The sequence below is a fragment of the Streptomyces sp. NPDC007905 genome, from assembly GCF_042959345.1.
In the GTDB taxonomy this organism is placed as follows: Bacteria; Actinomycetota; Actinomycetes; order Streptomycetales; family Streptomycetaceae; genus Streptomyces.
In genome coordinates, this window is the sequence record NZ_JBIBKS010000031.1 from 1 (window position 1) to 54,444 (window position 54,444).

The following is a 54,444-nucleotide window of genomic DNA, read 5'->3' on the forward strand; positions in this document are numbered from 1 at the left end:
GCTCGACGAATGCGATTGAGAGCGTGAACGCCCGCATCCGCAAGGCTGTTCGGGCCCGCGGTCACTTCCCCTCGGAAGCCGCCGCGTTGAAGTGCGTCTACATGGCGCTGATGAGCCTGGACCCGACCGGGAAGGGACGACGCCGCTGGACGATGCGCTGGAAAGCACCACTGAACGCGTTCCAGATCGCCTTCGAGGGCCGACTCACCCCCACCAGCCACTGACCCTCAACAACCAAGATCAGCCGTTGATTGGACAGACCCCCTCCTGGTCCGCTGCAACAACCGCCGCGCGACCCGCTGCGAAGCCTGTGCCGAGGTCTACCGCCGCGACACCTTCCACCTGATCACTTCCGGCCTGCGCGGCGGCAAGGGCGTCCCGGAACGCATTGCCGCGCACCCCCGGGTCTTCGCCACCTTCACCGCCCCGAGCTTCGGCCCTGTCCACAACCGCCCCACCGGCCAGGCCGGTTCGGTCCGCCGTTGCCGCTGCGGCGTCCACCACGATCAGGACGAAGCCGCACTCGGTACCCCGCTCGACCCGGACACCTACGACTACGAGGCCGCCGTCCTCTGGAACGCCCACGCCGGTCCGCTCTGGCGGCGCTTCTCCACCTACCTGCGCCGCGAGGTCGCCAAGCGCGCCGGACTCTCACAGCGCGCGTTCCGCCAGCACGCCCGGGTCTCCTTCGCCAAGGTCGCCGAGTACCAGAAGCGCGGAGCCGTCCACTTCCACGCCGTCATCCGCATCGACGGCCCCGAAGGCGGCGACACCCCGCCTCCGGCCTGGGCAACCGCCGAACTGCTCACCGACGCCATCGGCGCCGCCGCCGCTCACGTCTGCGTGGACGGCCCGGTCATCGACGGCCGCTCGCACTCCTTCGCCTTCGGCCGTCAGCTCGACGTCCGCACGATCCGTTCCGCCGACTTCGACGGCGGCCAGGAGCTGACCGAGCGGGCCGTCGCCTCGTACATCGCCAAGTACGCCACCAAGGGCGCCGAGACCGCGACGGGAGCTCTCGACCGCCCGCTGAAGTTCCTCGCCGAACTCGCCCAACTCGACGTCAGCGACCACGCCCGCCGGCTGATCCGAACGGCCTGGACGCTCGGGGCCCGCAAGGAGCTGGAAGAACTCCGGCTCCGGGCCTGGGCCCACATACTCGGCTTCCGCGGCCACTTCTCCACCAAGTCCCGCCGCTACTCCACCACCCTCGGCGCCCTCCGCACCGCCCGCGCCGAGTGGCGCCGCGCCCAAGCCGCAGCAGCCATCGAGGGCGAGACGGACACGACCCTCATCGTCGCGCATTGGGTCTTCGCCGGAACCGGCCTGTCCTCCGCCGAAGCCTGGCTCACCGCATCCCTCGAACCCGCCCCCGGAACAGAAGGAGAACCAACCCATGGCTGAGCGGCGCCTGACCGTGGCGCAGGTTCCCGACGAGCCGCGGCCCCTTCCACGGCGGTACCTCACGCCTCTGGATGTCGCCGAACTCCTGGGCGTGCCGATCGAGACGGTCTACCAGTGGCGCCGGAAGCGCACCGGTCCCCGCGGCTTCCGGGTCGGCCGGCACCTGCGCTACGACCCCGATGACGTCCGGGTGTGGGTCGAGTCCCTGATGGAAGGGGCTGCCGCCTGATGGCCGGACACATCCAAGACCGCTGGTACAAGAGCGAGACGGGTCCGGACGGCAAGGTCCACAAGGTCAAGAGCGAGCGTTACGGCTCTGGACTTCGCTACCGGGCGCGCTACGTCGGTCCGGACGGTACGGAGAAGGCCAAGAGCTTTCCCGACCGGCAGAAGCGGCTTGCCGACCAGTGGCTCGCCCACATCGAGGCGGACATGGCACGCGGGCAGTACATCGACCCGCGCGCGGCCCGGATCACCTTCCAGCAGTACACCGAACGCTGGGTGGGGACCCAGGGTGCTGACCCGAACACCCAGGCTTCGATGGAGTCGCAGCTTCGGCTCCATGCGTTCCCGTACCTGGGTACGCGCCCTCTTGGGTCCTTCCAACCCGCCCACATCCGTGACTGGGTGCGGCAGCTTCAGGAGAACGGCATCCGGGGCTCGTATGCCCGGACGATCTACTCCAACGTGCGTGCCGCGTTGAGCGCGGCCGTGGATGACGGGCATCTCCCCCGTAACCCGTGCGCGGCTCGCTCGGTCCGGCCGCCGACCGTCGACACCAAGCGCGTCATGCCGTGGACGCCGGAACGGGTCTTCGCCGTACGCGCGGCCATGCCCGAGCGCTTCCGGGCGATGGTCGATCTGGGCGGTGGGTGTGGGCTCCGCCAGGGCGAGATTCTGGGCGTGGCTGTAGACGCGATCGACTTCGAGTCGGACACGCTTCACGTGGTCCAGCAGCTCAAGCTGAGCCGCAGCAAGGCCGTGTTCGCCCCGCCGAAGGGCGGCAAGCTGCGGGACGTCCCGCTCCCCGGGCCGGTCGCTGACGCCCTCCGGGCGCACATGAAGGAGTTCCCGCCGGTCGAGATCACGTTGCCGTGGAAGGTCGCGGACGGTCCCCCGGTGACCAAGCGGCTGATCTTCACCGGCCCGCGTGGGGGTCATGTCTGGCGCACGTCGCTCAACGAGGAGGCGTGGAAGCGGGCGCTGGCCGGCGCCGGGGTGATCCCGGCCCCCGAGCGTGGCCAGCCGCACGCCGAGTCCCGCGAGAACGGCATGCACGCGCTCCGACACTTCTACGCGTCGGTGCTCCTGGACGCCGGGGAGAACATCAAGGCCCTCGCCGAGTACCTCGGCCACTCGGATCCAGGGCTGACGCTGCGGGTGTACGCGCACCTCATGCCGTCCAGCCAGGAGCGTACCCGGAAGGCGATCGCGGGCACCTACGAGACGAGCAATGCGCTCGCAGATCAGATAAAGAATCCGTAATGCCGAACCAGTAATCCCTAACCCGTAATCCCTAACCCGTAATACCGAACAAGCAATGCCTCTGAGACGAAACCGTAAAGCCGATCGGCGCCGCTCAGCGACTAACCAGATCCCCGCCTCTCACCAGGAGCAGGGCCCCGGGCAGCGCGCAACAACGGTGGCGACGCCCCTGGAGAGGGAGGCGACAGGAGCGGCGGGGAGTCACGAGACGGCTCCTGAAAAGAGTGGAAAGTTTGGGAAGTTTTCCAAGGTTTTCGGAGCGCTCCGGCTGTCCACGTCCGTGGACAATCCGTCCATCAAAACGGACAAGGTGGCGCCTAGCTGGACGTTTGATTCACACGTGACGACTATGGGAAAGTTTCCGCAGCATGCGAATGCCGCCCGGTCCGGGGCGGCATTCGCTTCCATTTCTGCGCTCGGAAACCCTAGCCAGGAACCGATCACACATGGAGGCCCTATGGTCCCACGCAACGGCGTCACCGTCGACATCCATCCTCGCGATCTGCCGATGGCGCTCGTCGGCACGGCTGGCGGCACCCTCGCTCTCTGGGCTCACGCCCCCGTCGGAGTCGCCATCCCCACGGCCCTGCTGATCGCCCTCGACATCCGCATCCGCCGCTCGCGCCGACGCATCTGACGGCCCGACCAAGCACCTGACGGCCCACAGACGGCCCAGCCCCACCAAAAAGCCCCCGACCTGCCAAGAAATAGCAGGTCGGGGGCTTGCTGGTGGTGCGTTACTTCTTCTTGCCCTGGTTCTTGACCGCCTCGATCGCCGCCGCGGCCGCCTCCGGGTCGAGGTACTTGCCGCCGGGGGTGACCGGCTTGAAGTCGGCGTCCAGCTCGTAGTAGAGGGGGATGCCGGTCGGGATGTTCAGGCCCGCGATGTCGGCGTCCGAGATGCCGTCCAGGTGCTTGACCAGCGCGCGCAGGCTGTTGCCGTGGGCGGCGACGAGGACCGTGCGGCCGGTCAGGAGGTCGGGGACGATGCCGTCGTACCAGTACGGGAGCATGCGGATGACGACGTCCTTGAGGCACTCCGTGCGCGGGCGAAGCTCCGGCGGGATCGTGGCGTAGCGGGGGTCGTTCGCCTGGGAGAACTCGGAGTCGTCCGGGAGCGGGGGCGGCGGGGTGTCGTACGAGCGGCGCCAGAGCATGAACTGCTCCTCGCCGAACTCGGCCAGCGTCGCCGCCTTGTCCTTGCCCTGCAGGGCGCCGTAGTGGCGCTCGTTCAGGCGCCAGCTGCGGTGGACCGGGATCCAGTGGCGGTCGGCGGCCTCGAGGGCCAGCTGCGCGGTGCGGATCGCGCGCTTCTGGAGGGACGTGTGGACCACGTCGGGGAGCAGGCCGGCGTCCTTGAGCAGCTCACCGCCGCGGACCGCCTCCTTCTCGCCCTTCTCGTTCAGGTTGACGTCCACCCAGCCGGTGAACAGGTTCTTCGCGTTCCACTCGCTCTCGCCGTGGCGGAGGAGGATCAGCTTGTACGGTGCGTCGGCCATGCCTCAGAGCGTAATCCACGCATTCGGCCCCCCGAGCGCCCTGCCCAGCAGCCGGACAGTTGACGGCATCCGTTAATTGAGTGGCCATGGCCCACCCCGCGCTTGTAAGTTGCGCATGCCGCTTGAGCCGCTTACGTCACCGTGCATCCGTGGGGGTCCTGCCATGTCCGTCGCCCGTCTCAGACGTGCCGCCCGGGAGACCGTCTCCGGGCTCCCCCGCGAGTTCTGGTGGCTGTGGACCAGCACCCTCGTCAACCGGCTGGGTGCCTTCGTCGCCACCTTCATGGCGCTGTACCTCACCCTCGACCGCGGCTACTCGGCCTCGTACGCGGGCCTCGTCGCCTCCCTGCACGGGCTCGGCGGAGTGGTCTCCTCGCTGGGGGGCGGGGTGATGGCCGACCGGCTCGGCAGGCGGCCCACCCTGCTGATCGCGCAGACCGCCACCGCCGGCTCCGTCGCGCTGCTCGGCTTCATGCACGACCCGGTCGCCATCGCCGCCGTCGCCTTCCTCGTCGGCATGGCCTCCAATGCCTCCCGGCCCGCCGTGCAGGCGATGATGGCCGACATCGTCCGGCCTCAGGACCGGGTGCGGGCCTTCTCGCTCAACTACTGGGCCATCAACCTCGGCTTCGCCGTCTCCTCCATGGGCGCCGGATTCATCGCCGAGTTCAGCTATCGCGCCGGGTTCCTGATCGAGGCCGCGATGACCCTGGCCTGCGCGGTCGTGGTCTTCCTCAAGCTGTCCGAGTCGCGGCCCACGCCCACGGCCAAGCACGCGGAGGGCGACGTCGGACTCGGTACGGTGCTGCGCGACGGGCGGTACATGGCCGTCGTCGGGCTGTCCTTCCTCGTCGCCCTCGTCTTCCAGCAGGGCTCGGTCGGACTGCCGGTGGCCATGGGCCGCGCCGGGTTCTCGCCCGCCGACTACGGCCTGGCCATCGCCGTGAACGGCATCCTGATCGTCGCCCTGCAGATCCCCGTCACCCGCTTCATCGAGCATCGCGATCCGCGCAGGCTGCTGGTCCTGTCGTCCCTCCTCGCGGGGTACGGCTTCGGGCTCACCGCCTTCGCCGGCTCGGTCGGCGTCTTCACGCTCACCGTGTGCGTGTGGACGCTCGCCGAGATCGTCAACGCGCCGACACAGACCGGGCTCGTCGTCCGGCTGTCTCCCGTCCACGGGCGCGGGCGCTACCAGGGCATGTACACCCTGTCGTGGTCCGTGGCCGCCCTGGTCGCCCCGCTGATGTCCGGCGCCGTCATCGACCGGTTCGGGGCGCGGTGGCTGTGGGCGATGTGCGCGGTCGTGGGGACAGTGGCCGGGCTCGGGTACGGCGTGCTCATGCGGCGGCTTCCGCAGGAGCCGACGACGGCCGCGCCGGTTGCGGCCGAGACCGGCGCCGAGCCCGAGGTCCGGACGGCCTGACGAGCACCGTGAGCGGGCAGCGGGCGGGCCCGTCGTGCGGGGCCGACACGTCCGTGAACCAGACAGCGGACGGCCCCGTCGTGCGGGGCCGACACCGGCCACGGGGGGATTCGTCCGCACCGGGGCGGACGACGGCCGGCGGGTCTGCCGGATCCTGCGCGGCCGCCCCTCGGGGCACCTGTGGTGGACCCGGACCGAGCTGCCGGACGCGCCGCTCGAGCCGTGCCCCCTCTCCGAAGGCTGTGCGGCCACCGGGACCGGCCGCCAGGCAGGCTCACGGATGCATCCGCGCCCCCTTCAGCACCTTGTCCACCCCGTTGCGCGGTCCGTACACCGCCAGCCCCACCAGGTCCAGCTCCGCCGTCGGTACGGCCCGGACCGCCGCACGGTTGTCGCGGTCGTTGCCCGTGGTGAACAGGTCGGCGGTGAAGACAGCGCGGGGCAGGGCGCGGCTCAACGCCTTGCCGTGGGCCGCCTTCAGGGTCTCCTTCGTCCCCTCGAGGACCAGGACCGGCTGGCGGAACATCGGCAGGTGGGCGACGCCGTCCGCGTCCTCGTACGGGTCGCCGATCACCTCGGGTACCTGGCTGCCCAGGCCGCTGACCAGGAACGCCGTCGCATTCAGGCGCTGCCAGGGCTCCAGGTCCTCGCGGAGCAGTACGGCGATCTTGGTGTCGAAACGGATCAGCTCGGTGTTCATGGGGTGAGACTGCCGACCGTCGTACGGCCCCGTCTTGTACGTTTTTTGCGTGGCCGCCGTTGCTCAGCCGGAAGTCTCCGCCTGGCGCCCGCCCATCCCGGGCGTCGTGGAGGTCTTCCACGCCCATTTCACCGAGTACGCCTATCCGATGCACGTCCACGACGCCTGGACCCTGCTCATCGTCGACGACGGGGCCGTACGGTACGACCTGGACCGGCATGCGCACGGGACCCCGCACGACACCGTCTCGCTGCTTCCGCCGCACGTTCCGCACAACGGCTCCCCCGCCACCGCGCACGGTTTCCGCAAGCGGGTCCTCTATCTCGACAGCAGCCACCTCGGGGACGAGCTGATCGGTCCGGCCGTCGACGGGCCCGACCTCAGGGATCCCGTGCTGCGGCTGCGGGTCGGGCAGTTGCACGGCGCGCTCGGGCAGCCCGGTGACGAGCTGGAGGCGGAGAGCAGGCTGGCCCTCGTCGGGGAACGGTTGCGGGAGCATCTGCGGCGGCGCGCCGCCGACACCCGCCGTCCCGGCCCGGCCCTCGCCCGTTCGCTGCGCGAGCTGCTCGACGAGCACGTCACCGAGGGGCTCGCCCTCGCGGAGGCCGCGCGGGTGCTGCACGCCCATCCCGCCCATCTGGTACGGGCGTTCAGCACCGCTTACGGCATCGCCCCGCACCAGTACCTGATGTCCCGCCGCGTCGGCCGCGCCCGCCGGCTGCTGCTGGACGGGCTGGCGCCGGGTGAGGTGGCGGCGGCGGCCGGGTTCTGCGACCAGTCCCATCTGACGCGGCACTTCAAGAAGCTGGTGGGGGTCACTCCGGGGCGCTATCGGCTCAGTGCGCGCTGAGCGTCGTGGAGGTTGCGCGGGCGCACGACATCCGTGGTGCCGTACAGCTCCAGGCGGGAGTGCAGGTCGCCGGTGAAGTCGGGGACGTCGATCTGGTCGAACTCCCGTACCTCGTCGAGGCCGACCGTCGCCGAGTACGGCGCCAGGCCGTCGATCTTCATCAGGCCCGCGCGGCCGTTGGTGACCCTGATGTTCCAGTGGGTGAAGCGTGCGCCGAAGAGCGGGCCGGCGCCGGCGTCTCCGCCGTGGCGCCCGTCGTTGTTCACGGTGATGTCGGTGCGCACGTTGGCGAAGGGCAGGCCGCGGTGCGAGTCGAAGGTGCCCATCCGCATCTCGCCGCGTGACCAGACGTTGTGGGAGGACAGGCCCTCCACGTTGATGCCGTGCAGCTGGGTGCCGGGGGGCGCCGGGACCGTGCGCTGCTCGATCGTGAAGTCCTCGATCAGGTTGTCGTGGGAGCCCTCGCGGCAGAAGTACGGGTGGTGGGAGCCGCGGCCGGCGACGCGGGTGCGGCGCAGGGTGCAGGCGGAGGCGGCGACCAGGCCGAAGCCGTTGTCGACGTGCCGGACCGTGACGTCGTCCACCCAGCAGTCGTAGGCGCACTGGAGGACGACCCCGTTGTAGCCCTTGTCGAGGAGGTGCGGGGACTGCGGGGTCTGCACCGCCTCCAGGGTCAGGCCCTCGACACCCGAGCCGGTCAACTCCTCGACGTGCGTGGTCAGTCGCGGGTCCCACTCCGGGCGTATGTCGAGCGGGAGCGGGCGTTCGAGGGTGACGCGGTGGCCGCGGACACGGGTGATGCGGACGGGCCATTCGTAGGGGACGTACGAGGTCAGCTTGGTCTTGTCGTCCCAGTAGTACGACGCCGGGCCGGGGCCGCCGCCCGCCATGTGCTGCAGAAGGGTGTGGGCCGGGTCGTCGGCGAGGCGGAGCAGGACCAGCCGGCCGGGTTCCAGGCGGTCCGCGTCGGTCACGGTCACCGTCCAGGAGCCCTGGCGGGCCGGCTCGACCGTCGTGAGGGTCGTCCACTCGTCCCGCCTGTTGCCGGTCCAGCCCTCGAAGGGCCAGGCGCTGGACCGGATCGCCGCCACCAAGGAGTCCCAACGGGCCCTCGGCGCGAGCCAGATCAGGCCTCCGGCCCATGACCAGGACGACTTGTCGCCGCCGTAACGGGAGCCGTAGACGCCGATCAGCTCGGTGAGGTTCTTCGTGGCGTACAGGGTGGTACGGCCGCTGCCGGCGCCGCGCAGGACGACGCCGGAGTCGGCGATGCGGATCACGTCGTCGATGCGGAAGGTGCCGGGCGGGATGGTGACCGTGCCACCGCCGGCCCTTCCGGCGGCGGCGATGGCACGGTTGATCGCGGAGGCGCAGTCCGTGGTGCCGTCGGGTACGGCGCCGAAGTCGGTGACGTCGACGAGGGTGCGGGGGCGCTCGAAGCGGCGGGATCCGGCGCGGTGGCCCGCCCGGCCGACGTACGGCACCTGCGGGTGGGTGAACGGGGTGCGGGTGAACTCCCGCCACAGGGAAGGGACTTCGATCGGCTCCGCAGCCGCCGTCCCGGTTGCCGCGGCCAGGGCCACGGCGGTGGCGCCGGCGAGGAGTGTCCGTCTGCTGACGTGCCCGTGGTTCATGTCCAGCCACTCCTTCATATTCATGCATATGAACGTTGTTCAGGAGTACGTCGGCGGTGAGCATGCCACGGCGCCCCGGGGCGGGGAAGAGGTCGCGAAGGAGAAGCCCGGTACGGTGGGGCGGTCAGTCGGTCGGGCGCTCGATCAGATGCTTGAACGCGTCCAGGTTCCGCGTCGACTCGCCGCGGGACACCCGCCACGCGTGCTCCTTGCGGATCGCGGAGGCGAAGCCCAGCTCCAGCAGCGTGTTGAAGGCGCCGTCCGCCGCCTCCAGCACCTGGCCGAGCAGACGGTCGGTCTCCTCGGCGGTGACGGCGGCGAGGGGCAGGCGGGCGGTGACGTAGATGTCACCGAGGTGGTCGACGGCGTAACTCACGCCGAACAGCTTGAGATTGCGCTCCAGCAGCCAGCGGTGGACGCCCGCCTCGTTCTCGTCGGGGTGGCGGATGACGAAGGCGTTCAGGGAGAGGGTGTGGCGGCCCACGAGGAGGGAGACCGTCGTGGTGAGCTTGCGGGTGCCGGGAAGCTTGACGACGTAGTTCCCGCGCTCCGGGCTCTCCCACTCCAGTTCGGTGTCCTTCAGCACGCCCTCGATGACCTGTGCGGCCTTCTCCACATCACCCATGCTGGGAGCGTACGCGACGGCGGTGGGACTGGGTCGCGGCCGTGTACACGTCCGCCGTGGCGGCCGCCGCGGTGTCCCAGCCGAAGGACTGCGCGTGCCGGGCGGCGGCCGCGCCCATGCCCGCCGACAGGGACGGCTCGTCGGCGAAACGGCGCAGCACGCCCGCGTACTCGACCGGGTTGTGGCCGCCTACGAGGAAGCCGGTGACGCCGTCGCGCACGGCCACCGGAAGGCCGCCGACCGCGGCCGCGAGCACCGGTGTACCGGTCGCCTGTGCCTCTATCGCGACCAGGCCGAAGGACTCGCTGTAGGACGGCATGACGAGCACGGAGGCCGCCCGGAACCAGTCCGCCAGCTGCTCCTGGCCGACCGGCGGGCAGAACCGTACGACGTCGGCGACACCGAGCCGGGCGGCGAGCTTCTGCAGGCCCTCGGGCTTGGCGAGGCCGCTGCCGCTGGGCCCGCCGACGACGGGCACGACGATCCGGGAGCGCAGCTCCGGGCGCTCGTCCAGCAGGACGGCGACCGCCCGGAGCAGGATGTCGGGGGCCTTCAGGGGCTGTATGCGGCCCGCGAAGACCGGGACCAAGGCGTCCTGGGGCAGGTCGAGGCGGGCCCGGGCGGCGGCGCGGCCGTCGGCGGGGCGGAAGCGGTCGAGGTTCACGCCCGGGTGGACCACGGCGACCTTGGCGGGGTCGGCCGCGTAGTGCCGGACGAGTTCGTCGGCTTCCTCGGCGGTGTTGGCGATGAGCCGGTCGGCGGCGGCGACGATCTGGGTCTCGCCGATGACCCGGGCGGCGGGCTCGGGGGTGTCGCCGTCGGCCAGGTTGGCGTTCTTCACCTTGGCCATGGTGTGCATGGCGTGCACCAGCGGGACGCCCCAGCGCTGGGCGGCGAGCCAGCCGACGTGGCCGGAGAGCCAGTAGTGGGAATGGACGAGGTCGTAGTAGCCCGGGCGGTGGCCGGCCCAGGCCTGCATCACGCCGTGCGTGAAGGCGCACAGCTGTGCGGGCAGGTCCTCCTTGGCCAGGCCTTCGTAGGGGCCGGCGTCGACGTGCCGGACGAGGACACCGGGGGCGAGCTGCACGGTGGGCTGGAGGCCGCCGGCCGTGGCCCGGGTGAAGATCTCGACCTCGATGTTGATCGCGGCCAGCCGCTGGGCGAGCTCCACGATGTAGACGTTCATGCCGCCGGCGTCGCCGGTGCCGGGCTGGTGCAGCGGCGAGGTGTGCACGGAGAGCATGGCCACGCGGCGGGGCCTGCGGTGCAGCCTGAGCCGCGGGGGGGCCGCCGGAGAGCGACGCCCGAGCCTGCTGACGTACTGGCTCACGTGCCGTTCCTCCTCGCTGCGGGCATGCCTGTCGGAGGACCGACCGCGCCCTCCAAGGGGGTGCAACAGCGGGGCGTTCGACTCCATTTCCCGATCAAGCGGCTTTACCGAACCATTACCCACTATCGCTCAATCGTTCGAGCACGGGTAGGTGGCCGGACAAGTGCCCCCCTACCCTCGTACGTATGACAGCCCGCGCGACGACCCGCCCCGTGGGAACGGTGACGCGCGGGACGACCAACCCCAACCGGCTGCGCCGCATGGACCGCTGGATCGCGGCCACGCACGGCGCCGAGCTGCGGCGTGCCGAGAATCCGGTGGCGGTGGACCTCGGATACGGGGCGGCGCCGTGGACCGCCGTCGAACTGCTCGGCCGGCTGCGGACCGTCGCGCCCCGCGCCCGCGTGGTCGGCGTCGAGATCGAGCCGGAGCGGGTCGCGGCGGCCAGGCCGTACGAGCGCGCGGGGCTGGCCTTCCGGCACGGCGGCTTCGAGATCCCGGTACCCGGGCGGCCCGCACTCGTCCGGGCCGCCAACGTGCTGCGCCAGTACGACGAGGACCAGGTCGCCGCCGTGTGGGAGCGGCTGTGCGCACGGCTCGCACCGGCGGGCGGCGGCTCGCGCGGCGGGCTGCTGGTCGAGGGCACCTGCGACGAGATCGGGCGTCGGCACGTGTGGGTGGCGCTCGGCCCGGAGGGGCCCCGGACGGTGACCTTCGCGACCCGGCTGGGCTCCCTGGAGCGCCCCTCGGACCTCGCCGAGCGGCTGCCGAAGGCGCTGATCCACCGCAATGTGCCCGGCGAGCCGGTCCACGCCTTCCTGCGCGACTTCGACCGCGCCTGGGCGGCCGCCGCACCCTACGCCTCCTACGGCGCCCGTCAGCGCTGGATCCGCACGGTCCGGGCCCTGCGGACCGACTGGCCGGTGACGGACTCGCCGACGCGCTGGCGCCAGGGGGAAATGACCGTGTCGTGGGGCGCGTTGGCACCGCGCACCCACTGAGGGGCTCAGGGCGTTTCCTGCGGATCGGATCGCGCCGGACCCGCGCCACCGGCGCGCTCCGGGGGGCCATGCCGGGGCCGGACGCCGGGAACGATCTCTGTGCGTCGTTCGTCACATCGGCGAGGAGATCGTCGTAACCGGCGGGGACCGGGGGGAGATGGGCGCAGAGGGCAGGGGGAAGCGTCCGTGCGGGGCGGGGAGGCAGACGGGGCGGGCGGGGAAGGAGCCCGGTGAGGACCGGGCGAAAATCCGACTTCCGACGACCTCTGTCGCTTTGCGCGTGTCCGTGGCACGATCCCTCAGGCCACCGTAAGTTACTGACGGTAAATCAGCTTGGGAGAGAGTATGGGTACGGGCAAGCGCGGCCTGCTCACGGCAGCCGTCACCGTGGTCTGCGCGGTGACCGTGCTGGCGGCGCCCGGCACGGCGTTCGCCGCCCCGAAACCCACACCCGGCACGAGCGCGACACCGAGCGCGACGCCGACTCCCCCGCCGAGCAAGGACCTTGAGAAGGTCCGCGAGAAGCTCGACCGGCTCTACCACGACGCCGCCGTGGCCACCGACTCCTACAACGCGGCCGAGGAGCGGACGAAGGAGCAGTCCGCCCGGATCGTCGCGCTGGCGAAGAAGATCGTCGCGGGACAGCGGAAGCTGGAGAAGCTGAAGGACCAGGCGGGCGCGGCGGCCCGGGCCCAGTACCGCTCCGGCGGACTGCCGCCCACGGCCCAGTTCCTGCTCAGCGACGACCCGCAGCAGTTCATCGACGGGGCCGGCACGGTCCTCAACGGCCAGCGGGCGACCACCAAGCTGATCGCCGAAATGACCCGCACCCAGAAGGAGTTGCAGGGGTACGCCGACGACGCCTCCGCGCAGTGGGAGAAGCTCGACGCCAACCGCAGGGCCAAGGCCGCCGCACAGAAGAAGATCAAGCAGCAGATCGCGGAGGCCGAGGAGCTCGAGTCCCGGCTGGAGAAGAAGGAGAAGGAGCGGCTCGCCGCGCTGGAACAGGAGGCCGCCCACAAGGCGCAGACCCGGTGGCTGGACACCGGCATCCTCAAGGAGATCGACAGCAAGGCCTCCCAGCAGGGCAGGAAGGCGGTCGAGTTCGCCACGGCCCAGCTGGGCAAGCCCTACGTGTGGGGCGCCGAGGGCCCCGACTCCTACGACTGCTCGGGCCTGACCTCCCACGCCTGGGCCGACGCCGGCCACCCCATCCCGCGCACCTCGCAGGAGCAGTGGAAGCAGCTCGAGCACGTCGACATCAAGGACATGCGTCCCGGCGACCTCATCATCTACTTCGACGACGCCAGCCATGTCGCGATGTACGTCGGCGACGGCGCGATCATCCACGCCCCGCGGCCGGGACGGACGGTGACGGTCGCGGGCGCGGGCTCGATGCCGATCCTGGGGGTCGTACGGCCGGACGCGTGAGCCAGGTCATGTGACGGCCCCCACGTGTCGTGGCTTTCGCTGCCGTGTGACCCACCGCACGCCCAACCCCCGTGCACACCGGGGTGGTACGTGAGCTTCGTCATCCCCGCTTCCTGGGCGACCTGTCCAACTGCGGTACATATCGCGGCATATGACAGCGTCCTGCACCGGAGCGGCGCGGCTCACACCATTCCATCGGGGTGGGCAGTACCGCTATGGTCACCCGTCGGTGGGTCGAGGTCCCTCGCCCCACCATGCCCTCGGGGGGAGGGAAGGAACCAAGAAGATGCCCGTACCCGTACCGCGGCAGAGAGCGATCCCGGCCGTGGAGAGTGGTCAGGCGCAGGCCGCCGCCCCTGGCGGCCCCCTCAAGGAAGAGGCTCACCGGAGCGCCACGGCCGGCGGCGCGAACGCCGCCACTCTCACCCTGCTGCTGATCGAGGACGATCCGGCGGGCCCGCCGATCGTGCCCGAACTGCTGGACCCCTCCGGCAAGCCGATCCGCGTCCGCACCGCTCGCAACCTCACCGAGGCCGAGCGGCTGCTCACCGACGACGTCCACTGCATCCTGCTGGACCTCGCGCTCCCGGCGCCCGGCCGGGCCACCGACGAGGACGCCGACGAGCTGGCCGTGCTCAGGCACGTGCTGCAGCTCGCGCCCCGGCACGCCGTGCTCGCGCTGACCGCCTCCGGCGACGCCGAGCGCGGCGCCGAGGCCGTGCGCGTGGGCGCCCAGGACTATCTGTTCCGGGACGAGCTGGACGGCCGTCTGCTGAGCCGCGCCATCCGCTACGCGGTGGAGCGGAAGCGATCCGACACCGCCGAGCGCCGCCTCGCCGAGGGCAAGCTGCGCGCCCAGGAGAACCGCCGGCTCGAGCGCGGGCTGCTGCCCACGCCGCTGCTGGAGGGCTCCTCGCTGCGCTTCGCCGCCCGCTACCGCCCCGGCCGGTCCCGGGCCCTGCTCGGCGGCGACTTCTACGACGCCGTCCGCACCCCGGACGGCACCGTGCACGCCATGATCGGCGACGTCTGCGGCCACGGCCCGGACGAGGCCGCGCTCGGCGTGGAGCTGCGCATCGCCTGGCGGGCGCTGACGCTGGCCGGGCTGTGCGGGGACGAGCTGCTGAGCACGCTGCAGCAGGTGCTGGAGCACGAGCGCGCGGACGAGGAGATCTTCGCGACGCTGTGCACGGTGGACATAGCCCCCGACGGCCGCCGGGCCGGACTCTGCCTGGCCGGGCACCCGTCCCCGCTGATGGCCCGCCCCGGCCGCGCGCCGAAGCTCCTCCCGTACGACAACAACGGCCCCGCCCTCGGCCTGCTCCCCGGCGCCCGCTGGCCGCGGACGCAGGTGGAGCTGGGGCCCGAGTGGAGCCTGATGCTCTACACCGACGGCCTGATCGAGGGCCGGATCGGCACGGACGGGGAGCGGCTCGGCCAGGACGGGATGGTGGACATGATCCGCCGCCAGCTGGCCGAGGGCCTGCGCGGCGAGGATCTGCTGCGCGCCGCCGTGAGCGAGGTCCGCGACCTCAACGGCGGCGAGCTGACGGACGACGTCGCGGTGGTCCTGCTGGACCGCACGTCGTAAGGCTCCCGGCGGGGCGCCAGGGGCTCAGCGGCCGCCGTTGTACGGCCCGTAGGGACCGTCGCTGCTGCTTCCGCCGCGGCGGCGGCCCCAGCCGCCGCCGGAGACCTGCTTGAGCGCGGGGCGTACGTCCACGATGTAGACGATGCTCGCCACCAGGCCGACGATCGGCAGGATGCCGAGGATCGAGAACAGATAGCTGACCACGAGCGCGATGCCGAGGACGATCAGCCAGAACACCTTGTTCTGCTTGTCGGCCGCGCGGAAGGCGTCCTCGCGCCGGAACGCGGCGTCGAACAGCCCGAACGCGGCGAGGGCCATCAGGACGATCTTCAAGATCCCCATGAACCCCGCGAAGCCCAACATCAGCATGCTGCCCACCGCCCGCCGTCTCCCGATCCGTACGCCGTCACGCTACCCGTAGAACGGGCCGGGCACCCCCAAGGTGCCCGGCCCGTCAGTGGCTCTCCGGTCACTTGGCCGGCGGAGTCGGCTTCTTGGCGGTGGGCGTGACCTTGCGAGGGGCCGGGGCCTTCTTCGCCGCCGCGGCCTTCCTGATCGCGGCGGGGTCGGCCTCGGCCGGCTTCGGCTCCACCCTGACCTCGCCCGGCTCGGGCTTGCCCTCGACGGCGATCGCCAGGTCCTCGATCTCCTCGGCGGCCTCGCCGCGCCAGGTCTTCACGGCCTGCTCGCCGTGCTCGGCGACCTTCTCATAGGTCTCGCGCGCCTTGACGGCGTACTCGGCGGCGACGCCGACGCCGCGCAGGGCGAGGTCCTGGGCGCTCTCGCCGAGCTTCTTCAGGTCGACGTCGAGGGTGCCGATGAACTCGTTGACCTTGGTCTGCAGGGTCGCCTGCGCCTCCTTGGCCCGAGCGGCGGCCTTCTCCTGCACGGCCTTCGGGTCGGTGCTGCGCACGGCCTCGATACGGGCCGGGGCCTCGGCGCGCAGCTGCTCGACCAGGGCGGGCACCTTCTTGGCCTGCTGGAGGGCGAGGTCGGCGGTACCTGCGGCGAAGTAGAGCGGGGTCGGGTCGCTGAGGGTCTTGCGCAGGTCGTCGGTGATGGCCATGGTGATGGTCCTCCCGGATTCGCGTTCGGCTGAGGGTTCGTATGGTCCGCGGTGTGGCGTCCGGCGGCTGCCTTGTGAGGTCCCGCCTATCCGGCCGTCCGCCGCGGACCGGCATCGCTGCCGCCGGCCGTGCGGGTGCCGCGTACGGCGGTGTCGCTCGGGACGTCGGTGTCGCTGGGCCGTTCCTCCGCAGCCCCCTCACCGAGGTCCTCCGCCGGTTCGCCGACCCCGAATCCGTTCTCCTTGCGGAAGGATTCGTAGATCTGGAGCAGCACCTGCTTCTGCCGCTCGTTCAGCGTGGGATCGGCGAGTATGACGGCGCGCGTCTCGACCTCGTCCCGGTCCCGTTCGGCGTCGAGGATCCCGGCGCGGACATACAGCGTCTCGGCGGAGATGCGCAGTGCCTTGGCGACCTGCTGGAGCACCTCCGCGCTCGGCTTGCGCAGCCCGCGCTCGATCTGGCTCAGGTACGGATTGGACACCCCGGCGGCGTCGGCGAGCTGCCGCAGCGACAGCTGGGCGTTTCGCCGCTGCTCGCGCAGGTACTCACCGAGATTGCCGACGTTGAGCGATGCCATACCCCCACCCTGCCGCACCATCGCTAACAATTGCAAGCACCCGCTTGCAATAGTGCGCCACGCCACGCACGAGGTTCACCCGCTCGCCACAGGGGCCTCACGTGTCCCCCGGTGTCCGGGCCAGGACTCCCCGGCCCCTGTCGCGAGCGGGGACGGCGTGCTGGACGACGAGGGCGGCGGTGAGGCACACGGCACCGGCGACCGCCATTCCGGAGGAGGGGCCGAGCGCTGCCATCACCCCGTTGGCAGCCGACAGGGTCAGTGTCTCCAGGCTCATCCGCGTCGTGCTGAACAGCGCGGCGCCGGCCCCGCCGCGCCGGGAGGGCACGTGGTTGAGTGCCTGACCGTCCGGGACGCCCTCGGTCAGTCCCAGACACAGCCCGACGGCCCCGGCCGCGACGAGAAGGGCCGCAGGACGGTTGGTCACCTGGAGGACGACCGCGGTGAGGGCGCAGGCGAACAGGGCTGTGGTCACCAGCGGCCGGGCCAGTCGGCGGGCGAGCCGCGCGGCGAGAAGCGGAAGGACCGTGGACGGCACGGTCAGCAGGCTGAGCATGATCGCTTCCTCGCCCGGGCCCATGCGCCGGGCGGCGCCGAGCTGAGGGAGCACGGTCAACCCCACCACGAGCATCCCCATGAAGGCGCCCGTCGCCACGGCGTAGGCGCGATAGGCGGGGATCCGCAACAGGTCCACGGGGATCGCGGGATCCGACGCGCGCCGCTCCACGCGGACGAGTCCGGTGGCGCCGGCCGCCGCGACGAGGACGAGTACGGCCGGCCCCCACCACGGGACGGCACCCCCGAAGCCCAGCCCGAGTGCGGTCACCGCGGCGGCGACGGTCACCCCGAACAGGACGGCGCCGGCACGGTCGAAGTCCTCGGACGGTTCGGGGCCGCGCAGCCCCTCAAGCCCGAGCGTGGTCAAGGCCGCGAGGGCGGCGACGGCCCCCGGCACGACGAAGACGAGGGGCCAGCCTCCGACGGCCATGAGGGCCTGGGCGACGACCGGTCCGAGCGCCAGACCGCTGCCCAGCACGGCCCCCGCGCAGCCGTACACCCGACGCCGTTCCTCCGGCGGGTACACGGCCAGGACCATCGACGACCCACCGGCGGCACACATCGCCGCCCCGATGCCGGCGACCGCGCGCAGTGCCACCAGGGACGGCAGGTTCGGAGCGAGGGCGGACAGGACCCCGGTGGCGGCGACAACGAGATTGCCGACGGCGAAGAAGCGGGTGCGGGCGCTGCGATCCGCCGTCGCTCCCGCCAGCAGCAGCACCGCGGCGAAGAGCCCGTTGTAGGCGAGGACGATCCACGGCCCGAGGGCGGCCCCGCCCGGCAGTCTGGCGGTCACCTCGGGGACGGCGGCCGTCGCGCCGGTGATGGCGAGGGGGAACACCGCATCGGAGATGAGGGCGGCGACAAGGACACGCCGACGTCGGCGAGGAGACAGGGCGAACACGGATGCGCTCCGGGACAAGGGAAGTCCGAGCGCCACAAAGGCGCTCCTGGCCATGGGTCAGGAGCGACGGCTGGAACCGGGGTTTCGCGCCGCCGCTCTCAGCGACGGCGCACCTTGTCTGATTCGGGCACGATCACACGTTAGCAGCGGCCCAGGGCGAGCGAGCCCGACTGGGGCGCCGCCCCGGGGCGGGCTGCTCACGGGCCGTACGTGGCCAGCCATTCCCGCACCGTCCCGAAGTCGGCCTCCGTCAGGCCGTAGCGGTGGTCCACGCGGTGCAGGAGGGCGGGTCCGGGGTGGTGGACGGCCACCCAGGAGCGGTCGGCCTCGGTGAGTTCGTCGTCGATCCAGACGAAGGGGCGGCCGGCCGTCCAGGCGACCAGGGGGCGGGTCTTCCAGTGCAGGAGGTCCGGTGGCGCGTCCTCGTCCGGCCATTCCACGACCGGCAGCGGGGGCAGGCCCAGCCAGGGCGCCAGGCAGGCGTTGGCCTCGTCCATCCATGTCGTGGCCCACACCAGCCGGCAGCCCAGGGCCGTGAGGCGTCGGCCGAGTGCCGGGTCGACGCGGCTGAGCAGGGGATGCCCGGCCGTGTCCGGGGCCAGGGCGGAAGCGCGGTCGTACACCGGGTAGGCGCGGTCCGCCGCCCCGAAGGGGATGAGCGGACCGTCGACGTCGAGGAAGAGCAGCATCACCCCCAGGATCAGCCCTCGAAGCCGTTCCCGGCGAGGATCATGTCGATCCGGGTCCGGTGCGCCGCCTCCCACGCGTCGAGGGTCTCGGCGGCCTCCTCGGCCAGCTTGGCGCGCGCGTCGGCGAGGACCTTCGCCCGGCGGCCGTCCGGGACCACCACCACCCCCTCCTCGTCGGCGACCACCACGTCCCCGGCCCCGACGCGCACGCCCGCGCAGCGCACGGGCCTGTTCAGCGGGCGCACGGCCTTCTTGGCGCCCGGGACCGGGATGACACCGCGGGCGAAGACCGGGAAGCGCATCCCGCGGACCTCGGCGAGGTCGCGGATCAGGCCGTCGGCGACGAAGGCCGCGATGCCGCGCCGTTGGGCGACGGCACACACGTTTCCGCCGGCCAACGCCCAGTCCAGGTCCCCCGACTCCACGACGATCACCGAGCCGGGCTGCGCGCGGTGGATCGCCGCGTGCAGCATCAGGTTGTCGCCGGGCGGGCAGCTCACGGTGAACGCGGGCCCGGCGATCCGTGGCATCGGGTCCCACAGCGGCCGTATGCCGATGTCCATGACCTGGTCGCGGCCGAGCAGGTCGGCGAGGGCGGTCGTGGGGATGTCCTGGAACTCGGTGGCGTCAGTCATGGCGCTGACGCTAGCGTTCCTGCCATGACTGCCGGGTCGGCCTCGGGCCGTGAACGAGTCGGGTGCCCGGCCTCTGAGTGAGGCCCCCGCGGGCCAGGAGCCCGCCGCTTTCTCTGCGCACCGAAGCAAGCAACCAGCCGCAGAGAGAGAAGAATTGAGTGCACCACGACTTCAACCAGAAGATCATCGATGAGTTCCGCGCCCGGCACGGCCGGCTGAGCGGCTTCTTCGAAGGCGCCCGCCTGATCCTGCTCACCACCACCGGCGCCCGCACCGGAACCCCGCACACCACCCCGGTCGGCTATCTCCCCGACGGCGGTGGCCGGATCCTCGTCATCGCCTCGGCCGGCGGCTCGCCCCGCCACCCCGACTGGTACCGCAACCTGCTCGTCCACCCCGAAGTGACCGTGGAGAGCGGGGTGTTCACCTACCGCGCCCGTGCCGAGGCGCTCGTGGGCGAGGAGCGCGACCGGGCCTTCGCGCGGGCGGTGGAGACCGACCCGGGCTGGCAGGCGTACCAGGAGAAGGCGGGCCGGATGATTCCCGTCGTCGCGCTGCACGAGATCGCCCAGAGCGGCCCGCCGGACATCGCCGCGGACTCCCCCGGGGAGGCGATCCGGCTGGTGCATGACGTCTTCCGGCGCGAACTGGCGCTGATCCGCGCGGAGATGGCCGACGGCGGCACCACGCTCGGCGCTCAGCTCCGCGTCAACTGCCTCACCCTCTGTCAGGGCCTCCACAACCACCACACCGGCGAGGACACCGCCCTCTTCCCGTTCCTCGCCGACCGCCATCCGCACCTCGCGCCCACCCTGGAGCGGCTGCGCAAGGAGCACACGAGGATCTCCGTCCTCGTGGCGGAGCTGCGGCAGGCGGTCTCCGGCGAGCACCCCGACCCGGCCGCCGCCCGCGCCGAGGTGGACCGGCTGACGGCCGAACTGGAGTCCCATCTGACGTACGAGGAGGAGCAGTTGGTGGCGGTGCTGGACGCCCGCTGACGCGGCGCGGGCGGCCGCTGGTGCTGAGGTCGGAAGGGTTTGCCGGAAAGGTGTGCCGGAAAGCTCGCGGCGTCCGGTGCCGGGGGCACCTCCCACGCCGTCCAGGCAGTGGGAGAGCCTCGCAAGGCGGAGCATCGCCCGCGTACAGGATGTACTCGGGTGATGCGACAACGCGACGAGGTGCCGTGCCGGGCGCCGCGAGCCGGTGAACCCTCCGGTCACAGCACTAGAACGGCAGCGGCCGCCCGTGCACGACGTCCAGGCGGGACACCGCACGGGTCAGCACCACGTACAGCCGGTGCGCCCCCCGCTCCTCCGCCTCCACGACGGCGGCCGGTTCCACGGCGACGACGTGGTCGTACTCCAGGCCCTTGACCACGCTCGCGGGCACCACGGCCACCCGGGCACCCAGTTCCTCCGGCCCGGCCGTCTCGATGCCGGCCGCGGTCAGCGCGTCCCGTACGCGGGCCACGTCCGCGTCGGCCGCCACGACTCCGATCGACCCCTCGTGGGCGAGCGCCTCCCGTACGGCCGTCACGGTCGTGCCGGGCACGTCATCGGTCGGCCGTACGGTCAGCTCGCCGTCCGCCCGCAGCGACCGCGCGGCCGGTACGGCCACGTCCAGCCGGGCCAGCAGCCGGTTGGCCGGCTCGACCACGGCGGCGGGCACCCGGAACCCGATGGTCAGCGGCACCACGGCCGCGTCCGGCTTGCCGAGGTGGCGCAGCTGGACGTCCCAGTCGCGGGCCGCCCACGGGGTGGTGCCCTGGGCGAGGTCGCCGAGCACGGTCAGCGATCCGAAGGCGGCCCGCCGGGCGATCGCCCGGCACTCCATGGGCGAGAGGTCCTGCGCCTCGTCCACCACGATGTGGCCGTGCCCCTCGGGGTGCTCGATCAGCCCGGACAGCTCGTCGAGGAGGACGAGGTCGGCTGCCGACCAGCGGGCGGACTTGTACGAGCGCGGCGGGCGGGGCCAGAGCAGGGCGTCCCGCTCGCCGGAGTCCAGCAGACCGTCGGCGGCCCGGGCCAGCACCGCGCTGTCGGTGAGCAGTTCGGCGAGCACCTCCTCGGGCCGGACCTTCGGCCATACGGCGTCGAGCCGGGCGGTGAGCGCCCGTGCCCGCTCGATCCGGCGCACCCAGGCGTTCGGCTGTGGGCCGGCCCGCCGCTCGGCCTGCTCCTGCAGCCGTCGTACGACCCGGGTGCGCACCCGCTCGCGGCCGATCGCGTACGGCGGCTGCTCGGCGCGCACCTCCTCGACGATGCGGGCCAGTTCGTCCGCACGGACCCGCCACCGGTAGGAGCCGTCCGCTACGGCGATCTCGGCCACGCCGGTGGCGGACACGCGTGCGTACAGCGCCCGGCGCAGCACCTCGGCCATGCGGGCGTCGTGCTTGACCGCGGCCGTGGGGACGGGGTCGGTGCCGGTGACCGGGTGGCGGGCGATCTCGTCCAGGAGGGTGGCCTGTCGGACTCCGGTCTCCCCGAGGGAGGGCAGCACCTCGGCGATGTAGGTGAGGAAGGTGCGGTTGGGGCCGAGGATCAGCAGGCCGGAGCGCCGGATGCGCTTGGGGTGGGTGTAGAGCAGGTAGGCGGCGCGGTGCAGGCCGACGGCCGTCTTGCCGGTGCCCGGGGCGCCCTGGACGCACACGGAGGCGGTGAGGTCGCCGCGCACGAGCTCGTCCTGCTCGGGCTGGATGGTGGCCGCGATGTCCCGCATCGGGCCGACCCGGGGCCGCTCGATCTCCCGCGCGACGATGTCGCTGACCTGGGACTGGCCCCGGCCGAGGCGCTCGTCCTCGAGCCCGGTGAGGTCGGCGGAGTGACCCCGGCTGCCCGGCGCCCAGCCGAACCGGCGCCGGACCTCGACGCCCTGCGGCCGGCGTGCGCTCGCCTGGTAGAAGGCGCGGGAGACCGGGGCCCGCCAGTCGACCACGAGGGGCGGGGCGGCCGGGTCCTCGGTGATCCGCACCCGGCCGACGTGGTAGCTCTGCCCGCCGTGCTCCGGGTGCCCCTCGGCGAAGTCCAGCCGCCCGAAGAACAGCGGGCCCTCGGGCAGTTCGCGCAGCGCCTTGGCCTGGCTGCGCAGCCGGTATCCGAGCACCTCGGCGTCGGCGCCGGAGGCGGAGACGTCCTCGCCGGTGACGACCTGCTCGGCGGCGCCGTCGACCATGGCGGCGAGGGCGGTGCGGCAGGCGTCGTGGTAGGCGCGTTCGCCGCGGAGGGTGGCTTCGAGGTCCTCAAGAGCGGGGTGGAGTGACGTCATGGCTCCACCGTAGCGAAAAATGTAACTGAGTTAAATATGTTACCGAGTCTCACCCTGGTTCGTGAGCCACGGCAGCCCGGCCGCCAGCCGCGAGAAGGCCCGCTCGGCCGCCCGCACCGCGTCCGGCCGCACCTCCTCCACGCCCTCCCCCGCCGCGATCCGCCGCCAGTTCTCGTGCGCGAGGATCCGCTGCACGGCGATGATCTGACCGGCGGCGAGCCGGGCGTCCAGGCCGCCCCCGAGCGCCTCGGCGAGCGCCGCCTCCGACCGTTCGAGATACCCGTACACCCGCGCCACCAGGGCGGGAGTGCCGTACAGCAGCCGGTGGAAGGCGAGCACGGCCGGGTGGTCGTTCAGCCCGGTGACCGGATCGCACCGCTCGAGCCCGTCCAGGAAGTTCCGGCGCAGCGCGTCCAGCGGCCCGGCCGCCCCGGCGGCCACCCGTGCGGCCTCCGTCTCGTGGTCCGCGATCCGGTACAGGACCAGGTCCTCCTTGGCCGGGAAGTACCGGAAGAGCGTCGGCTTGGAGATACCGGCCGCGGCGGCGACCTCCGCGACCGACACGGCGTCGAAACCACGCTCCAGGAACAGCCGTACGGCGATGTCCGACACATCCTGGTACATCCGCTGCTTCTTGCGCTCACGCAGGCCCATCTCACCCATGGGGCGAGCCTACGCAGGGTCGTCGGGGCGGGTGGCCCAGGCCAGGGCGCGGGCCAGATAGGGGTTGGTCCGGCGCCGGGAGGACAGGCCGAGGGAGGCGGTGGCCGCCGCCAGGGTCATCGCGTACGAGTCCACCGCGCGGCGCACGTTGGGGGCGTCCAGGCTCGCACCGGTGACCAGGCGGTCGAGGTCGACGTAGGCCGAGCGGACGATCTCGACCCACCGGTACACGCGCCAGTCCTGCCGCCAGTTGCGGGTGTACCGCGCCGGCAGGCGGCTCTCCCAGCGACGGAACATGCGGTCCCGGATCTCCGGCCGGGTGGGGGTCAGATGCATGTGCCGGACCAGCTCGTAAAGCGGGTCGCCGACCAGGGCCATCTCCCAGTCGATGACGGTCAGGGCCGGTCCGTCGTCCCGGCGCACCAGGTTCCAGGGGTTGAGGTCGCCGTGCAGCAGGGCGGGGGCGCGGTCGGTGACGTCGTGGCGGGCGAGGATCTCGCGCAGCCGGAGCGCGTCGGGCAGCCCGAGGAAGCGGGCCAGCTGCTGGGAGCCCTTGGGCAGTCCGGCGACCAGCGCCACGAGCTGGTCGCTGAGCCAGCCGTAGAAGCCGAGCCGGCCCGCGAGCGGGTCGATCTGGATGTAGTCGACCTCGGTGAGCGCGGCCAGCTGGTCGACCAGGCCGTCCGCCTCGTGCGGGAGCAGCCCGTTGACCGGGTGGTCCGGCTTGCGGCCGGGATCGCGCGGGCCCTCGTACGTGTGGATCGCGAAGCGGTCCCCGGAGTACGTCCGGATGCCGCAGAGGTCCATCGAGTGGCTCTCGCCCAGCGCCAGCACCCGGGGCGCGGCGACCGCGGCCCCGGACCGCTCGATCGCTCTGAGCACGGCGTGCTCGCTGAGGAAACTGCGCTCGCGCCGGGTGACGTTCGCGACCTTGCGGCGGACCACGACCGGGAACCGGGTGCCGGGCACCCGGAGCACCGAGTTGAGGTGCGCGGTGCCCTTGAACACCCGGTCGGCCGGGGCCGCGCCCTCCAGGAGGAGGGCGTCGGCGACGGCGGTGTGGGGGAAGTCGACGTGTTCCGGGACGCGCGGGTCCGGTTTCCAGTCGATCGCCCGGGTGACCGGACCGCGCCAGGGGCCGCCGCCGGCCGGCGCTCCCGTACCGGTGCCCCGGCCGACCCCGGGCCGTACGGACGCGCGCCAGCGGAACAGGATCCGCTCGATCTCCCGCCGCCCCGGCACATGGGCCAGCCGCAGCGGTTCCGCACCCGCCTCCAGGGCGCGCTGGACCCATGCCGTGGCCTCGTCCAGGCTCTTCTGGTCGAAGGACTCCTCCAGGGACTTCGCCGCCCGCATCACATCGGGGTACACGGACTGCGCCCGCTCGAAGGCGACGTAGTGGCGCAGGTCCCGGGCCACGCCGTTGGCGGCCGCGGGCCGGACCTCGCGCATGGCGCGCACCCACGCCTCGACGACCTCGTCCCACTGGTGGTCCGGGTAGCGCATCCGCACCAGGTGCGTGGCGAGGTCGTGCAGCGGGTCTCCGTAGGTGGCCAGCTCCCAGTCGACGCGGACCAGCGGCGGGTCACCGCCGTACGGCATGATCAGGTTGTCGCGGTGCAGGTCGGCGTGGAGCAGGCTGTAGGGCCGGCGGGACATCGCGGGGACCCGTTCGGCCAGCCGGGTCAGGGCGTCCTCGGGGATGCCGAGAGCGGTGAACAGGCCGCCGAAGCAGGACCAGTTGGGCTGGCGGATCTGCAGGTCGGCCATGCGGGCCAGGGTCTGCAGGAAGCCCTGGCTGTCGGTGTAGTTCCGGGGCCACAGGGCCGGCAGGGCCGGCAGCGCGGCGACGCTGCGCACCTGGGCCGTCTGGGCGAGCAGCCCCGCCAGTGCCCTGATCAGCAGGCCGTCGACCGGTTTCCCGTCGCCGCAGACGCTGGAGAGCGGGACCCCTTCCACATAGCTGTGGATGGCGAAGCCGTCTCCCTCGGCCAGGCACTCGGGCACGTTGGGCAGGACACCCTTGATGGCCCGCAGGATCTCCGCCTCGTTCTGCCAGGTCCGGAACACCACGGGCAGCGCGCCGGTGCGCCGCAGCCGCACCGTCACGGCGGTCCCGGGTTCCCGGCCGAGCAGGCGGGCCACCGGCTCGGTCAGCGGGGCCACGTAGTTCTGGTGGTGGAAACCGCCGCTCGCCTCACCCGTCTCGGCGGCATGCTCCACGAACGCGCGGCAGACGGCGTTCGGCCAGGCTCCGACGACGCGTCCCCCGGCTGTGCCGCGGGGGACGGGTGGTGCGCCCACTGGCCGCTCCGGGTTCGATTCGCGCGGAAACTCTGGAAACAGGGGAAACGGGAAACGCAGGAACACTGGAAACAGAGCAGAAAGGGGCAGAGCGGCAAAGCTGAGGGGCGGGGGAAACGTTATGCCCAAGTGACGGGCGGCACGACCCGAGGCGCAGTGGAGTAGCCCATCGGGTGGTCGGCCACTCATCTGTGCCAGTCGGCCGGGACCGGCTCGTCGCCGTCCCTTACGTACGGATCCGAGCGGTCGCTCAGTCGGCTGCGCGGATGCTATCGCATGGCGGGGCCCTCGTCGGTGAGCAACTCCCGGACCGCCTCGAACCAGGCCGTCATGCCCCCGTCGGGACCGGTGACGTGAGGGGTTGACCGACCACCGGAAGCCCGAGGGGGATGGCAGCCGTGACGATCCGGGTCTTCGGGGGCGTGGTGCAGATCGACGGCCTGAGTCAGTTGGTCTTCTGGGGCGTCGGCCTGCCGACGTCGCCGGCGGCGTGGCTGTGCGGCCGGAAGTGGCACCCGAGCCCACGTATCCGCCGCTCACCGGTCCCGCAGCGTCCGCAGCAGCGGTCCCAGCGACGCGACCACGCACCCGGCCCCGGCCTCCCGCAAAAGCTTGCCCTTCTCTTCGTCACGCGCGTAGCCGAGGAACGGGACGCCGGCGCGTGCCGCGGCGTCGAGGTCGGAGAGGGAGTCGCCGATCATCAGGGCGGCCGAGGGGGCGGCGCCCATCGCGTTCAGGGCCCGGTTGAGGCAGTGCGGGTCGGGCTTGAGGAGGTGCAGGTCCGCGGTGCGGCCGTAGATGTGGGGGGCGAAGCAGCCGGTGAGGCCGCGGCCTTCGAGATAGGCGCGGACCACCCGTGGGGAGTTGTTGGTGGTGATGGCCAGCCGGGAGCCGACGGCCGTCCAGGTCCGTATCAGGGGATCGGCGTAGGCGGTCGGCAGCGCGGAGGTCGCGGCCCGCAGTTCCTCCTGGGTGAGACGTTCCTCCAGTTCGGTGACCAGGTCGCTGCCCGGGTGCCGGCGGTCCACGGCGCGCAGTACCACGTGCGGGTCCAGCGAGGCGCGCTCGGGGTCGCCGAGCAGCCCGTGCAGCCCCCGTCCGGCCAGCCACTCCACCAGCTCGGCGGCCACCAGTTCCGCCTTGTGCCCGGCGAAGAGGCGGCAGATCGGCCCGTCGAAGTCCCAGAGGACCACTCGGGCACTTTCGATCAGTTCCCGTAGCTTCTCGGACTCGTTCGTGGTCTGTTCGGTCTGCGTCGTCGTCTCAGAAGTCACTAGGAGAGTGTCAGGTCCGTGGTGATGGTTTCCCAGAGGGCGTCGAACCACTTCTGGGACTGCTCCACGAACGCGGCGTCGCGCCGCCCGGCCCGCTTCTCGAAGGAGAACAGCAGGGATTCGGAACCGAGGGTGTCGTACATCTCGAGCGTTCCGCTGTCCGTCGGCTCCTCGCGGCGCGCGATCATGTAGTACGCGTACAGCGCCTCCGCCCCGTTGAGCAGGTACAGCTTCGCCGGCGGGGTGAACGGCAGGGCCCGGAAGGTGACGTGCACGTCGATGTCGTGGGTGGAGCGCAGGGCCTGGAGGTTGTACTGCAGGACCTGGCCCTGGGCGTTGCGCATCGCCAGCCAGCGCCGGTGCACGGCGTCGTCGTCGCCGTGGGCGTCGACGGAGACCGGGAAGGCGAGGTTGATGTCCCGGGAGGGCAGCAGGATGCGCACGTCGATCCGGTCGGGGCGGATGCGGCCCTCGTGGATCTGACGGAGCGGCTCGCCCAGGGCGGGGATGAGGGACTGCGCGGTCAGGCAGGCCGCGTCGATGCGCACGTGCGGCGCGGAGAACGCCTCGGTCAGCCGGGGCGCAAGGCCCACCATCGTCGGCTGCGGTTCGTCGTGGGCGGGGGCCGACTCGGCGATCCTCGGCGGGCTGCCCTTGCTGACGTTGCTGAGCAGACCGTCCTCCGCGAGTGCCCGCAGGGCCTGGCGCACGGCACCTCGCTCGACCCCGAACTCCTCGGCCAGCTCGGCCTGGGTGGGCAGGCGCTCGCCCGCCTTCAGGTCGCCGGTGCGGATGCGTTCGCGCAGGGTGTCGGCGATCTGCTGGGGCGTGAACCTTCTGCTGCCGTTCACTGCCACGTTCTCCTGGGTCACGACCAAACGCTACAACCCTGCTCCATCTTAGGGGAGTTGTCGCGAAGTTGTTTGTGAGTAGGGGCCAAGTGGGGACAACTTAATCAAAGTTGGTTGCCAACTTGGTCAAGTTGGCACACCGAAAGGGGGAACCACCATGCCAGCCCTCGCACTTCTCTGCGCCCTCTTCGTCGTCGGCTTCGAACAGCTCATCGAGTGGAGGTACGGCGCCGTCGGCATCGTCGGCCTGCTGCTGCTGTCCGTGGGCATCAGGGCCAAGAGCCCGGCGGTCAGCTCCGCCGGCGCCGTGCTGCTCGCGGTGCTCCTCGCGGGTCCGGTCCTCTGACCGGTCCTACGACGTCAGCACCAGTTCCGAACTGATCGTCTCCCACAGCGCGTCGAACCACAGGTGGGACTGCTCCACGAAGGTCGCGTCGCGCAGCTCCGTGCCCTGCTCGAAGGCGAACAGCATCGACCGCGTGCCCTCGGCGTCGTACAGCTGGAGGTGCTCGTGGTCGATCTCCCGCTCGCGGCGGGTGAGCGTGTAGTACGCGAACAGCGCCTCCACACCGTTGAGCAGGTACAGCTTGACCGGCGGGGTGAAGGGCAGCGCACGGAAGGAGACGCGCACGTCGATGCCGTGCGTCGTGCGCAGTGCCAGCAGGTTGTGCCGCAGCACCTGGCCCTGGGCGTTGCGCTGGGCCAGCCAGCGCCGGTGCAGCAGGCCGCCGTCGGAGGCGTCCACCGGCGCCGGGAAGGCGAGGTCGATGTCCCGGCTGGGCAACAGCACCCGAACGTCGATCTTGGCCGGTTTCAGCCGCCCGGCGTGGATCTGCCGCAGCGGCTCGCCGATCGCCAGCGTGAGCGAGACCGAGGTCAGGCAGAGGGCGTCTATCTCCACGTGCGGGGCGGCGAAGGCCGCGGCGATGCGCGGAGCGAGGCCCACCATGGTGGGCTGCGGCGGCGCAGCCCGGCCGGCCGCCGGACGCGCGTGCGCCGGCGGCGCGGCGACGGTGGCGGGGCTGCCCTTGGACACGTTGGTGAGCAGGTGCTCCGAGTGCAGAATCCGCAGGGCCTCCCGTACCGCACCGCGCTCGACGCCGAACTCGTCGGCCAGCTTGGCCTGGGTGGGCATGCGCTGACCCGGCCGCAGTACACCGGACCGGATCCGGGCGCGCAGTTCGTCGGCCACCTCGCGATGTGACGTGCGTGACCGCTGTGGCCTCTTCCGCCCACTGGCGGAGGCGTGTTCCGGGTCCACGAAGAAACACTACAACTTCCCGCCATCTTCCGGCAGTTCGCGAGAAGGTGGTTATGAGCCGCTTCCAAGCGGAGATAAGTAGAGTGAAGTTGGTAGCCAACTTGAACAACATGGTCAAGCTTCCCAGTGGTTGGCCGATGGGCTCCCTTCCGGAGGGGAGCCGGGAGCCCGGACAGGGGACGGCCACCGGAGCGCACAGTCACAACTGAACAGCAGGCACAGCCACAACTGAACATCGGCAGCGCACAGCCACAACTGAACAGCACGCTACGGATGAACGGCCACCGTCGTCGGGAGAGGGGAGCCTCAGAAGATGTCCGGGCACCACGGTCGCCCGGATGTGCGAAACAGGGCGTCGGCCTTCCGGGCGGCGCCCTCTCGTTCTTCCTGGACCCGCCCGAGGGCCGCGAGCCGCACCAGGGGCTGGTCCCCGAGCCAGACCGCCGCCAACTCTCCCACCGGGAGCGTGAGATCGGCACCCGCGCCGTCGGCCGGCGCGCAGGACGCACCGTCCGGAGAGGCCTCCAGCCGGAACCGGCCCCCGGCGAGGCGGTCCCGGTCGACGACCTCCAGCACCAGCGAGCCCGTCCCCTCGTACGTCCGCGCCTCCAGGGCCCGTACGACGTCCAGGATGCGCACCCAGAGCCAGTCCGCGTGCCCGGTGACCCGGGCCGCACGCGGGTTGGGCAGGAAGAACGGCAGCAGGTCGTCCGGGCCGCGCCAGCCGCTCCTGACCTTCGTGATCCAGTCGATCGAGCACAGATAGCGCCACAGCGCGCCCCCGGCCGCCTCAGTCGCCGCGAGCAGCCAGTTGACGTCGGCCGTGTGCTGCGGCTGCTTCCCCTCCCAGGTGCCCTCGGACTCGTACGACACCATGCCCTCGACCTCGCCGGAGGCCGAGCGGTGGACGGCGTAGTACGGCTCGGTCCAGCTGCTGCCGAAGGGGACGAGACCGGTGTTCACCTGCCACCACAGCTCGTCGCGGCTGACCGCGCCCGGCTGGGCGCGGCGGACCCGCTCGTGCAGCTCCGGGCCGAGCTTGCGGACGTCCTCGGCGTCCACCAGGTCGATCCGGCCGCCGTCCTCGGGCCCCGACCAGCGCGGATCGAGGCCGGCCCGGGTGACGTCGATGGTCCACTCGGTCGTCCAGGTGGCGGGGCCGAAGCCGTAGCGGCCGTAGATCGGGTACTCGGCGGCGATCAGGGTGGCGACGACGTCACCGCGCTCCTTGGCCGCCGCCAGGTCTCGGCTCATCATGCGGGTCAGCAGTCCGCGGCGGCGGTGCGTGGGGCTGACGGTGACGTTGGTGATGGCGTCCGCGCGGACGGGACCGCCGCCCACCGCGGTGACCTCCTGGGCGAAGGAACGGAAGGTCGCCACGCAGCGGTCGCCCTCGAAGGCGCCGAGCAGACGGCCCTCGACGAACTGCCGGCGGCGCGCCTCCAGCTGCTCGGGCGCCATGACCGGCTCCCGCAGGAACCCGGTGTTCAGGGCGCGCTGCCAGTCCTCGAACTCGGCCTCGGCGACGGCGCGGACGTCGGTCGTCATGGAGTCACCGTAGGCGCGCGGCCCGGGTCGTGTCGCCCGCATTTCCCCTCCGTCCCGCGCCCGTCACGTCAGCAGGTCGTCCACCTGTGCCTCGCCCACCCGGTAGCGGCGGGCAATCTCCCCGCTGCAGTCGTCGGTGGTGCGCTGCAGGCGCTGACGGCGCCGGGAGACCTCCTGCTCGTAGCGGACCAGCCGGCCCATGGCGGTGGTCAGTTCCAGGTCGGTACGGGCCTGAAGGTCCGACAGCTCGACCTCGCCGAGCATCTCCGCGCCCAGCCGCCGGTACTCCTCGTTGTGCGGGGTGCCGAGCGTGACATGGCGGGCCGAGGAACGCTGGCGGGCCGGGGCGTCGGTGAGGATCTCCGGGAGCCGCTCCACCACGGAGGCGTCGGCGGGCGCGGGCACGGAGGCCCGTCCGCGCCGGGCGAGTTCCGCGCGCAGGATGTCGATCCGGCCCTGCAGCAGCCGCCGCACATAGCTGAGGTCCGCCTCGTCGCGCTGGGCGTCGCGGCGCAGCGTACGCAGTTCGGGCAGGCTCAGCCCGGCCAGGTCGTGCTCGGGCGGTTCCGCGGGCAGCGACGGGCCGGGCGGGTTGTCGCCGCGCTGTGCGGGCGGCCGGTGCGTCTCCAGCCGCCCGCTGGTACCCGGTGTGCTCATGTGCGTGTGACCGTCCCCTCGACCGGCGTGTGACAGCATCGTGCCACCCCAAGTGGCCGCTATGTGACCGAGTGCCCCCGAACGGCCCCAGATGAGGGCTTAAGGATCAATAATGGGCCCGCGGTGACCGTGCGCAGGCCACCCGGCATGATGGTCCGCATGCGTGCGGTGGTGCAGAGGGTGGACGGCGCGAGTGTCGTCGTGGACGGCGAGACGGTGGGCGCGATCGAGGGTGAGGGCCTGTGTGTCCTGGTGGGGGTGACCCACCAGGACACCAAGGAGAAGGCGGCCCAACTGGCCCGCAAGCTCTGGTCGATCCGGATGCTGCAGGACGAGAGGTCGTGCAGCGACGTCGACGCCCCGCTGCTCGTCATCAGCCAGTTCACCCTGTACGGGGACGCCCGCAAGGGCCGCCGCCCCACCTGGAACGCGGCCGCACCCGGCGATGTCGCCGAACCGCTGGTGGACGAGGTGGTCGCCCAGCTGCGCGCCCTGGGCGCGACGGTGGCGACAGGCCGGTTCGGGGCGCAGATGCGGGTGTCCCTGACGAACGACGGCCCGTTCACCGTGCTGCTGGAGATCTGAGCCTCAGGGCTCCACGACCGTTTCCTGGGCGGCCGCCGTCTCCCCCGCCACCAGGCGGGCGTCGGTCGGTACGTTGCGCTTGACCAGGGCGAGGGCGATCGGGCCCAGCTCGTGGTGGCGTACCGACGTGGTGACGAAGCCGATCTTCCGGCCGTCGGGGCCCTCGTCCGCGAGGCGGATCTCGGTGCCGTGGACCGGCAGGTGGACCTCGCTGCCGTCCAGGTGCAGGAAGACCAGGCGGCGGGGCGGCTTGCCCAGGTTCTGGACGCGGGCCACCGTCTCCTGGCCGCGGTAGCAGCCCTTCTGGAGGTGGACCGCGGTGCTGATCCAGCCCAGCTCGTGCGGGATCGTGCGGTGGTCGGTCTCGAAGCCGAGGCGGGGGCGGTGGTGCTCGACACGCAGCGCCTCGTAGGCGAGCAGGCCGGCGGCGGGCCCCGCCTTCGCCGCGAAGGGCTCCAGGTCGGCACGGGGAAGGAAGAGATCACGGCCGTACGCCGTCTCGCGTACGACGACGCCCTCCGGCACCTCGGCGATCGAGCCGGCCGGCAGGTGGACGACGGCGAAGTCGGCGGTCCGGTCGGCGACCTCGACGCGGTAGAAGAACTTCATCGACTCCAGGTAGGCGATCAGCGCCTCCTGGGTGCCGGGCTCCACGTGGGCCCAGACCGTCGTGCCGTCGTCCACCAGGTACAGGGCGTGCTCGATGTGGCCGTGCGCGGACAGGATCAGTGCCTCGGTGGCCTCGCCCGGAGGCAGTGCGCTGACGTGCTGGGTGAGCAGCAGATGCAGCCAGCCGAGGCGGTCCTCGCCGGAGACGGTGACGACGCCGCGGTGCGAGAGGTCGACGAAGCCGGTGCCGTCGGCGAGGGCGCGCTGCTCGCGGAACAGGTCGCCGTAGTGGGCGGCGACGCCTTCGTCCACGCCCTCGGCGGGAACGGCGCCGGGCAGGGACAGCAGTGGGCTCTTCATACGGGCAAGCCTACGACGTGGTAGTTGAACTCTTCAGCGAACAGTCCTTGCAGCGGCCGAAGAGCGCGAAGTGCTTCATGTCGGTGTCGAAGCCGAACTGCTCGCGCAGCTTGGCCGTGAAGTCCGAGGCCACGTCCACGTCCGCCTCGATGACGTTCTCGCAGTCGCGGCACACCAGGTGCAGATGGTGGTGGCGGTCGGCGAGGTGGTAGGTGGGCGCCCCGTGGCCGAGGTGGGCGTGGCTGACCAGGCCCAGCTCCTCCAGCAGCTCCAGCGTGCGGTAGACGGTGGAAATGTTGACCCCCGACGCCGTCTTCCTCACCTCGCTGAGGATGTCGTCGGGGGTCGCGTGCTCCAGGGTGTCCACGGCTTCGAGCACGAGTTGCCGCTGCGGCGTCAGCCGGTAGCCGCGCTGCCTGAGGTCGCTCTTCCAGTCGGTGCTCACCACACTGGAAGTCTAGAGCCACCCGGCGAAAGGCCTACTTGAAGAAGGCGATGCCGTCGTCCGGCAGGTCGTCGGGCAGGGCCTTGGCCCAGCGCTCGACCTCCTCCGGGGTGACGACCTTCTTCAGGTGGGCCGACATGTAGGGGCGCAGCTCGACCTCGGGGGTCTGCTTCTCGCCGACCCACATCAGGTCGCTCTTGACGTAGCCGTACAGCCGCTTTCCACCGCTGTAGGGCCGGGAGGCGGCCGTACGCGCCACCGTGTCCGTGACCAGGTCGATCTGCGGCTTCTTGGCGGCCATCTCGCCGTACCAGATCTCGATGACGCCGTCGTCACGGGTCAACGTCACCTCGACCTTGCGGTCGGCGTCGATCCGCCAGTAGCCGGACTCCGACTCCAGGGGACGGACCTTGTTGCCGTCCTGGTCCAGCACCCAGGTGTGGGAGCGGTACTCCAGGAAGTCCCGGCCGTCGTGGGTGAAGGTGACTTCCTGCCCGAAGTTGCACTTCTCCGAGCCGGGGAAGTCGTGCACGCCCGCACCGGCCCAGTTGCCGAGCAGGAAGGCGAGCGGGACAAGGTCCTTGTGCAGGTCGGACGGGATCTCGATCATGAGGGAAAGTTCCTGGTCGGTTCCTTGACGGAGCTCAGCGCTGGCCCTGGTACAGCTTCTTCACGGTCAGTCCGGCGAAGGCGAGGACGCCGACGCAGACCAGGACCAGCAGGGTTTCGAAGAAGATCTCCACGGGTGCTCCTTGAGCGAGGGTGGGCATACGACAGAGCTGCGCCCCAGCTTACGCGGCCCAGGTCCCGGCCTCCCTCCGAGGTGTGTCCTCGGCGGTCCTCGGCCGATCAGCCGAGCAGCCGACTCTGCGGCTTGACCGTCTGCCGGAGGGGGACGGCGCAGGCGCAGGCGCCGGCGCCGGCGACCAGGCCCAGCAGGACGGCGGCAGCGGTCAGCCGGGGTGCGGCCGCGCCAGGCTCTCTCTTTCGATGCTTCCAAGACGTCCTTTTGGTGCTTCCAAGACATCCCCCCACAGAACGTGAAGCACGGATCGCGAATCCACGCTTCAGAGCGGACTTGTGGCCAGAGCCCGGAAGTTGCAGAAGCGTTGATTACGATTCGGGCATGGCGAAGAAGCTCGTGATCAAGGTGACGGCCGGGGCGGATGCCCCCGAACGCTGCTCGCAGGCGTTCACGGTGGCGGCGGTGGCCGTGGCCAGTGGGGTCGACGTCTCGCTGTGGCTGACCGGGGAGTCCTCCTGGTTCGCGCTGCCGGGGCGGGCCGCCGAGTTCGAGCTGCCGCACGCCGCGCCGCTGCCGGACCTGATCGACTCGATCCTCGCGGCCGGCCGCATCACGCTGTGCACGCAGTGCGCCGCCCGGCGCGAGATCACCGAGAAGGACGTCCTGGAGGGCGTACGGATCGCGGGCGCGCAGGTCTTCGTACAGGAGGCGCTCGGGGACGAGACGCAGGCGCTGGTCTACTGAGCCGCTAGGAGCGGGGGCGCTTCTTGCCGTCCAGCTCGTCCCACCACTCGTCGGACTGCGGGTCGCCCGAGGGATCGTCCCACCAGCGGTCCTCGGGGCCGCGCCGGTTGGCCACCATCGCGGCCACGGGCGGGATGAGCATGGCCGCCACACACATCCCGACGGCCGCCGGGACGGACCAGAGACGCACGACTGCCCAGGCCAGGACGAAGAGACCGATACAGATCCCCATCATGGCGAAGTACAGGTGACGACGCCGGGCGTACATGACTCCAGAGTAGGTCGGGACATACGGTTCGGCACGATCCCCGACAGGCCCCCCGGATCACGGCCCTGAGCACTGCCCCGAGTCGGCGTCGGGACAGGCCGAAGGGCCGCACCCCAGGTGTCCAACCCGGTGGGTGCGGCCCTTCGGACGCCGCTGAGGTCGCTCAGACCGCGATCGCGACCTCCGCGAGGCCGCCCTGCTGGGCGACGACCGTGCGGTCGGCAGTGGCGCCGGGGACGAGGGCGCGGACGGTCCAGGTGCCCTCGGCCGCGTAGAAGCGGAACTGCCCCGTGGCGGAGGTGGGGACCTCCGCGGTGAACTCGCCCGTCGAGTCGAGCAGGCGGACGTAGCCCGTCACCGGCTCGCCGTCGCGGGTCACCTGACCCTGGATCGTGGTCTCACCGGGCTTGATCGTCGAGGCGTCCGGGCCGCCGGCCTTCGCTCCACACATGTTATCTCCAGAGGGTCTGACCAGAAGGTCGGTCGGGATGGGTTACTTGCCGGCGCCGAGCTCGATCGGCACGCCGATGAGGGAGCCGTACTCGGTCCAGGAGCCGTCGTAGTTCTTGACGTTCTGCACCCCGAGCAGCTCGTGCAGCACGAACCAGGTCAGGGCCGAACGCTCACCGATGCGGCAGTAGGCGATCGTGTCCTTGGCGAGGTCCACGTTCTCCTTGACGTAGAGCTCCTTCAGCTCCTCGTCCGACTTGAACGTGCCGTCGTCGTTGGCGTTCTTCGACCACGGGATGTTCTTCGCGGTGGGGACGTGGCCCGGGCGCTGCGACTGCTCCTGCGGCAGGTGGGCCGGGGCGAGCAGCTTGCCGGAGAACTCGTCGGGCGAGCGGACGTCGACCAGGTTCTGCGAGCCGATCGCGGCGACGACCTCGTCGCGGAAGGCACGGATCGAGCTGTTCTGCGGCTTGGCCTTGTAGTCGGTCGCGGCGCGCTCGGGCACATCCGCGCCGTCGACCAGCTCGCGGGCGTCCAGTTCCCACTTCTTGCGGCCGCCGTCGAGGAGCTTGACGTTGTCGTGGCCGTAGAGCTTGAAGTACCAGTAGGCGTACGACGCGAACCAGTTGTTGTTGCCGCCGTAGAGGATCACCAGCGTGTCGTTGGCGATGCCCTTCTTCGACAGGAGCTTCTCGAAGCCCTCCTGGTCGATGAAGTCACGGCGGACCGGGTCCTGGAGATCCTTGGTCCAGTCGATGCGGACCGCGTTCTTGATGTGGTTCTTCTCGTAGGCGGACGTGTCCTCGTCCACCTCGACGATCGCGATGTTCGGGTCGTCCAGGTGGTCCTGGACCCAGTCGGCATCGACGAGGACGTCGTTGCGGCTCATGCTCTTTCTCCTCCGGGGCAGTTGCGGCGAGGCGTGCGAGTAGAGAGGGTGCGCGCTCAGTGCCGAGCGGTCACACGGGTGCCCTTCCAGCAGGGCGGCTGAGAGATGCGGAAGCGCGCGGACTTCCGCTCAGAAGGGGCGACAGAGCATGGCGGCAACGCGGCACAGGTCCACTGCCCGCCGCTTGGTGAGATCCGCCTGTCGCTTCATGACCTCGATCGTAGGGACGTCCGGGCGGGCGTGTCACCGGCGTGTCGTATTCTGAGATGCGATCGTCCGGATAGTGGGACGAGAAAACGCCCGGGGCGTCGTGGGACGGCCGCCGGGCGTGTGTCTCGGTCGGTGCATCTGCGGTGCGGACGGGGGCGTCTCGCCTGTCGGACGCCCCTCGTGCACCGGCGGTCCTTCTACCCCGCCAGCTTGACGTCCGAACCCTTCACGCTGATCTCCACCCCGTCCTGGGCGGCCTGCACCTTGTCCAGCTTGATGCCGCCGGGGAGCTGGTCGACGGCCTGCTGGAAGTCGGTGATCTGGCGGATGCGGCCCTCGCCGATGGCGGCGCCGCCGAGCTTGGGCAGGGCGTCTGCCTGCACCTTGACCTTGTCGTTCTCGACGGTGACCGAGCTGAGGACGTAGACCGGCTTGGGCAGCTTGGTTCCCAGCACGGTGGCGTCCACCGCGACCTTGATCTTGCCGTTGCCGCCGTCGGAGAGGCCGACGACCTGGGCCGTGACACCCGGCGCGACCTGGGTCGGCTCGGACTTGGCGGTCTTCAGCAGCTCGTCGTACGCGATCGTCGCGGTGCCGGTGGCGGTGGACGCGGTGGCGGAGCTGTAGTCGCCGGAGAAGTCGACGCCCTTCATGTCGGCCTTCAGGTCGTCGATGCGGATGGTCCTGCCGCTGGTGCCGGTGGCCGCCTCGTAGTCCTTGATGCCGACCTCGACGTCGTCCAGGGAGCCGCCCGCGACCTGGGTGAGGAAGGGGAAGCCTTTGATGTTCACGTCCGGGCTCGACGCGAGGTTCTCGGTCGTCCTCAGCTTGTCCGCGGCCTCGTTCTCGGCGAAGTGCACGGCCACGCGGTCCGCGATCACGAAGAGGCCGCCCAGGATCACGACGAGGATCAGGAGTATTCGCAGGGCGCGCATGTGGTGTTTCCCCCGGGTCGGCGGTGGTGTACGGCTACGCCACGGTAACCCCGCGGGGCTCGGCCGGGGTCGGATTGTGGATCACTTGTGACAGGGCACGCCGTCCGTCGGGCCGGGCGCGGGGTGGCGCCGTGGGATGGGGGCGCCTGCCGGGTGCGGGTGCGCCGGGGCTTCTCGCGCGGCTCCCCGCGCTCCTTGGGCCGGCCGGCCACCACCCACCGAAACGGCGCGAACAGCCCCTAGGGCCCTTCTGATGGATCTCCGTGGGGGAAGGAGCGGCGTCCGGTGCGTGCGCTCGGCGTGCGGCGTGGAGGGTCATGTGGCGGAGCCACCTGTCCCTTCGCGCCGTGCGGCGAGCGTGCGTGCAGGACGCCGCGACGCCGCGGAGATCCATCAGAAGGGCCCTAGCCCAGGGCCCGCCCCAGTACCCACACCACCGGGGCCGCCGCCGCCAGGGGCAGCGCCACGCCCGCCGTGAAGTGGACGAAACGGGAGGGGTAGTCGTAGCTGGCGACCCGGTGGCCGACCAGGGCGCAGATCCCGGCCGCCGCACCCAGGGCGGCGCCCTTCGCGCCAAAGCCGGTCATACCGCCCACCGCGATGCCCGCGCCCGCCGCGGCGAGCAGGGAGACCGCCAGGGAGGCCGGGGTGGGCAGGGGGAGGACGCGGGCCAGGATCGCGACCGCCGTGGCCGCCGCGCCGACCGACACCGCGTGCGGGTCCGCGCCCAGGTAGCCCGTCGCGAGGACCGCGAGGGACGAGGAGGCGACCGTCGCCATGAGGCCGTACATCCGCTCGTCGGGTGAGGCGTGCGAGCGCAGCTGGAGGACCAGGGACAGCAGGACCCAGATGCCGAGCGGGCCGAGGATCGCGGCCGGCGCGTTGGCGCGGCCCGCGGCCAGGACCGCCACGTCCGCGGTGAGCGCGCCCAGGAAGGCCAGCGCGATGCCCTGCCGGGCGGGCCACATGCCGTTCAGCCGGAACCAGCCCGCCGCCGTCACGGCCTGGAGCAGCACCAGCGGCACGACGAGGACGTACGAGCCGAGGGGGGCCGTCGCGGCGAGCAGCAGGCCCAGCGCGGCGGTGAGCAGCGCCGGCTGCATGCCCGGCTCGATGACCGGGGAGCGGCCCTCCAGGCGGGCCCGCTGGGCGTCGGTGATCCGGGGGTTCCCGGCGAGGGTGGCGGGGCCGTAGCCCTGGGCGGCTTCCGGTTCGGCGGTGGGCTCCGGCTGCTGGTACCGCTGGGGTTCGGGGGCCGGTGCCTGCGGGGCGTACGGCTCCTGCGGCGGCAGGTACGCCGTCTCGGCCGCCTGCAGATGCGCGTGCGTCTGCGTCTCCCAGGTCTGGCCCTGCCACTGCTGGGTGTGCTGCGGGTCGTAGCCGGCGTGCGGATACGGGTCGGCGTACTGGCCGTACTGGTCGTACCCGCCCTGGGACTGCCCGGGCCACGCCTGCGGCGCCTGCGGCTGCTGGTGCGGGTGCTGCTGCTGTTGTTGTCCGTACGCGTCGTACCCCCCGTACGGCCCGTCCTGATACGGCTGGTCGCTCATCGCCTCACCCTCCTGCGAATGGCGGGAGCACCTCGACCGTGCCGCCCTCGGCCAGCCGTACCGTCTCATGCGCGCGGGTCCCCACGGGGTCACCGTCGACGAGGAAGGAGCATCGCTGCAGGACGCGCGTGAGTTCATCCGGGTGTCGCTCACGCACCGCGGCGAGCGCGTCGGCGAGCGTGGCCGCGTCGTACGGCTCCTCGGCGACCCGGGCCGCGGCCTTGGCAGCGGCCCAGTAGCGGACCGTGACCTTGGGCATCTGATTCCTCAATCGACGGCAGAAGAGTGCGGGGACCAACGCTGTCAGGCTAAGGCACCCCGCCGACATGCCGGTCACGCCTCCCGCCCGCCTCAGGACGACCGCGCGGCCCAGTCGCCGGCTCAGGACGACCGCGCGGCCCAGTCGCCGATCCGGGCCAGCAGGGCCTCGTCCGCCGCGTGCTCGGCGTGGCCCATGCCGGGCTCCACCCAGAGCTCGCCGTGTTCGCCGGCGGCGCCGGCCAGCATCCGGGGGTGGTCGAGCGGGAAGTAGCCGTCCCGGTCGCCGTGCACGACGAGCAGCGGGGTCGGGGCGATCCGCGGGACCGCCTGCACCGGGGAGAGCGGCACCGGGTTCCACTCGCGGTGGTGGATGCGCGTGCGCAGGCCGTAGCGGCCGACCAGGCGCCCCTCGGGGCGGGTGACCAGCCAGTGCAGACGGCGCATGGGGGCCGTACCCCGGTAGTACCAGCGAGCGGGGGAGCTGACCGAGACCACCGCGTCGACCGTGCCGGGGTGCAGGGCCGCGTGCCGCAGCACCACCGAGCCGCCCATGGAGAAGCCGACGGTCACCACGCGCGCGTGCCCGAAGCCGCGCGCCCACTCCACCGCGGCGGCCAGGTCCAGCACCTCCTTGTCGCCGACCGTGGACCGGCCGCCCGAGGCTCCGTGGCCCCGGAAGGAGAAGGTGACGACGGCGCCGTACCGGGCGAGCACGCCCGCCACCCTTCGTATATGCGGTCGGTCCACGTCGCCGGTGAAGCCGTGGGCGATCACGAATACCAGGTCGCCGCGGGGTGGACGGGAGGCGTCCGGCGACGCTTCGTATACGACCGCACCCGGGTTGTATACGGAATGGACCGGAATCTCGTCAGCGGTGTACAGAAACGTCCGGGTAGGGGCCCGTCTGCCCGTCTCGTCATTCGGACGAATGGTGGAACGCGCCTCTTGGCCTGCCGGACGGTTGGTCATGTGGGCTATTCTGCTGGGCAGAGGACTCGGGCAGCGTAGCCCCCGGGTCCTTTTGTGCTTTCGGAAGCGTTGTATACGAAGCGGGAGACCGCGGGTGTACGGGGCCCCGGGATCGCAGCGCAGTGCCGCACCGCACACGTCCTCGCAGGGACCGAGGAGGAACCAGACGTATGAGTTCTCTGCTGCTCCTGACCAACGCCCTCCAGCCGTCGACGGAGGTGCTTCCCGCCCTCGGCCTGCTCCTGCACAACGTGCGGGTGGCCCCGGCGGAGGGGCCCGCTCTCGTCGACACCCCGGGCGCCGACGTGATCCTGATCGACGGCCGCCGCGACCTGCCGCAGGTGCGCAGCCTGTGCCAGCTGCTGCGTTCCACCGGCCCCGGCTGTCCGCTCCTCCTGGTCGTCACCGAGGGCGGCCTGGCCGCCGTCACCGCCGACTGGGGCACCGACGACGTGCTGCTCGACACCGCGGGCCCGGCGGAGGTGGAGGCCCGTCTGCGCCTGGCCATGGGCCGCCAGCAGATCGTCAACGACGACTCTCCGATGGAGATCCGCAACGGCGACCTCTCCGTGGACGAGGCGACCTACTCCGCCAAGCTCAAGGGCCGGGTCCTGGACCTGACCTTCAAGGAGTTCGAGCTGCTCAAGTACCTCGCCCAGCACCCGGGCCGCGTCTTCACCCGCGCTCAGCTGCTGCAGGAGGTGTGGGGCTACGACTACTTCGGCGGCACCCGGACCGTGGACGTGCACGTACGGCGGCTGCGCGCCAAGCTCGGCCCCGAGCACGAGTCGCTGATCGGAACCGTCCGGAACGTCGGTTATCGATTCGTTACTCCTGAGAAGGGCGACCGGTCCGGCGAGGAGGCCAAGGCCAAGGCGGACCGGGCAAAGACGGAAGATGCGGACACATCCGCCGTCCTGGACGGCGTGGAGCTCCACGCGGACGCATAAAAGCCGCCCGGGCAGGGCATTGCCACCGCACAGTCAAGCTTCGATACGCCCTGCCCAGAGCGGGTCCATCCGCGTAGACTCCGCGCGTGGCCAAGGTGACTCGGGATGACGTGGCACGGCTGGCTGGGACCTCCACCGCCGTCGTCAGTTATGTCATCAACAACGGACCCCGGCCGGTCGCCCCGGCCACGCGCGAGCGTGTCCTCGCTGCGATCAAGGAGCTGGGGTACCGGCCGGACCGGGTCGCCCAGGCGATGGCGTCCCGGCGCACCGACCTGATAGGCCTGATCATCCCGGACGCCCGCCAGCCCTTCTTCGGGGAGATGGCGCACGCGGTCGAGCAGGCCGCCTCCGAGCGCGGAAAGATGGTGCTCGTCGGCAACACCGATTACATCGGTGAACGCGAGGTCCACTACCTGCGCGCGTTCCTCGGCATGCGGGTCTCCGGTCTCATCCTGGTCAGCCACGCGCTGAACGACCTCGCCGCCGCGGAGATCGACGCCTGGGACGCCCGGGTGGTGCTGCTGCACGAGCGCCCGGAGGCCATCGACGACGTCGCCGTGGTCACCGACGACCTGGGCGGCGCTCAGCTCGCCGTACGCCACCTGCTGGAGCACGGCTACGAGTACGTCGCCTGTATGGGCGGTACGGCGGAGACGCCGGCCGTCGGTGACCCGGTCTCCGACCACGTCGAGGGCTGGAAGCGGGCCATGGCCGAGGCGGGCCTCTCCACCGAGGGCCGGCTGTTCGACGCGCCGTACAACCGGTACGACGCCTACCGGGTGGCCCTGGAGGTCCTCTCCAGTCCGAACCGGCCGCCCGCGGTCTTCTGCTCCACCGACGACCAGGCGATCGGCCTGCTGCGGGCCGCGCGCGAGCTGCGCATCGACGTGCCCGGGGAACTGGCGGTGGCCGGGTTCGACGACATCAAGGAGGCCGCGCTCGCCGACCCGCCGCTGACCACGATCGCCTCGGACCGCTCGGCCATGGCCCGGGCGGCGGTCGACCTCGTCCTGGACGACGGGCTGCGGGTGGCGGGCTCCCGGCGCGAGCGGCTGAAGACGTTCCCGTCCCGACTGGTGGTCCGCACCAGCTGCGGCTGCGGAGTCTGAGCGCTCCACCCTGCCGATGAAGGGCGGACGAGAGCCCGCCCCCGAGCCGCGAGGAGCCCCTTTACATCGGGCAAACGAGGTTCTGCCGGGCTTCTCAGGGAGCACTCAGGAAGCTCTCATGGTCGCGGGACATGCTCATTGTCATGACCGAGAGCATCCGCCGCAGTGGCGAGTACGACTACGACGACCCCCAGGGTCCGTACGCTCAGCAGCCCAGCTACTCCGCTCCCGTGAATCCCGAGTGGCCGCCACCGCCCTCGTACCAGCCTCCGGTGGCCGCGTTCACGGCCCCGGAGCCGGGCCCCGCGCCGCGCAGGAAGCGCAACCGCGGCCCGATGGCGCTGCTCGCGGCGGTGGCGATCGTCGCGGCCGCGGTCGGCGGCGGCACCGCCTACGCCTTCCAGGAGCTGACCGGCAAGGACACGGTCGCCTCCGCCGGTACGACCACCACGGTGGTGCCCTCCGGCAAGAAGGGCGACGTCGCCGCGATCGCCGCCGCGGTCAGCCCGAGCGTGGTGGAGATCCAGGCGACCCTCGGCAACGGCTCGTCCACCGGCTCGGGCGTGATCATCACGTCCCACGGCGAGATCGTCACCAACAACCACGTCGTCTCCGGCGCCTCCTCGATCAGGGTGCGCACCAGCGACGGCAAGAGCTACGCGGCCGAGGTCGTCGGCACGGACAGCTCCAAGGACCTCGCGCTGATCAAGCTGAAGGGCGCCGTTGGCCTCAAGGCCGCCGCGCTCGGCAGCTCCTCCGGAGTCCAGGTCGGCGACACGGTCGTGGCGATCGGCTCCCCGGAGGGCCTGACCGGCACGGTCACCAGCGGCATCGTCTCCGCGCTCGACCGTGACGTGACCGTCTCCACGGACGAGAAGCAGGGCCAGGGCCAGGGCGGCGACGGTCAGTGGCCGTTCCGGTTCCGCGGCCGCCAGTTCAACGGCGACACGGGCCCGTCCACCACGACGTACAAGGCGATCCAGACGGACGCCTCGCTCAACCCGGGCAACTCCGGTGGCGCGCTGATCGACGCGAGCGGCCACGTCATCGGCATCAACTCCGCGATGTACACCTCGAGTTCGCAGTCCTCGTCGTCCTCGGACGCGGGCAGCGTCGGACTCGGCTTCGCGATCCCCATCGACACCGTCAAGTCCGACCTGGCCACGTTGCGGGCCGGCTCGACCAGCTGAGACCCCGTGCGGGGCGAATGGGAGAACGTCATGATCAAGCAGGTTTCGCACGACGGCGTCACCGGCACCGGTCCGGCCGCCCTCACCCTGGCCCTCGCGGTCGCGCACGAACTGCACACGCCGGCCCCGCGCGCCCCGGAGGTCGCCGCGGTGCCCGAGCTGATGGGCCTGCGCACCTCCGCCGACCGGCCGCACCGCCGCAAGGTCCCGCTGTGCCGCCTCACCGCCGTCGGCGGCCTGGCCACGCTCGGCCCCCGAACCGCCGCACGCGCCCCGCAGCCCGGAAACATGCGAGTCTGAGAGACACCTCGACCACCCGACCCACCGCACCCCGAGGAATCGCGAGCGATGAGCCCCGCCGAAGGCGACCGTGAGATCCAGCGCATCCTGATCGTCGACGACGAGCCCGCCGTACGCGAGGCGCTCCAGCGCAGCCTCGCCTTCGAGGGGTACGACACGCAGGTCGCCGTCGACGGCGCGGACGCGCTGGACAAGGCCACCGCCTACCGGCCCGACCTGGTCGTCCTGGACATCCAGATGCCCCGCATGGACGGCCTGACCGCGGCCCGCCGCATCCGGGGCGCCGGCGACACGACCCCGATCCTGATGCTCACCGCCCGCGACACGGTCGGCGACCGGGTGACGGGTCTGGACGCCGGCGCCGACGACTACCTGGTCAAGCCCTTCGAGCTGGACGAGCTCTTCGCCCGCATCCGCGCCCTGCTCCGCCGCAGCTCCTACGCGGCCGCCGTGTCGCCCGAGGCCCAGGAGGACGCGGCGCTGACCTTCGCCGACCTGCGCATGGACCTCGCCACGCGGGAGGTCACGCGAGGTGGCCGCCAGGTCGAACTGACCCGCACGGAGTTCACCCTGCTCGAGATGTTCATGGCCCACCCGCGCCAGGTCCTCACCCGCGAGCAGATCCTGAAGGCGGTCTGGGGCTTCGACTTCGAGCCCTCGTCCAACTCCCTGGACGTCTACGTCATGTACCTGCGCCGCAAGACGGAGGCCGGCGGCGAGCCGCGGCTCGTGCACACGGTACGGGGCGTGGGGTACGTCCTGCGACAGGGCGGCGCGGAGTGAACAAGCTGGTCCGCCGCTACCGGGCACTGCCGATCCGAGCCCGCCTCGCCATACTGGTGGCGGCAGCGGTGGCGTTCGCCGTGGCCGCGGTGTCGATGACGTGCTGGTTCATCGTGGAACGCAAGCTGTACGACCAGGTCGACAACGATCTGCAGAAGTCGCTGAACATGCCCCGGCTGCAGCAGCAGGCCACGACAGCGGTCAACAACTGCACCCAGCACACCACGAACGACCCGGGCGACGGCCCCCGGAACATCTACGCCGAGGTGGTCACGGAGGCCGGAAAGCCCTGCGTCCTGCCGTACTCCCTCGGCACGGTCAAGGTCACCGACGCCGACAAGGACCTGATCAAGAAGGGCGCCCACGGCCGGGGCCTCTTCCGCAACGGCACCGACTCGAACGGCAACGACATCCGTGCCCTCGCCCTCCCCGGGTTCACGATCGCCGACCCGAACACGGGGACCGTCACCGATGCCGCCCTCCTCATCGCTCTCCCCCTGAAGAACACCCAGAAGACCCTCAACGACCTCGCCCTGATCCTCCTGCTCGTCTCCGGCATAGGAGTGGTGGGCGCCGGCGCCGCGGGCCTGGCGGTGGCCCGGGCCGGTCTGCGTCCCGTCGACAAGCTCACCGAGGCCGTGGAGCACGTGGCCCGGACGGAAGACCTGACCATCCGCATCCCCGTCGAGGACGACAGCGAGGACGAAGTCGCCCGGCTCTCCCGGTCCTTCAACTCGATGACCGCCTCCCTCGCCAGCTCCCGCGATCTCCAGCAGCAGCTGATCGCGGACGCCGGTCACGAACTCCGCACCCCGCTCACCTCCCTCCGTACGAACATCGAACTGCTCACCCGCAGCGAGGAGACGGGCCGCCCGCTCCCGCCCGAGGACCGCAAGGCACTGCTCGCCTCCGTCAAGGCGCAGATGACCGAACTGGCTTCTCTCATCGGTGACTTGCAGGAGCTGTCCCGCTCGGAGGGCCAGCGCGGCGAACGCGTCCAGGTGGTCTCCTTCCAGGACACCGTGGAAGCGGCACTGCGCCGGGCCCGGCTGCGCGGCCCCGAGCTGACGATCACGGCGGACCTGGAGCCCTGGTTCGTACGGGCGGAGCCCTCCGCGCTGGAGCGGGCCGTCGTCAACATCCTCGACAACGCGGTGAAGTTCAGCTCCGAGGGCGGCACGATCGAGGTGCAGCTGAGCGAGGGCGTGCTGACGGTACGGGACCACGGCCCCGGCATCGCCGAGGGCGAACTGCCCCACGTCTTCGACCGCTTCTGGCGCTCCCCCAGCGCGCGTGCCCTGCCGGGCTCGGGTCTCGGCCTCTCCATCGTCGCCCGCACCATCCAGCAGGCGGGCGGCGAGGTCACCCTGGCGCGGGCGGAGGGCGGCGGAACCGTGGCAACGGTACGGCTGCCCGGCGCGCCCACGGCTCCGCCTGAGACGCCGTAGGAGGCGCGGTCTACTCTCTCCCCGATCGCGCACCCGTACGGTGCGCCTGGGGAGGGGCTTCGATGGACGAGGGCGGTTCGACCCGGGAATACCGCAAGCGGCGGAGACGGCCCGGCCGGACTCTGATCATGCCGCTCATCCTCCTGGGCAACGGCGTGCTGCAGACGATCCGCACCCGCGACGCCTTCCCCCGCTGGTACGCGCCCGCGGCGTGGGGAGTCCTGCTGGCGGCCGGGGGCTGGGCCGTCCTGCGGGAGTGGCGGGCGCGGACCCGGGTGACGACCGAGGGGATCACCCGGCAGGGGCCTTTGCGGGGGCGCACCTGGGCCTGGTCCGACATCTACGACCTGCGCGTCGAGCACGCCGGCAAGGATCCCCTCAACACCGCTCCCCGGTGGCCGGCCCACCTGTACGACTTCGAAGGCCGCCGCTTCCGACTCCCGCACCTCGACGAGTGGCAGCTGGACGACCCCATCGCCGAGGTCGCCGCCCTGCGCGCCGCCGCCCGGCAGCACGGGATGAGCTCGGAGCAGCGGTACGAGGTCGAGGAGCGGATCCTGCGGCGGGCCGGACAGTGCAGGGGATGGCAGTGGGCGGCCATCGCGGCGATGCTGATGCTGGTCGTCATGACGTTCGCCGCGGCGGGAGAGGCTTTCTCGGGGACGCGCGTGCACCTGTTCCTGTTGCTCCTGGTCGTACCCCTGGTCACCTTCGGCGCGCTGGGGGCCTTGCCGGGCCGCCACTGCGCCGCCCGCGCCCTGCGGCTCCCGCAGCAGCCTTGACGGCACGGCGCGGCAGCCGTGGCGCGACCCCGGCCTTCCGGGCCGCGGCGGTCCCGCTCTACGATCACCCGCGCTGGTGTCCGATGAAGGGTCGGTGGGCGGGGCATGGACGCGCAGGGGGGGCGGGATCGAGCGTGAGTACCAGCGGAAGAAGACACCTCGTCTGGTGGTCCTGACGCTGGGGCTGCTGGGTCTGGACGGCGTCTTCCGCATGACGCAGCACAACTCCCTGTCCCCGTGGCTTCCGGTCGCGGTCTTCGCCTTCTACGCCGTGCTGCTCGCGCGCACGGTGCTGTACCTGCGGCGCGCCCGCACGCTCGTCGGGGCCCGCGGGGTCACCGCACGTCGGGCACTGACCGAACGCAGCAGGGCCTGGCACGACATCTACGACATCCGGGCCGAGCCGGTGCCGAACGCCCTCGCGGCCGCCCGCAAATGGATCACGTTCCTGTACGACACCGACGGGCGCCGGTTCGTGCTGCCGCACCTGGACGACTGGCAGCTGGACGACCCGCCCGCCGAGGTCGCCGCGCTGCGGGAGGCCGCCGCCCGGCACCGCGGCATGGCGTGGGAACGCCGGCCGGAGGTGGAGGCGCGGATCCGGCGCAGGGCGGGGCACCGCAAGGCGTGGGAACGGGCGTTCACCGGCGGGATCATCGCCTTCGGCTGTGGCTTCCTGCTGTGGGTGGCGCTCGTGATCATCACGTCGCACCCGCCGACGCTCCTGCTGTTCCTGTGGATGCCCCTGGGCTCCTTCGCCGCCCTGGCCGGCCTGCTGCACTGGCGCTGGAGTCCCAGGTCCCCCGGGCCCTGCGGGAGTCGTAGCGTCCTGCACCCTGCGTCTGGTGCGCCGGGATGCGGCCGGCATGGCCCCTGGGTCGGCTGTGGCGCGTGGGCCGTCAGCCGCGCAGCCCAGGGTCAACGCGCGTAGCGCGACAGGGGGTTCATGGTTACGTCCCGGTTTCCCTTTGCCGATTCCTTTACTCGCTGCGCTGTCGGCACTTCACCCCGGCCGACCCGTACCCTCGTACGCATGAGCAGCGACGACGCCGTACGGCCCTTCCCCTCCCGCTCCATCGAGACCTTTTCCGCGCTCGACCCGGACCAGGCCGAGGCCGTGCTCGGACTGCTCACCGAGTCCGCCCGCGTCGACGGGCAGCAGCCGGTGTCCGAGCAGGGGCGGCTGCAACTGCGCGGGGGCGCCCGCGCGGGCGTCTCCCATCTGCTGCTGACCGTCGGGGGCGAACTCGTCGGCTACGCCCAGCTGGAGGACACCGACCCGGTGGAGGCCCCGGCCGCCGAACTGGTCGTCCATCCCACGCACCGCGGGCACGGACACGGGCGGGCGCTGGGCTCGGCGCTGCTCGCCGCCTCCGGCAAGCGGCTGCGGATGTGGGCGCACGGCGGGCATTCCGCCGCCCGGCACCTCGCCCAGGTCCTGGGGCTGACCCTGTTCCGCGAACTGCGCCAGATGCGGCGGTCGTTGACCGACCTGGAGCTGCCCGCGCCGACGCTGCCGGAGGGCGTGACCGTGCGCGCCTTCGTGCCGGGCAAGGACGACGCGGCCTGGCTCGCCGTCAACGCGGCCGCCTTCGCGCACCACCCCGAACAGGGCTCGCTGACCCAGCGGGACCTGGACGACCGCAAGGCCCAGCCGTGGTTCGACCCGGCCGGGTTCTTCCTCGCCGAGCGGCGCGGGGAGCTGGTCGGCTTCCACTGGACCAAGGTGCACGCCGAGGAGGGGCTCGGCGAGGTGTACGTGCTCGGGGTGCGCCCGGGCGAGCAGGGCGGCGGGCTCGGCAAGGCCCTCACCACGATCGGCCTGCGCCACCTGGCCGCGCAGGGTCTGCCCACCGCGATGCTGTACGTCGACGCGGACAACAACGCGGCGGTGTCGGTGTACGAACGGCTGGGATTCGGGACGCACGAGACCGACCTGATGTACCGCACCGAGACCTGAGGAACGCCTGCACCCGGACGTGCCGGCGAAGGGGCGGCCCCTTGACGGCCGCCCCTGTCCTGCCCCGGCCCGCCCACCGGCGGTCCGGCCGTCCCGGCGGCCGCCCGCACCGTCCGGCCCGCCTGCTCTTCCGGCTGCACCACCCCGCCCGGGCCGCGGAGGCAGGGGGGCCGCATCGACCCCGGCAAGTGCTGCTGCGACCTCCGGGCCTTCGAGGCACACGGCCCCACCGCCGCCCTGGCCCTCGCCGGGCTCGTGCCCGGCGCCCCTGCCGCTCCGCCGTACGCGACCCGTGCTGCTCCCGGCACGGTGGTCACCCCGGGTGTCGGAGACCTGACGGCGACCTGCCTCGTCCTCGCTCCGACCGTGCTCGCCGCCACCGGAGCGTTCACGCTGCCATGGGGCCGGGCGGCCGGCCGGGAGCGTCGCTTTCGCGACCGCGACGCCTTGGGGCCGCCCCCCGATATCCCGCACGTCATGTCTCCGTAACCATCGATTCAGACGGACTTGCGACGCTCGGCCAATGAAGCCCGCCGTGCCAGAGCCTTCGCCGCCCCCCGAGGGGCCCGCGGGGAACGGGGCCGTGACGGTCCCGCCCGCACGTTCCGACGCGCCTGTCTCGCCCCTGGCGCGGAAGAATGGGTTTATGAGTCAGCAAAACACGCAGGCAGAGGTCCAGCACGTCCAGCCCTCCGTGGGCTCCATAGCCGCGCACCGCCAGCACGCCGTGGCCGCGGTGGTGTCCGACCTCGAACCCGATATCGATGCCGACCTCGACGCGTACGAGGAGTCGCAGGCCGACGGGGAACCACTGCCGCAGGGCCGCTTCCTCGACCGGGAGCGCAGCTGGCTCGCCTTCAACGAGCGCGTCCTGGAACTGGCAGAGGACCCGAACACGCCCCTGCTGGAGCGCGCGAACTTCCTGGCGATCTTCGCCAGCAACCTGGACGAGTTCTTCATGGTCCGGGTGGCCGGTCTGAAGCGCCGCATCGCGACGGGTGTCGCCACCCGCTCGGCCTCCGGCCTCCAGCCGCGCGAGGTGCTGGAGATGATCTGGGCCCGCTCGCGCGAGCTGATGGCCCGGCACGCCGCCTGCTACCACGAGGACGTCGCCCCCGCGCTCGCGGAGGAGGGCATCCACCTGGTCCGCTGGAACGAGCTGACCGAGAAGGAGCAGGCGCGCCTCTTCACGCTCTTCCGGCACCAGATCTTCCCGGTCCTGACCCCGCTGGCCGTGGACCCCGCGCACCCGTTCCCGTACATCTCCGGCCTGTCCCTGAACCTGGCCGTCGTCGTGCGCAATCCGGTCAGCGGCCACAAGCACTTCGCACGTGTGAAGGTGCCGCCGCTGCTCTCCCGCTTCCTGGAGGCCGCGCCCGGCCGGTACGTCCCGCTGGAGGACGTCATCGCCGCGCACCTGGAGGAGCTGTTCCCGGGCATGGAGGTGCTCGAGCACCACGCCTTCCGGCTCACCCGCAACGAGGACCTGGAGGTCGAGGAGGACGACGCCGAGAACCTCCTGCAGGCCCTGGAGAAGGAACTCATGCGGCGCCGCTTCGGGCCGCCGGTGCGTCTGGAGGTCGAGGAGTCCATCGACCGCGAGGTGCTGGACCTGCTGGTCCGCGAGCTGAAGATCTCCGAGGCCGAGGTGTACCCGCTCCCCGGCCCCCTGGACCTCACCGGCCTCTTCCGCATCCACAGCCTCGACCGCCCGGAGCTGAAGTACCCGAAGTTCATCGCGGGCACCCACCGCGACCTGGCCGAGGTCGAGTCCGCGTCCGCGCCGGACATCTTCGCGGCCCTGCGCGCCCGCGACGTGCTGCTGCACCACCCGTACGACTCGTTCTCCACCTCCGTCCAGGCCTTCCTGGAGCAGGCGGCGGCCGACCCGGACGTGCTCGCCATCAAGCAGACGCTGTACCGCACCTCCGGCGACTCCCCCATAGTCGACGCGCTCATCGACGCCGCCGAGTCCGGCAAGCAGGTCCTGGTCCTGGTCGAGATCAAGGCCCGCTTCGACGAGCACGCCAACATCAAGTGGGCGCGCAAGCTGGAGGAGGCCGGCTGCCATGTCGTGTACGGCCTGGTCGGCCTGAAGACGCACTGCAAGCTGTCCCTGGTGGTCCGCCAGGAGGGCGAGACGCTCCGGCGCTACAGCCACGTCGGCACGGGCAACTACCACCCGAAGACGGCCCGGCTGTACGAGGACCTGGGCCTGCTCACCGCCGACCCCCAGGTGGGCGCGGACCTCTCCGACCTCTTCAACCGCCTCTCCGGCTACTCGCGCCGCGAGACCTACCGCCGCCTGCTGGTCGCCCCCAGGTCCCTGCGGGACGGTCTGATCGCGCGGATCAACAAGGAGGCGCAGCACCACCGTGCGGGCCGTCCGGCCTTCGTCCGCATCAAGGTCAACTCGATGGTCGACGAGGCGGTGATCGACGCGCTCTACCGGGCGTCCCAGGCGGGCGTGCCGGTCGACATCTGGGTGCGTGGCATCTGCGCCGTCCGCCCGGGCGTCACGGGCCTGTCGGAGAACGTCCGGGTCCGCTCGATCCTGGGTCGGTTCCTCGAACACTCCCGGGTCTTCGCCTTCGGCAACGGCGGCGAACCCGAGGTGTGGATCGGCAGCGCCGACATGATGCACCGCAACCTCGACCGCCGGATAGAGGCCCTGGTCCGGGTCACCGACCCCGGCCACCGGGCGGCCCTGAACCGGCTGCTCGACACCGGCATGTCCGACACCACGGCCTCCTGGCACCTCGGCCCCGACGGCGAGTGGACCCGGCACGCGACCGACGCGGACGGACAGCCGCTGCGCAACGTTCAGGAGATGCTCATAGACGCCCGGAGGCGCCGGCGTGGCACAGCAACACCTTGACCCGACGGACCCCACGGCCTCGGAGGTGACGGGGGAGGCACTCGCCGGCTACCTGCGCGCCCAGGCCACGGAGTTCCTCCGCGCGCTGCGCCTGCACCGCGAGACGGGTGGCGGTACGGCCCACGGCGCGGAGGAGTCCGTCGACGCGGCCCGGGCCCTGCGCCGCTCGGCCCGCCGCATCAGCGGCAGCCTGCACACCTTCCGCCCGCTGCTGGACCCGGACTGGTCGGAGGAGATGCGCCCGGAACTGGCGTGGCTGTCGGGCACACTGGGCCTGGAGCACGCCTACGCCTCCCGTCTGGAGAGGTTGCTGCTGGCGTTGCACCGGCTGTCGGGCTCCGCGGCGCTGCCCGTGCAGACCGTGACCTCGGTGACCGTCGGCGTTGCCGACTCGGCCGCGGGCGGTCGTGGCGCCGGGGCGGCACCCGGTCCCCTGAAAACGGCGCCTGCCCACACCAGTGGCCCCGCCCACCCGGCGCCCACGCCGGAACGCGGCAGCCTGACGGTCGGCGCGGCGAAAGCCGGCGCCCTGCTGGAACGCCAGCTGACGCTGGCCCGGACGCGCGCCCACTCCACAGCCCTGCAGGCCCTCGGCTCCTCCCGCTTCCACGCGGTCGCCGACAAAGTCGCCGTACTCGCCAGTGAGGTGCCCCTCACCCCCACCGCCCCCACCACCGGCCTGCGCCCCCTCGCCGCCGCCGCCGAGGAACGCCTCACGGACTCCGTCAACGCCCTGCCCCTGCTCACCGCCGGACACCCCTACAACGCCGAGGCCCTGGTCCACGGCCTGTCCCCGGATCCGTCCCCGCATCCCCAGGACGGCCCCTGGCACCAGGTCCGCCTGCTGCTGCGCCTGCACCGCTACGCCCAGGAGGTGCTGTTCGGCGGTGGGGGTACCTCCCCGCTCGAACGAAGCCGAGAGCTCGGGGGAACGCCCGTGGACGTACGCCTGCTGACCGCGGGCCAGGCCCTGAACCGGCACCGGGACGCCTCGGAGGCGGCGGCCGCGGCCGCGCAGGCGGCCCGTACGCCCCGCATCGCGCCGGCGACGGCGTACGCGCTCGGCGTGCTCCACGCCGACCAGCGGCACGAGGTGGAGGCGGCCAGGTTCGCCTTCCAGCAGGCGTGGCGGAAGCAGACGGTCAACGCGCCCTGACCCACCCGAGGAGGCGGTGTGAACGACACCTTGGTCCAGGCGGCGGGCTGCGTGCTGTGGCGCCGCTCACCGGTGGCCGGCGAGCTGGAGATCTGCCTGGTCCACCGGCCGAAGTACGACGACTGGTCCCACCCGAAGGGCAAGCTCAAGCGGGGCGAGGACCCGCTCACGGGCGCCCTGCGCGAGGTCACGGAGGAGACGGGGTACTCAGCCGAGCCCGGGAACGAGCTGCCGACCATGCGCTACCTGGCCAACGGCCGGCCCAAGCAGGTGCGCTACTGGGCGGCCGAGGCGGTCTCCGGCCACTTCGCCCCGAACGACGAGGTGGACCGGATCCTGTGGCTCTCCCCCGCCGCGGCCCGGGACCGCCTGACCCAGCCCCGCGACCGCGACCTCGTGGACGCCCTCGTCCGGCCATTCGAACGCATGTAGCGGAAGGGCGAACGCCGAGGGAATGATCACCTGAGTGTCGTCTGTGCGACGGCCGGTTCTGCTGGGATGTGTCCGCACCACCTGGCACTGACCTCCCACTCGGCGCACTCGCAGGAAAGCCGGCGCTCACGGCGGAGACGGCATGGACACGGCACGCAAGCAGCGCATGCCCAGCGTGCGCTGAAGGTCCTCACCGCCGCCCGGGACACGGGGACCTGAGATCGCCGCCGGCGCCGCACCGGGCGCCTCACAGGGCCGCCGCGTGGCCCTCCGCGTCCGTTCTGGCCTGACTGCGCGCCCGGCGGGCCGGGCCGCGCCAGCCACAGGTACAGCGGGCCGTACAGAAACGGCCCTGCTCGGTCGTCGTCGTGAGGTGCTCCTGCCCCTGCCGGGCTCGCTCCGGCCCGTCCTGCTGCGCCACGGGGACAACGTTACAGACACCGCGGTCAAGGGTTTGTATGTCTATCCCAGCCTTGGGCAGTGCGTGACGGCGCCCGCTACTCGTCGTTAACCGGAACGACAGGGGGCCCGTGACGGACGTACCGGCTGGGGGTAGGCAGGCGATGGATCGGCGGCAGCACAGGCGGTCGGGCAGGACGGTCGTCGCGGTGGGGATCCTGGGGATCACGGTCGGACTCGGGGCGGCCACCACGGGGTGTTCGGCCAGCGGGGTCGCGGCCGAGGGCGTGAGCGGCGCGGGCGGCGACCCGGTGGCCGCCCTGCGGCAGGCCGCCGGCACGCTACGCGGCGCGGGCAGTTCCAAGGCCACCACGTCCATGGAGATGGCGACCGGCGGCACCCGGGTCACCATCCGCGGCAAGGGCGTCTACGACTACCGGCGCAGGCTCGGGCAGTTGACCGTCGTGCTGCCGGAGGATCCGGCGGGGACCGCCGAGCACCGGCCCATCACCGAGCTCCTCGCCCCGGGCGCCCTGTTCATGAAGAACCGGGGCGCGGGGGTGCCCGCCGACAAGTGGGTGCAGGTGGAGACCGCGACCCTGTCCGACGGCAACCTCGTCACCGGCGGCGCGACGGACCCGTACACCGCCGCGGAAGTGCTGCGCGGGACGCGTACGGCGACGTACGTGGGGCGGACAGAGGTCGGCGGGACCCAGGTGCGGCACTACCGCGGTACGGCCGATCTGTCCCGCGCGGCCAAGTCCGTCTCGGCGGACGACAAGGCACCCCTGCGAGCGGCGGCGAAAGGC

At 71.8% G+C, this 54,444-nt stretch carries 57 protein-coding genes and 1 pseudogene (1 of these 58 only partly in view); 27 read left to right on the forward strand and 31 right to left on the reverse strand.

Annotated features, from left to right (window positions below):
* The 5 genes and pseudogenes from ACFZDC_RS36485 to ACFZDC_RS36505 form a co-directional block, all read left to right on the forward strand.
* Positions 1–224, forward strand: a 224-nt coding sequence (locus ACFZDC_RS36485; protein WP_391330665.1) for a transposase, incomplete at its 5' end; no start/stop codon positions are given.
* A 40-nt stretch (positions 225–264) separates the two neighbouring features.
* Positions 265–1,404, forward strand: a pseudogene (locus ACFZDC_RS36490) (replication initiator); the annotation flags it as partial.
* Positions 1,397–1,633, forward strand: coding sequence for a helix-turn-helix domain-containing protein (locus ACFZDC_RS36495; protein WP_391330666.1), 237 nt, complete (start codon positions 1,397–1,399; stop codon positions 1,631–1,633). The pseudogene ACFZDC_RS36490 and the gene ACFZDC_RS36495, both read left to right, overlap by 8 nt.
* Positions 1,633–2,889: a tyrosine-type recombinase/integrase gene (locus ACFZDC_RS36500; protein WP_391330668.1), complete on the forward strand. Its 1,257-nt coding sequence runs from the start codon at positions 1,633–1,635 to the stop codon at positions 2,887–2,889. Before ACFZDC_RS36495 ends, ACFZDC_RS36500 begins: the two co-directional genes overlap by 1 nt.
* Positions 2,890–3,346: 457 nt before the next feature.
* On the forward strand, positions 3,347–3,526 hold the full coding sequence (locus ACFZDC_RS36505) for a hypothetical protein (RefSeq protein WP_391330670.1): 180 nt from the start codon (positions 3,347–3,349) through the stop codon (positions 3,524–3,526).
* A 100-nt stretch (positions 3,527–3,626) separates the two neighbouring features.
* Here ACFZDC_RS36505 and ACFZDC_RS36510 read toward each other — a convergent pair whose 3' ends face one another.
* Positions 3,627–4,388, reverse strand: a complete 762-nt coding sequence (locus ACFZDC_RS36510; protein WP_391330671.1) for a phosphoglyceromutase — start codon at positions 4,386–4,388, stop codon at positions 3,627–3,629.
* Between the two features lie 163 nt (positions 4,389–4,551).
* On the opposite strand from ACFZDC_RS36510, the gene ACFZDC_RS36515 reads away from it, so the two are divergent.
* A complete protein-coding gene (locus tag ACFZDC_RS36515) occupies positions 4,552–5,811 on the forward strand; it encodes an MFS transporter (protein WP_391330672.1) in 1,260 nt (419 codons plus the stop codon).
* Positions 5,812–6,085: 274 nt separating this feature from the next.
* Here the strand turns inward: ACFZDC_RS36515 and ACFZDC_RS36520 are convergent, their stop codons facing one another.
* Positions 6,086–6,511 carry a DUF2000 family protein gene (locus ACFZDC_RS36520; protein WP_391330673.1) on the reverse strand — a complete coding sequence of 142 codons (426 nt, stop codon included), beginning with the start codon at positions 6,509–6,511 and terminating at the stop codon, positions 6,086–6,088.
* A gap of 49 nt (positions 6,512–6,560) precedes the next feature.
* Here ACFZDC_RS36520 and ACFZDC_RS36525 point away from each other — a divergent pair, with 49 nt between their 5' ends.
* Positions 6,561–7,361: an AraC family ligand binding domain-containing protein gene (locus tag ACFZDC_RS36525; protein ID WP_391330675.1), complete on the forward strand. Its 801-nt coding sequence runs from the start codon at positions 6,561–6,563 to the stop codon at positions 7,359–7,361.
* On the opposite strand, the gene ACFZDC_RS36530 is transcribed toward ACFZDC_RS36525, so the two are convergent.
* The 3 genes from ACFZDC_RS36530 to mshA all read right to left on the reverse strand — a co-directional run bounded on the left by ACFZDC_RS36530 (position 7,340) and on the right by mshA (position 10,950).
* Positions 7,340–9,019, reverse strand: coding sequence for a glycosyl hydrolase family 28-related protein (locus ACFZDC_RS36530; protein WP_391330677.1), 1,680 nt, complete (start codon positions 9,017–9,019; stop codon positions 7,340–7,342). The genes ACFZDC_RS36525 and ACFZDC_RS36530 overlap by 22 nt on opposite strands.
* Before the next feature lie 100 nt (positions 9,020–9,119).
* Entirely contained in the window at positions 9,120–9,620 is a 501-nt protein-coding gene (locus tag ACFZDC_RS36535; RefSeq protein WP_391330679.1) for a YbjN domain-containing protein, read from the reverse strand.
* Positions 9,613–10,950: a D-inositol-3-phosphate glycosyltransferase gene (gene mshA, locus ACFZDC_RS36540; RefSeq protein ID WP_391330680.1), complete on the reverse strand. Its 1,338-nt coding sequence runs from the start codon at positions 10,948–10,950 to the stop codon at positions 9,613–9,615. The genes ACFZDC_RS36535 and mshA overlap by 8 nt, the downstream gene beginning before the upstream one ends.
* A gap of 185 nt (positions 10,951–11,135) precedes the next feature.
* Between mshA and ACFZDC_RS36545 the strand changes: the two genes are divergently transcribed.
* From ACFZDC_RS36545 to ACFZDC_RS36555, 3 genes are all read left to right on the forward strand, one after another.
* Positions 11,136–11,951, forward strand: a complete 816-nt coding sequence (locus ACFZDC_RS36545) for a class I SAM-dependent methyltransferase (RefSeq protein ID WP_391330682.1) — start codon at positions 11,136–11,138, stop codon at positions 11,949–11,951.
* 345 nt (positions 11,952–12,296) lie between these two features.
* On the forward strand, positions 12,297–13,382 hold the full coding sequence (locus ACFZDC_RS36550) for an NlpC/P60 family protein (RefSeq protein WP_391330684.1): 1,086 nt from the start codon (positions 12,297–12,299) through the stop codon (positions 13,380–13,382).
* Between the two features lie 286 nt (positions 13,383–13,668).
* Entirely contained in the window at positions 13,669–14,973 is a 1,305-nt protein-coding gene (locus ACFZDC_RS36555; RefSeq protein ID WP_391330685.1) for a SpoIIE family protein phosphatase, read from the forward strand.
* A 24-nt stretch (positions 14,974–14,997) separates the two neighbouring features.
* Here ACFZDC_RS36555 and ACFZDC_RS36560 read toward each other — a convergent pair whose 3' ends face one another.
* The 6 genes from ACFZDC_RS36560 to ACFZDC_RS36585 all read right to left on the reverse strand — a co-directional run bounded on the left by ACFZDC_RS36560 (position 14,998) and on the right by ACFZDC_RS36585 (position 19,403).
* A complete protein-coding gene (locus tag ACFZDC_RS36560; protein ID WP_391330687.1) occupies positions 14,998–15,342 on the reverse strand; it encodes a DUF2516 family protein in 345 nt (114 codons plus the stop codon).
* Between the two features lie 100 nt (positions 15,343–15,442).
* On the reverse strand, positions 15,443–16,039 hold the full coding sequence (locus tag ACFZDC_RS36565) for a hypothetical protein (protein ID WP_391330688.1): 597 nt from the start codon (positions 16,037–16,039) through the stop codon (positions 15,443–15,445).
* 86 nt (positions 16,040–16,125) lie between these two features.
* A complete protein-coding gene (locus ACFZDC_RS36570; protein ID WP_391330689.1) occupies positions 16,126–16,617 on the reverse strand; it encodes a helix-turn-helix domain-containing protein in 492 nt (163 codons plus the stop codon).
* A gap of 97 nt (positions 16,618–16,714) precedes the next feature.
* Positions 16,715–18,079, reverse strand: coding sequence for an MFS transporter (locus ACFZDC_RS36575; RefSeq protein WP_391330691.1), 1,365 nt, complete (start codon positions 18,077–18,079; stop codon positions 16,715–16,717).
* A gap of 197 nt (positions 18,080–18,276) precedes the next feature.
* Positions 18,277–18,768, reverse strand: coding sequence for an HAD domain-containing protein (locus ACFZDC_RS36580; RefSeq protein ID WP_391330693.1), 492 nt, complete (start codon positions 18,766–18,768; stop codon positions 18,277–18,279).
* Between the two features lie 11 nt (positions 18,769–18,779).
* Positions 18,780–19,403, reverse strand: coding sequence for an RraA family protein (locus ACFZDC_RS36585; RefSeq protein WP_391330695.1), 624 nt, complete (start codon positions 19,401–19,403; stop codon positions 18,780–18,782).
* 158 nt (positions 19,404–19,561) lie between these two features.
* Between ACFZDC_RS36585 and ACFZDC_RS36590 the strand changes: the two genes are divergently transcribed.
* Positions 19,562–20,401 carry a nitroreductase/quinone reductase family protein gene (locus ACFZDC_RS36590; protein WP_391330697.1) on the forward strand — a complete coding sequence of 280 codons (840 nt, stop codon included), beginning with the start codon at positions 19,562–19,564 and terminating at the stop codon, positions 20,399–20,401.
* Between the two features lie 226 nt (positions 20,402–20,627).
* On the opposite strand, the gene ACFZDC_RS36595 is transcribed toward ACFZDC_RS36590, so the two are convergent.
* From ACFZDC_RS36595 to ACFZDC_RS36615, 5 genes are all read right to left on the reverse strand, one after another.
* Positions 20,628–22,667 (reverse strand): HelD family protein, encoded by a 2,040-nt coding sequence (locus ACFZDC_RS36595; protein ID WP_391330700.1) that lies wholly within the window; start codon positions 22,665–22,667, stop codon positions 20,628–20,630.
* A 39-nt stretch (positions 22,668–22,706) separates the two neighbouring features.
* Positions 22,707–23,330 carry a TetR family transcriptional regulator gene (locus ACFZDC_RS36600; protein ID WP_391330701.1) on the reverse strand — a complete coding sequence of 208 codons (624 nt, stop codon included), beginning with the start codon at positions 23,328–23,330 and terminating at the stop codon, positions 22,707–22,709.
* Positions 23,331–23,339: 9 nt separating this feature from the next.
* Positions 23,340–25,634, reverse strand: a complete 2,295-nt coding sequence (locus tag ACFZDC_RS36605; protein ID WP_391330703.1) for a phosphotransferase — start codon at positions 25,632–25,634, stop codon at positions 23,340–23,342.
* 536 nt (positions 25,635–26,170) lie between these two features.
* A complete protein-coding gene (locus tag ACFZDC_RS36610) occupies positions 26,171–26,908 on the reverse strand; it encodes an HAD-IA family hydrolase (RefSeq protein ID WP_391330705.1) in 738 nt (245 codons plus the stop codon).
* Positions 26,908–27,786, reverse strand: coding sequence for a GntR family transcriptional regulator (locus ACFZDC_RS36615; protein ID WP_391330707.1), 879 nt, complete (start codon positions 27,784–27,786; stop codon positions 26,908–26,910). Before ACFZDC_RS36615 ends, ACFZDC_RS36610 begins: the two co-directional genes overlap by 1 nt.
* 130 nt (positions 27,787–27,916) lie before the next feature.
* Here ACFZDC_RS36615 and ACFZDC_RS36620 point away from each other — a divergent pair, with 130 nt between their 5' ends.
* Positions 27,917–28,105, forward strand: a complete 189-nt coding sequence (locus ACFZDC_RS36620; protein WP_391330708.1) for a hypothetical protein — start codon at positions 27,917–27,919, stop codon at positions 28,103–28,105.
* A 6-nt stretch (positions 28,106–28,111) separates the two neighbouring features.
* On the opposite strand, the gene ACFZDC_RS36625 is transcribed toward ACFZDC_RS36620, so the two are convergent.
* From ACFZDC_RS36625 to ACFZDC_RS36635, 3 genes are all read right to left on the reverse strand, one after another.
* On the reverse strand, positions 28,112–29,020 hold the full coding sequence (locus tag ACFZDC_RS36625) for a GntR family transcriptional regulator (RefSeq protein WP_391330709.1): 909 nt from the start codon (positions 29,018–29,020) through the stop codon (positions 28,112–28,114).
* Positions 29,021–29,326: 306 nt separating this feature from the next.
* Positions 29,327–30,568, reverse strand: a complete 1,242-nt coding sequence (locus tag ACFZDC_RS36630) for a GNAT family N-acetyltransferase (RefSeq protein WP_391330710.1) — start codon at positions 30,566–30,568, stop codon at positions 29,327–29,329.
* A 63-nt stretch (positions 30,569–30,631) separates the two neighbouring features.
* Complete coding sequence (locus ACFZDC_RS36635; protein ID WP_391330712.1) at positions 30,632–31,225, reverse strand: aerial mycelium formation protein; 594 nt, start codon at positions 31,223–31,225, stop codon at positions 30,632–30,634.
* A gap of 159 nt (positions 31,226–31,384) precedes the next feature.
* Between ACFZDC_RS36635 and dtd the strand changes: the two genes are divergently transcribed.
* Positions 31,385–31,810, forward strand: coding sequence for a D-aminoacyl-tRNA deacylase (dtd, locus tag ACFZDC_RS36640; RefSeq protein ID WP_391330714.1), 426 nt, complete (start codon positions 31,385–31,387; stop codon positions 31,808–31,810).
* Positions 31,811–31,813: 3 nt separating this feature from the next.
* Here dtd and ACFZDC_RS36645 read toward each other — a convergent pair whose 3' ends face one another.
* Genes ACFZDC_RS36645 through ACFZDC_RS36655 form a run of 3 tightly spaced genes read right to left on the reverse strand, consistent with a single transcriptional unit; the run spans position 31,814 to position 33,834 of the window.
* A complete protein-coding gene (locus ACFZDC_RS36645; protein ID WP_391330716.1) occupies positions 31,814–32,779 on the reverse strand; it encodes a YgfZ/GcvT domain-containing protein in 966 nt (321 codons plus the stop codon).
* A gap of 10 nt (positions 32,780–32,789) precedes the next feature.
* Entirely contained in the window at positions 32,790–33,227 is a 438-nt protein-coding gene (locus tag ACFZDC_RS36650) for a transcriptional repressor (RefSeq protein WP_391330717.1), read from the reverse strand.
* 31 nt (positions 33,228–33,258) lie between these two features.
* Positions 33,259–33,834: a heme-binding beta-barrel domain-containing protein gene (locus ACFZDC_RS36655; RefSeq protein ID WP_391330719.1), complete on the reverse strand. Its 576-nt coding sequence runs from the start codon at positions 33,832–33,834 to the stop codon at positions 33,259–33,261.
* Positions 33,835–34,350: 516 nt separating this feature from the next.
* Here ACFZDC_RS36655 and ACFZDC_RS36660 point away from each other — a divergent pair.
* A complete protein-coding gene (locus ACFZDC_RS36660; RefSeq protein ID WP_391330720.1) occupies positions 34,351–34,713 on the forward strand; it encodes a DsrE family protein in 363 nt (120 codons plus the stop codon).
* A gap of 4 nt (positions 34,714–34,717) precedes the next feature.
* Here ACFZDC_RS36660 and ACFZDC_RS36665 read toward each other — a convergent pair whose 3' ends face one another.
* The 8 genes from ACFZDC_RS36665 to ACFZDC_RS36700 form a co-directional block, all read right to left on the reverse strand.
* On the reverse strand, positions 34,718–34,981 hold the full coding sequence (locus tag ACFZDC_RS36665) for a DUF3099 domain-containing protein (protein WP_391330722.1): 264 nt from the start codon (positions 34,979–34,981) through the stop codon (positions 34,718–34,720).
* 163 nt (positions 34,982–35,144) lie between these two features.
* Complete coding sequence (locus ACFZDC_RS36670) at positions 35,145–35,432, reverse strand: DUF1416 domain-containing protein (RefSeq protein ID WP_010351646.1); 288 nt, start codon at positions 35,430–35,432, stop codon at positions 35,145–35,147.
* A 42-nt stretch (positions 35,433–35,474) separates the two neighbouring features.
* On the reverse strand, positions 35,475–36,320 hold the full coding sequence (locus ACFZDC_RS36675; protein ID WP_391330724.1) for a rhodanese-like domain-containing protein: 846 nt from the start codon (positions 36,318–36,320) through the stop codon (positions 35,475–35,477).
* A gap of 129 nt (positions 36,321–36,449) precedes the next feature.
* Positions 36,450–36,530, reverse strand: a complete 81-nt coding sequence (locus ACFZDC_RS36680) for an Ms5788A family Cys-rich leader peptide (RefSeq protein WP_350751515.1) — start codon at positions 36,528–36,530, stop codon at positions 36,450–36,452.
* A gap of 197 nt (positions 36,531–36,727) precedes the next feature.
* A complete protein-coding gene (locus ACFZDC_RS36685) occupies positions 36,728–37,465 on the reverse strand; it encodes an LmeA family phospholipid-binding protein (RefSeq protein ID WP_391330725.1) in 738 nt (245 codons plus the stop codon).
* 404 nt (positions 37,466–37,869) lie between these two features.
* Positions 37,870–39,015 carry a hypothetical protein gene (locus tag ACFZDC_RS36690; protein WP_391330727.1) on the reverse strand — a complete coding sequence of 382 codons (1,146 nt, stop codon included), beginning with the start codon at positions 39,013–39,015 and terminating at the stop codon, positions 37,870–37,872.
* Positions 39,016–39,019: 4 nt separating this feature from the next.
* Complete coding sequence (locus ACFZDC_RS36695; protein WP_391330729.1) at positions 39,020–39,274, reverse strand: MoaD/ThiS family protein; 255 nt, start codon at positions 39,272–39,274, stop codon at positions 39,020–39,022.
* A gap of 122 nt (positions 39,275–39,396) precedes the next feature.
* Positions 39,397–40,245 carry an alpha/beta fold hydrolase gene (locus ACFZDC_RS36700; protein WP_391330730.1) on the reverse strand — a complete coding sequence of 283 codons (849 nt, stop codon included), beginning with the start codon at positions 40,243–40,245 and terminating at the stop codon, positions 39,397–39,399.
* A 170-nt stretch (positions 40,246–40,415) separates the two neighbouring features.
* Between ACFZDC_RS36700 and ACFZDC_RS36705 the strand changes: the two genes are divergently transcribed.
* From ACFZDC_RS36705 to ACFZDC_RS36760, 12 genes are all read left to right on the forward strand, one after another.
* Complete coding sequence (locus tag ACFZDC_RS36705; protein ID WP_391330732.1) at positions 40,416–41,195, forward strand: winged helix-turn-helix domain-containing protein; 780 nt, start codon at positions 40,416–40,418, stop codon at positions 41,193–41,195.
* An 86-nt stretch (positions 41,196–41,281) separates the two neighbouring features.
* Entirely contained in the window at positions 41,282–42,307 is a 1,026-nt protein-coding gene (locus tag ACFZDC_RS36710) for a substrate-binding domain-containing protein (protein ID WP_391330734.1), read from the forward strand.
* A 143-nt stretch (positions 42,308–42,450) separates the two neighbouring features.
* Positions 42,451–43,497 carry a trypsin-like peptidase domain-containing protein gene (locus tag ACFZDC_RS36715; protein WP_391330736.1) on the forward strand — a complete coding sequence of 349 codons (1,047 nt, stop codon included), beginning with the start codon at positions 42,451–42,453 and terminating at the stop codon, positions 43,495–43,497.
* Between the two features lie 30 nt (positions 43,498–43,527).
* Positions 43,528–43,797 (forward strand): hypothetical protein, encoded by a 270-nt coding sequence (locus tag ACFZDC_RS36720; RefSeq protein WP_391330738.1) that lies wholly within the window; start codon positions 43,528–43,530, stop codon positions 43,795–43,797.
* A gap of 48 nt (positions 43,798–43,845) precedes the next feature.
* Positions 43,846–44,580 (forward strand): response regulator, encoded by a 735-nt coding sequence (locus tag ACFZDC_RS36725; protein WP_391330740.1) that lies wholly within the window; start codon positions 43,846–43,848, stop codon positions 44,578–44,580.
* The gene (locus ACFZDC_RS36730) at positions 44,577–46,028 is read left to right on the forward strand and encodes an ATP-binding protein (RefSeq protein WP_391330741.1); all 1,452 of its coding nucleotides are present in this window, start codon (positions 44,577–44,579) and stop codon (positions 46,026–46,028) included. The genes ACFZDC_RS36725 and ACFZDC_RS36730 overlap by 4 nt, the downstream gene beginning before the upstream one ends.
* A gap of 128 nt (positions 46,029–46,156) precedes the next feature.
* Positions 46,157–46,810, forward strand: a complete 654-nt coding sequence (locus tag ACFZDC_RS36735) for a PH domain-containing protein (RefSeq protein WP_391330743.1) — start codon at positions 46,157–46,159, stop codon at positions 46,808–46,810.
* A gap of 166 nt (positions 46,811–46,976) precedes the next feature.
* Positions 46,977–47,741: a PH domain-containing protein gene (locus tag ACFZDC_RS36740; RefSeq protein ID WP_391330745.1), complete on the forward strand. Its 765-nt coding sequence runs from the start codon at positions 46,977–46,979 to the stop codon at positions 47,739–47,741.
* A gap of 102 nt (positions 47,742–47,843) precedes the next feature.
* The gene (gene mshD / locus ACFZDC_RS36745; protein ID WP_391330747.1) at positions 47,844–48,770 is read left to right on the forward strand and encodes a mycothiol synthase; all 927 of its coding nucleotides are present in this window, start codon (positions 47,844–47,846) and stop codon (positions 48,768–48,770) included.
* Positions 48,771–49,293: 523 nt separating this feature from the next.
* Entirely contained in the window at positions 49,294–51,648 is a 2,355-nt protein-coding gene (locus tag ACFZDC_RS36750; RefSeq protein WP_391330749.1) for an RNA degradosome polyphosphate kinase, read from the forward strand.
* On the forward strand, positions 51,629–52,804 hold the full coding sequence (locus ACFZDC_RS36755) for a CHAD domain-containing protein (protein WP_391330750.1): 1,176 nt from the start codon (positions 51,629–51,631) through the stop codon (positions 52,802–52,804). Before ACFZDC_RS36750 ends, ACFZDC_RS36755 begins: the two co-directional genes overlap by 20 nt.
* A gap of 18 nt (positions 52,805–52,822) precedes the next feature.
* Positions 52,823–53,236: an NUDIX domain-containing protein gene (locus ACFZDC_RS36760; RefSeq protein ID WP_391330751.1), complete on the forward strand. Its 414-nt coding sequence runs from the start codon at positions 52,823–52,825 to the stop codon at positions 53,234–53,236.
* A 247-nt stretch (positions 53,237–53,483) separates the two neighbouring features.
* On the opposite strand, the gene ACFZDC_RS36765 is transcribed toward ACFZDC_RS36760, so the two are convergent.
* Entirely contained in the window at positions 53,484–53,657 is a 174-nt protein-coding gene (locus ACFZDC_RS36765) for a hypothetical protein (protein WP_391330753.1), read from the reverse strand.
* A 142-nt stretch (positions 53,658–53,799) separates the two neighbouring features.
* On the opposite strand from ACFZDC_RS36765, the gene ACFZDC_RS36770 reads away from it, so the two are divergent.
* On the forward strand, positions 53,800–54,444 hold the 5' portion of the coding sequence (locus tag ACFZDC_RS36770) for a hypothetical protein (RefSeq protein WP_391330754.1). The gene runs 234 nt beyond the window's last position; only the first 645 of its 879 coding nucleotides appear in the window; it begins with the start codon at positions 53,800–53,802; the stop codon falls past the right edge of the window.

Bases quoted from the DNA above. Each gene is read 5' to 3' on its own strand.
- ACFZDC_RS36630 (WP_391330710.1), bottom strand. From the start codon at position 30,568: ATGACGACCGACGTCCGCGCCGTCGCCGAGGCCGAGTTCGAGGACTGG.
- ACFZDC_RS36585 (WP_391330695.1), bottom strand. From the start codon at position 19,403: ATGACTGACGCCACCGAGTTCCAGGACATCCCCACGACCGCCCTCGCC.
- ACFZDC_RS36580 (WP_391330693.1), bottom strand. From the start codon at position 18,768: ATGCTGCTCTTCCTCGACGTCGACGGTCCGCTCATCCCCTTCGGGGCG.
- ACFZDC_RS36620 (WP_391330708.1), top strand. From the start codon at position 27,917: ATGCCAGCCCTCGCACTTCTCTGCGCCCTCTTCGTCGTCGGCTTCGAA.
- ACFZDC_RS36670 (WP_010351646.1), bottom strand. From the start codon at position 35,432: ATGTGTGGAGCGAAGGCCGGCGGCCCGGACGCCTCGACGATCAAGCCC.
- ACFZDC_RS36705 (WP_391330732.1), top strand. From the start codon at position 40,416: ATGAGTTCTCTGCTGCTCCTGACCAACGCCCTCCAGCCGTCGACGGAG.
- ACFZDC_RS36695 (WP_391330729.1), bottom strand. From the start codon at position 39,274: ATGCCCAAGGTCACGGTCCGCTACTGGGCCGCTGCCAAGGCCGCGGCC.
- ACFZDC_RS36570 (WP_391330689.1), bottom strand. From the start codon at position 16,617: ATGGCATCGCTCAACGTCGGCAATCTCGGTGAGTACCTGCGCGAGCAG.
- ACFZDC_RS36555 (WP_391330685.1), top strand. From the start codon at position 13,669: ATGCCCGTACCCGTACCGCGGCAGAGAGCGATCCCGGCCGTGGAGAGT.
- ACFZDC_RS36715 (WP_391330736.1), top strand. From the start codon at position 42,451: ATGACCGAGAGCATCCGCCGCAGTGGCGAGTACGACTACGACGACCCC.
- ACFZDC_RS36515 (WP_391330672.1), top strand. From the start codon at position 4,552: ATGTCCGTCGCCCGTCTCAGACGTGCCGCCCGGGAGACCGTCTCCGGG.
- ACFZDC_RS36645 (WP_391330716.1), bottom strand. From the start codon at position 32,779: ATGAAGAGCCCACTGCTGTCCCTGCCCGGCGCCGTTCCCGCCGAGGGC.
- ACFZDC_RS36680 (WP_350751515.1), bottom strand. From the start codon at position 36,530: ATGAAGCGACAGGCGGATCTCACCAAGCGGCGGGCAGTGGACCTGTGC.
- ACFZDC_RS36675 (WP_391330724.1), bottom strand. From the start codon at position 36,320: ATGAGCCGCAACGACGTCCTCGTCGATGCCGACTGGGTCCAGGACCAC.
- ACFZDC_RS36495 (WP_391330666.1), top strand. From the start codon at position 1,397: ATGGCTGAGCGGCGCCTGACCGTGGCGCAGGTTCCCGACGAGCCGCGG.
- ACFZDC_RS36690 (WP_391330727.1), bottom strand. From the start codon at position 39,015: ATGAGCGACCAGCCGTATCAGGACGGGCCGTACGGGGGGTACGACGCG.
- ACFZDC_RS36500 (WP_391330668.1), top strand. From the start codon at position 1,633: ATGGCCGGACACATCCAAGACCGCTGGTACAAGAGCGAGACGGGTCCG.
- ACFZDC_RS36655 (WP_391330719.1), bottom strand. From the start codon at position 33,834: ATGATCGAGATCCCGTCCGACCTGCACAAGGACCTTGTCCCGCTCGCC.
- ACFZDC_RS36685 (WP_391330725.1), bottom strand. From the start codon at position 37,465: ATGCGCGCCCTGCGAATACTCCTGATCCTCGTCGTGATCCTGGGCGGC.
- ACFZDC_RS36595 (WP_391330700.1), bottom strand. From the start codon at position 22,667: ATGACGTCACTCCACCCCGCTCTTGAGGACCTCGAAGCCACCCTCCGC.
- ACFZDC_RS36600 (WP_391330701.1), bottom strand. From the start codon at position 23,330: ATGGGTGAGATGGGCCTGCGTGAGCGCAAGAAGCAGCGGATGTACCAG.
- ACFZDC_RS36665 (WP_391330722.1), bottom strand. From the start codon at position 34,981: ATGTACGCCCGGCGTCGTCACCTGTACTTCGCCATGATGGGGATCTGT.
- ACFZDC_RS36505 (WP_391330670.1), top strand. From the start codon at position 3,347: ATGGTCCCACGCAACGGCGTCACCGTCGACATCCATCCTCGCGATCTG.
- ACFZDC_RS36550 (WP_391330684.1), top strand. From the start codon at position 12,297: ATGGGTACGGGCAAGCGCGGCCTGCTCACGGCAGCCGTCACCGTGGTC.
- ACFZDC_RS36510 (WP_391330671.1), bottom strand. From the start codon at position 4,388: ATGGCCGACGCACCGTACAAGCTGATCCTCCTCCGCCACGGCGAGAGC.
- ACFZDC_RS36635 (WP_391330712.1), bottom strand. From the start codon at position 31,225: ATGAGCACACCGGGTACCAGCGGGCGGCTGGAGACGCACCGGCCGCCC.
- ACFZDC_RS36530 (WP_391330677.1), bottom strand. From the start codon at position 9,019: ATGAATATGAAGGAGTGGCTGGACATGAACCACGGGCACGTCAGCAGA.
- ACFZDC_RS36560 (WP_391330687.1), bottom strand. From the start codon at position 15,342: ATGCTGATGTTGGGCTTCGCGGGGTTCATGGGGATCTTGAAGATCGTC.
- ACFZDC_RS36545 (WP_391330682.1), top strand. From the start codon at position 11,136: ATGACAGCCCGCGCGACGACCCGCCCCGTGGGAACGGTGACGCGCGGG.
- ACFZDC_RS36750 (WP_391330749.1), top strand. From the start codon at position 49,294: ATGAAGCCCGCCGTGCCAGAGCCTTCGCCGCCCCCCGAGGGGCCCGCG.
- mshD (WP_391330747.1), top strand. From the start codon at position 47,844: ATGAGCAGCGACGACGCCGTACGGCCCTTCCCCTCCCGCTCCATCGAG.
- ACFZDC_RS36725 (WP_391330740.1), top strand. From the start codon at position 43,846: ATGAGCCCCGCCGAAGGCGACCGTGAGATCCAGCGCATCCTGATCGTC.
- ACFZDC_RS36700 (WP_391330730.1), bottom strand. From the start codon at position 40,245: ATGACCAACCGTCCGGCAGGCCAAGAGGCGCGTTCCACCATTCGTCCG.
- ACFZDC_RS36520 (WP_391330673.1), bottom strand. From the start codon at position 6,511: ATGAACACCGAGCTGATCCGTTTCGACACCAAGATCGCCGTACTGCTC.
- ACFZDC_RS36735 (WP_391330743.1), top strand. From the start codon at position 46,157: ATGCCGCTCATCCTCCTGGGCAACGGCGTGCTGCAGACGATCCGCACC.
- ACFZDC_RS36565 (WP_391330688.1), bottom strand. From the start codon at position 16,039: ATGGCCATCACCGACGACCTGCGCAAGACCCTCAGCGACCCGACCCCG.
- ACFZDC_RS36660 (WP_391330720.1), top strand. From the start codon at position 34,351: ATGGCGAAGAAGCTCGTGATCAAGGTGACGGCCGGGGCGGATGCCCCC.
- dtd (WP_391330714.1), top strand. From the start codon at position 31,385: ATGCGTGCGGTGGTGCAGAGGGTGGACGGCGCGAGTGTCGTCGTGGAC.
- ACFZDC_RS36720 (WP_391330738.1), top strand. From the start codon at position 43,528: ATGATCAAGCAGGTTTCGCACGACGGCGTCACCGGCACCGGTCCGGCC.
- ACFZDC_RS36535 (WP_391330679.1), bottom strand. From the start codon at position 9,620: ATGGGTGATGTGGAGAAGGCCGCACAGGTCATCGAGGGCGTGCTGAAG.